52 protein-coding genes and 3 tRNA genes (1 of these 55 running past the window's edge) are annotated in these 56097 nt (G+C 53.7%); 22 read left to right on the plus strand and 33 right to left on the minus strand.

Annotation, left to right across the window (positions count from 1 at the left end; translation table 11 throughout):
- Positions 1–476 carry the 5' portion of an efflux RND transporter periplasmic adaptor subunit gene (locus ACT3RU_RS11855; protein ID WP_192527522.1) on the minus strand. The gene continues 604 nt to the left of window position 1, outside the view, so only the first 476 of its 1080 coding nucleotides appear in the window; it begins with the start codon at positions 474–476; its stop codon lies beyond the left edge, outside the window.
- Positions 477–608: 132 nt separating this feature from the next.
- Here ACT3RU_RS11855 and ACT3RU_RS11860 point away from each other — a divergent pair, with 132 nt between their 5' ends.
- Positions 609–1793, plus strand: coding sequence for a BaiN/RdsA family NAD(P)/FAD-dependent oxidoreductase (locus ACT3RU_RS11860; protein ID WP_192527521.1), 1185 nt, complete (start codon positions 609–611; stop codon positions 1791–1793).
- Positions 1794–1815: 22 nt separating this feature from the next.
- Here ACT3RU_RS11860 and ACT3RU_RS11865 read toward each other — a convergent pair whose 3' ends face one another.
- From ACT3RU_RS11865 to ACT3RU_RS11880, 4 genes are all read right to left on the minus strand, one after another.
- Complete coding sequence (locus ACT3RU_RS11865; RefSeq protein ID WP_192527520.1) at positions 1816–2133, minus strand: YqjK family protein; 318 nt, start codon at positions 2131–2133, stop codon at positions 1816–1818.
- Positions 2108–2512 (minus strand): phage holin family protein, encoded by a 405-nt coding sequence (locus ACT3RU_RS11870; protein WP_087106740.1) that lies wholly within the window; start codon positions 2510–2512, stop codon positions 2108–2110. The genes ACT3RU_RS11865 and ACT3RU_RS11870 overlap by 26 nt, the downstream gene beginning before the upstream one ends.
- On the minus strand, positions 2512–2844 hold the full coding sequence (locus ACT3RU_RS11875; protein ID WP_087106738.1) for an ElaB/YgaM/YqjD family protein: 333 nt from the start codon (positions 2842–2844) through the stop codon (positions 2512–2514). Before ACT3RU_RS11875 ends, ACT3RU_RS11870 begins: the two co-directional genes overlap by 1 nt.
- Before the next feature lie 76 nt (positions 2845–2920).
- Positions 2921–3952 (minus strand): phospholipase A, encoded by a 1032-nt coding sequence (locus ACT3RU_RS11880; RefSeq protein ID WP_483392696.1) that lies wholly within the window; start codon positions 3950–3952, stop codon positions 2921–2923.
- Positions 3953–4165: 213 nt separating this feature from the next.
- On the opposite strand from ACT3RU_RS11880, the gene mscK reads away from it, so the two are divergent.
- Positions 4166–7468 (plus strand): mechanosensitive channel MscK, encoded by a 3303-nt coding sequence (mscK, locus tag ACT3RU_RS11885; RefSeq protein WP_483392697.1) that lies wholly within the window; start codon positions 4166–4168, stop codon positions 7466–7468.
- Between the two features lie 183 nt (positions 7469–7651).
- Here the strand turns inward: mscK and ACT3RU_RS11890 are convergent, their stop codons facing one another.
- Together ACT3RU_RS11890 and ACT3RU_RS11895 are read right to left on the minus strand one after the other, a co-directional pair.
- On the minus strand, positions 7652–9706 hold the full coding sequence (locus ACT3RU_RS11890; protein WP_192527519.1) for a hypothetical protein: 2055 nt from the start codon (positions 9704–9706) through the stop codon (positions 7652–7654).
- A 30-nt stretch (positions 9707–9736) separates the two neighbouring features.
- Entirely contained in the window at positions 9737–10960 is a 1224-nt protein-coding gene (locus tag ACT3RU_RS11895; RefSeq protein ID WP_087106732.1) for an ATP-grasp domain-containing protein, read from the minus strand.
- 208 nt (positions 10961–11168) lie between these two features.
- Here ACT3RU_RS11895 and ACT3RU_RS11900 point away from each other — a divergent pair, with 208 nt between their 5' ends.
- The 3 genes from ACT3RU_RS11900 (at position 11169) to ACT3RU_RS11910 (ending at position 12949) form a co-directional block, all read left to right on the plus strand.
- Entirely contained in the window at positions 11169–11498 is a 330-nt protein-coding gene (locus ACT3RU_RS11900) for a DUF1820 family protein (RefSeq protein ID WP_018916745.1), read from the plus strand.
- A gap of 81 nt (positions 11499–11579) precedes the next feature.
- The gene (locus ACT3RU_RS11905) at positions 11580–12209 is read left to right on the plus strand and encodes a TIGR04211 family SH3 domain-containing protein (RefSeq protein ID WP_087106730.1); all 630 of its coding nucleotides are present in this window, start codon (positions 11580–11582) and stop codon (positions 12207–12209) included.
- Positions 12210–12316: 107 nt separating this feature from the next.
- On the plus strand, positions 12317–12949 hold the full coding sequence (locus tag ACT3RU_RS11910; RefSeq protein ID WP_192527518.1) for a thiopurine S-methyltransferase: 633 nt from the start codon (positions 12317–12319) through the stop codon (positions 12947–12949).
- 25 nt (positions 12950–12974) lie between these two features.
- Here the strand turns inward: ACT3RU_RS11910 and ACT3RU_RS11915 are convergent, their stop codons facing one another.
- From ACT3RU_RS11915 to cysP, 5 genes are all read right to left on the minus strand, one after another.
- Entirely contained in the window at positions 12975–13568 is a 594-nt protein-coding gene (locus ACT3RU_RS11915) for a YajG family lipoprotein (protein WP_192527517.1), read from the minus strand.
- A gap of 288 nt (positions 13569–13856) precedes the next feature.
- The gene (locus tag ACT3RU_RS11920) at positions 13857–14951 is read right to left on the minus strand and encodes a sulfate/molybdate ABC transporter ATP-binding protein (protein WP_192527516.1); all 1095 of its coding nucleotides are present in this window, start codon (positions 14949–14951) and stop codon (positions 13857–13859) included.
- A complete protein-coding gene (gene cysW / locus ACT3RU_RS11925) occupies positions 14948–15775 on the minus strand; it encodes a sulfate ABC transporter permease subunit CysW (RefSeq protein ID WP_087106726.1) in 828 nt (275 codons plus the stop codon). The genes ACT3RU_RS11920 and cysW overlap by 4 nt, the downstream gene beginning before the upstream one ends.
- On the minus strand, positions 15775–16629 hold the full coding sequence (cysT, locus tag ACT3RU_RS11930) for a sulfate ABC transporter permease subunit CysT (protein WP_087106725.1): 855 nt from the start codon (positions 16627–16629) through the stop codon (positions 15775–15777). The genes cysW and cysT overlap by 1 nt, the downstream gene beginning before the upstream one ends.
- A 27-nt stretch (positions 16630–16656) precedes the next feature.
- Positions 16657–17667 (minus strand): thiosulfate ABC transporter substrate-binding protein CysP, encoded by a 1011-nt coding sequence (gene cysP / locus ACT3RU_RS11935; protein WP_087106885.1) that lies wholly within the window; start codon positions 17665–17667, stop codon positions 16657–16659.
- Positions 17668–17959: 292 nt separating this feature from the next.
- Between cysP and rpe the strand changes: the two genes are divergently transcribed.
- Complete coding sequence (gene rpe / locus ACT3RU_RS11940) at positions 17960–18655, plus strand: ribulose-phosphate 3-epimerase (RefSeq protein ID WP_192527515.1); 696 nt, start codon at positions 17960–17962, stop codon at positions 18653–18655.
- Between the two features lie 5 nt (positions 18656–18660).
- Here the strand turns inward: rpe and ACT3RU_RS11945 are convergent, their stop codons facing one another.
- Positions 18661–19959 (minus strand): NAD(P)/FAD-dependent oxidoreductase, encoded by a 1299-nt coding sequence (locus ACT3RU_RS11945; protein ID WP_087106721.1) that lies wholly within the window; start codon positions 19957–19959, stop codon positions 18661–18663.
- Positions 19960–20132: 173 nt separating this feature from the next.
- Here ACT3RU_RS11945 and ACT3RU_RS11950 point away from each other — a divergent pair, with 173 nt between their 5' ends.
- Entirely contained in the window at positions 20133–20801 is a 669-nt protein-coding gene (locus ACT3RU_RS11950) for a phosphoglycolate phosphatase (protein ID WP_192527514.1), read from the plus strand.
- Positions 20802–20830: 29 nt separating this feature from the next.
- Here the strand turns inward: ACT3RU_RS11950 and ACT3RU_RS11955 are convergent, their stop codons facing one another.
- Positions 20831–21745, minus strand: a complete 915-nt coding sequence (locus ACT3RU_RS11955) for a metal ABC transporter solute-binding protein, Zn/Mn family (protein WP_087106717.1) — start codon at positions 21743–21745, stop codon at positions 20831–20833.
- 461 nt (positions 21746–22206) lie between these two features.
- Complete coding sequence (locus tag ACT3RU_RS11960; protein ID WP_087106715.1) at positions 22207–22404, minus strand: hypothetical protein; 198 nt, start codon at positions 22402–22404, stop codon at positions 22207–22209.
- A gap of 251 nt (positions 22405–22655) precedes the next feature.
- Here ACT3RU_RS11960 and ACT3RU_RS11965 point away from each other — a divergent pair, with 251 nt between their 5' ends.
- From ACT3RU_RS11965 to trpC, 3 genes are read left to right on the plus strand one after another with little or no spacing between them, the layout of a single operon-like run.
- Complete coding sequence (locus ACT3RU_RS11965; RefSeq protein WP_192527513.1) at positions 22656–23246, plus strand: anthranilate synthase component II; 591 nt, start codon at positions 22656–22658, stop codon at positions 23244–23246.
- A gap of 36 nt (positions 23247–23282) precedes the next feature.
- Positions 23283–24302: an anthranilate phosphoribosyltransferase gene (trpD, locus tag ACT3RU_RS11970; RefSeq protein ID WP_087106711.1), complete on the plus strand. Its 1020-nt coding sequence runs from the start codon at positions 23283–23285 to the stop codon at positions 24300–24302.
- A 9-nt stretch (positions 24303–24311) separates the two neighbouring features.
- Positions 24312–25115, plus strand: coding sequence for an indole-3-glycerol phosphate synthase TrpC (trpC, locus tag ACT3RU_RS11975; RefSeq protein WP_192527512.1), 804 nt, complete (start codon positions 24312–24314; stop codon positions 25113–25115).
- Positions 25116–25121: 6 nt separating this feature from the next.
- Here trpC and ydiJ read toward each other — a convergent pair whose 3' ends face one another.
- The 3 genes from ydiJ to ACT3RU_RS11990 form a co-directional block, all read right to left on the minus strand.
- Positions 25122–28235 carry a D-2-hydroxyglutarate dehydrogenase YdiJ gene (gene ydiJ / locus ACT3RU_RS11980; protein ID WP_192527511.1) on the minus strand — a complete coding sequence of 1038 codons (3114 nt, stop codon included), beginning with the start codon at positions 28233–28235 and terminating at the stop codon, positions 25122–25124.
- Positions 28236–28325: 90 nt separating this feature from the next.
- Positions 28326–28907 carry a DUF4202 domain-containing protein gene (locus ACT3RU_RS11985; protein WP_192527510.1) on the minus strand — a complete coding sequence of 194 codons (582 nt, stop codon included), beginning with the start codon at positions 28905–28907 and terminating at the stop codon, positions 28326–28328.
- 74 nt (positions 28908–28981) lie between these two features.
- Positions 28982–30232 carry a dicarboxylate/amino acid:cation symporter gene (locus ACT3RU_RS11990; RefSeq protein ID WP_087106703.1) on the minus strand — a complete coding sequence of 417 codons (1251 nt, stop codon included), beginning with the start codon at positions 30230–30232 and terminating at the stop codon, positions 28982–28984.
- A gap of 292 nt (positions 30233–30524) precedes the next feature.
- Between ACT3RU_RS11990 and serS the strand changes: the two genes are divergently transcribed.
- On the plus strand, positions 30525–31802 hold the full coding sequence (serS, locus tag ACT3RU_RS11995) for a serine--tRNA ligase (protein ID WP_192527509.1): 1278 nt from the start codon (positions 30525–30527) through the stop codon (positions 31800–31802).
- Here the strand turns inward: serS and ACT3RU_RS12000 are convergent.
- Positions 31747–32574 carry an SIMPL domain-containing protein gene (locus tag ACT3RU_RS12000; protein WP_192527508.1) on the minus strand — a complete coding sequence of 276 codons (828 nt, stop codon included), beginning with the start codon at positions 32572–32574 and terminating at the stop codon, positions 31747–31749. The two genes, serS and ACT3RU_RS12000, sit on opposite strands and share 56 nt — an antisense overlap.
- Before the next feature lie 195 nt (positions 32575–32769).
- On the opposite strand from ACT3RU_RS12000, the gene ACT3RU_RS12005 reads away from it, so the two are divergent.
- A complete protein-coding gene (locus ACT3RU_RS12005) occupies positions 32770–33921 on the plus strand; it encodes an AI-2E family transporter (RefSeq protein WP_192527507.1) in 1152 nt (383 codons plus the stop codon).
- Between the two features lie 50 nt (positions 33922–33971).
- Here the strand turns inward: ACT3RU_RS12005 and trxA are convergent, their stop codons facing one another.
- Positions 33972–34355 carry a thioredoxin gene (trxA, locus tag ACT3RU_RS12010; protein WP_140398967.1) on the minus strand — a complete coding sequence of 128 codons (384 nt, stop codon included), beginning with the start codon at positions 34353–34355 and terminating at the stop codon, positions 33972–33974.
- 257 nt (positions 34356–34612) lie between these two features.
- Here trxA and cysB point away from each other — a divergent pair, with 257 nt between their 5' ends.
- On the plus strand, positions 34613–35587 hold the full coding sequence (gene cysB, locus ACT3RU_RS12015) for an HTH-type transcriptional regulator CysB (protein ID WP_087106693.1): 975 nt from the start codon (positions 34613–34615) through the stop codon (positions 35585–35587).
- A gap of 212 nt (positions 35588–35799) precedes the next feature.
- On the opposite strand, the gene ACT3RU_RS12020 is transcribed toward cysB, so the two are convergent.
- Together ACT3RU_RS12020 and pabB are read right to left on the minus strand one after the other, a co-directional pair.
- Positions 35800–36435 carry a phosphoadenosine phosphosulfate reductase domain-containing protein gene (locus tag ACT3RU_RS12020; RefSeq protein WP_192527506.1) on the minus strand — a complete coding sequence of 212 codons (636 nt, stop codon included), beginning with the start codon at positions 36433–36435 and terminating at the stop codon, positions 35800–35802.
- A 117-nt stretch (positions 36436–36552) separates the two neighbouring features.
- Positions 36553–37926, minus strand: a complete 1374-nt coding sequence (gene pabB, locus ACT3RU_RS12025; protein WP_192527505.1) for an aminodeoxychorismate synthase component I — start codon at positions 37924–37926, stop codon at positions 36553–36555.
- Between the two features lie 235 nt (positions 37927–38161).
- Here pabB and ACT3RU_RS12030 point away from each other — a divergent pair, with 235 nt between their 5' ends.
- The 6 genes from ACT3RU_RS12030 to prpD all read left to right on the plus strand — a co-directional run bounded on the left by ACT3RU_RS12030 (position 38162) and on the right by prpD (position 46464).
- Positions 38162–38935: a GntR family transcriptional regulator gene (locus ACT3RU_RS12030; protein ID WP_087106687.1), complete on the plus strand. Its 774-nt coding sequence runs from the start codon at positions 38162–38164 to the stop codon at positions 38933–38935.
- Positions 38935–39828, plus strand: a complete 894-nt coding sequence (gene prpB / locus ACT3RU_RS12035) for a methylisocitrate lyase (RefSeq protein ID WP_087106685.1) — start codon at positions 38935–38937, stop codon at positions 39826–39828. Before ACT3RU_RS12030 ends, prpB begins: the two co-directional genes overlap by 1 nt.
- 70 nt (positions 39829–39898) lie before the next feature.
- Positions 39899–41026, plus strand: coding sequence for a bifunctional 2-methylcitrate synthase/citrate synthase (gene prpC, locus ACT3RU_RS12040; RefSeq protein WP_192527504.1), 1128 nt, complete (start codon positions 39899–39901; stop codon positions 41024–41026).
- A gap of 68 nt (positions 41027–41094) precedes the next feature.
- Positions 41095–43713 (plus strand): Fe/S-dependent 2-methylisocitrate dehydratase AcnD, encoded by a 2619-nt coding sequence (gene acnD / locus ACT3RU_RS12045; protein ID WP_192527503.1) that lies wholly within the window; start codon positions 41095–41097, stop codon positions 43711–43713.
- 59 nt (positions 43714–43772) lie between these two features.
- A complete protein-coding gene (prpF, locus tag ACT3RU_RS12050) occupies positions 43773–44951 on the plus strand; it encodes a 2-methylaconitate cis-trans isomerase PrpF (RefSeq protein ID WP_192527502.1) in 1179 nt (392 codons plus the stop codon).
- A 28-nt stretch (positions 44952–44979) separates the two neighbouring features.
- Positions 44980–46464 (plus strand): 2-methylcitrate dehydratase, encoded by a 1485-nt coding sequence (gene prpD, locus ACT3RU_RS12055; protein ID WP_192527501.1) that lies wholly within the window; start codon positions 44980–44982, stop codon positions 46462–46464.
- A gap of 167 nt (positions 46465–46631) precedes the next feature.
- Here the strand turns inward: prpD and ACT3RU_RS12060 are convergent, their stop codons facing one another.
- Positions 46632–46916: a ComEA family DNA-binding protein gene (locus ACT3RU_RS12060; protein ID WP_192527500.1), complete on the minus strand. Its 285-nt coding sequence runs from the start codon at positions 46914–46916 to the stop codon at positions 46632–46634.
- A gap of 231 nt (positions 46917–47147) precedes the next feature.
- On the opposite strand from ACT3RU_RS12060, the gene pyrF reads away from it, so the two are divergent.
- On the plus strand, positions 47148–47840 hold the full coding sequence (pyrF, locus tag ACT3RU_RS12065; protein ID WP_192527499.1) for an orotidine-5'-phosphate decarboxylase: 693 nt from the start codon (positions 47148–47150) through the stop codon (positions 47838–47840).
- 19 nt (positions 47841–47859) lie between these two features.
- On the opposite strand, the gene lapB is transcribed toward pyrF, so the two are convergent.
- The 3 genes from lapB to ACT3RU_RS12080 all read right to left on the minus strand — a co-directional run bounded on the left by lapB (position 47860) and on the right by ACT3RU_RS12080 (position 49774).
- Positions 47860–49059, minus strand: coding sequence for a lipopolysaccharide assembly protein LapB (gene lapB / locus ACT3RU_RS12070; RefSeq protein WP_192527498.1), 1200 nt, complete (start codon positions 49057–49059; stop codon positions 47860–47862).
- The gene (locus ACT3RU_RS12075) at positions 49060–49365 is read right to left on the minus strand and encodes a lipopolysaccharide assembly protein LapA domain-containing protein (protein WP_087106669.1); all 306 of its coding nucleotides are present in this window, start codon (positions 49363–49365) and stop codon (positions 49060–49062) included.
- Between the two features lie 112 nt (positions 49366–49477).
- A complete protein-coding gene (locus tag ACT3RU_RS12080) occupies positions 49478–49774 on the minus strand; it encodes an integration host factor subunit beta (protein ID WP_087106667.1) in 297 nt (98 codons plus the stop codon).
- Positions 49775–49987: 213 nt separating this feature from the next.
- Here ACT3RU_RS12080 and ACT3RU_RS12085 point away from each other — a divergent pair, with 213 nt between their 5' ends.
- Both ACT3RU_RS12085 and ACT3RU_RS12090 read left to right on the plus strand, forming a co-directional pair.
- Positions 49988–50281 (plus strand): FAD assembly factor SdhE, encoded by a 294-nt coding sequence (locus ACT3RU_RS12085; protein WP_087106665.1) that lies wholly within the window; start codon positions 49988–49990, stop codon positions 50279–50281.
- Entirely contained in the window at positions 50241–50639 is a 399-nt protein-coding gene (locus ACT3RU_RS12090) for a hypothetical protein (protein WP_225733804.1), read from the plus strand. Before ACT3RU_RS12085 ends, ACT3RU_RS12090 begins: the two co-directional genes overlap by 41 nt.
- Here ACT3RU_RS12090 and nadB read toward each other — a convergent pair.
- The 7 genes from nadB to uvrY form a co-directional block, all read right to left on the minus strand.
- The gene (nadB, locus tag ACT3RU_RS12095; RefSeq protein WP_192527497.1) at positions 50616–52214 is read right to left on the minus strand and encodes an L-aspartate oxidase; all 1599 of its coding nucleotides are present in this window, start codon (positions 52212–52214) and stop codon (positions 50616–50618) included. The genes ACT3RU_RS12090 and nadB overlap by 24 nt on opposite strands.
- Positions 52215–52371: 157 nt before the next feature.
- Positions 52372–52458: transfer RNA gene (locus tag ACT3RU_RS12100), tRNA-Leu, on the minus strand.
- 36 nt (positions 52459–52494) lie between these two features.
- Positions 52495–52568: transfer RNA gene (locus tag ACT3RU_RS12105), tRNA-Cys, on the minus strand.
- Between the two features lie 101 nt (positions 52569–52669).
- Positions 52670–52744 (minus strand) — tRNA-Gly (locus tag ACT3RU_RS12110).
- An 83-nt stretch (positions 52745–52827) separates the two neighbouring features.
- Positions 52828–53376: a CDP-diacylglycerol--glycerol-3-phosphate 3-phosphatidyltransferase gene (pgsA, locus tag ACT3RU_RS12115; protein WP_087106661.1), complete on the minus strand. Its 549-nt coding sequence runs from the start codon at positions 53374–53376 to the stop codon at positions 52828–52830.
- A 97-nt stretch (positions 53377–53473) separates the two neighbouring features.
- Entirely contained in the window at positions 53474–55288 is a 1815-nt protein-coding gene (uvrC, locus tag ACT3RU_RS12120) for an excinuclease ABC subunit UvrC (RefSeq protein ID WP_192527496.1), read from the minus strand.
- 42 nt (positions 55289–55330) lie between these two features.
- Positions 55331–55981 carry a UvrY/SirA/GacA family response regulator transcription factor gene (gene uvrY, locus ACT3RU_RS12125; protein WP_087106657.1) on the minus strand — a complete coding sequence of 217 codons (651 nt, stop codon included), beginning with the start codon at positions 55979–55981 and terminating at the stop codon, positions 55331–55333.
- Positions 55982–56097 lie beyond the last annotated feature (116 nt).

Consider the following 56097-nt stretch of genomic DNA (forward strand, 5'->3'; position numbering starts at 1 on the left):
AAAGGAGCTTTGATTTGGTAGTTGGTAAGCCGCGCTTCGATAACCTGCGTGTTGGCCTGCGCTTGGCGAAGCTGTGCTTGAAAGTCTTCCAGGTCCGCCCGAGCGGCCAGGTTGCGCTCCTGTAGCTGGGTGGTACGACCAAGCGTATTACGTCGTTCGTCACTGATGGCCTGAGCTGAGCGCAGCTGGGCTTGCTCTTCGGCATCGTCAAGGTGAATCAGTACTTGCCCCTGTTCAACCTGGTCACCATCCTCAAAATTGATCTCGGCCACAATATCGGTGACCGTTGCAGAAAGCGTAACGCTCTCATCGGCACGCAGGGTGCCCAAGGCTTCCAGTGGGTCAGACCACGTCATTATTTCTGCGCGGCTGCCAATCACAGAAGGTGCGGGCTGTGCTGCGGTTTGCCCCAGGGCGGGACTTGAGAGTAAAACGGTGAGCAAAACAAGCAAATACGGTCGGGCATACGCGGACATAGGCTTCTCGGTATCAGGCGTGGAGGTAATCCTGGTTAGCACTCTTATATGATGTCATGAAACGCGAAGAAACATTTTCTCCTTGCCTTGAACTGTTAAAATGCGGGTCTTCTCCCCCAAGAGCAATTCTCTATGGTTTATGATGTCGTGGTTATCGGCGCCGGTGCCGCAGGCCTAATGTGCGCTGCACAGGCTGGTTATGCAGGCCGACGCGTGCTGGTACTCGACCACGCCAACAAGGCAGGTAAAAAGATACTGATGTCAGGCGGTGGCCGCTGCAACTTTACCAACCTTGGCACCACACCTCAGCATTTTTACTCTGAAAATCCGCATTTTTGTATTTCCGCGCTTAAGCGCTATCGGCCGGAACACTTTGTAGAGCTGGTTGACCGGCATGGCGTCGAGTACGTGGAAAAAGCCCCTGGGCAGCTATTCTGTGCAACGTCGGCTAAAGAAATTGTGCGAGTGCTATGGACAGAGTGCGAATGGGCGGGCGTGGAAATAACGCTAAATACCCAGATCAAGACAGTCACCAGGCAAGGCGACGCCATGCGGCTGATGACATCGATGGGGAGCATTGATGCTGGGATTGTCGTGGTGGCGAGCGGCGGCTTATCGATTCCCACGATGGGCGCCACCGGGTTTGGTTATGAGCTGGCACGCCAGTTTGGCCTGGACGTGTTACCTACTCGGCCTGGTCTAGTGCCTTTCGCCCTGAGTGATTTCTGGAAGGAGCGCAGTGCTGCACTTTCCGGACTCAGCTTGCCTGTCGCGGTGAGCTGTGCAGGGCGGCGGTTTGTTGAGCCGATGCTGTTCACGCACCGGGGCTTGTCGGGCCCCTCTATGCTACAGATATCCAGCGTATGGCAACCCGGCTCATCCATAGAAATTGATACATTGCCGGGCGAGGATGCCGCCGCGTCACTGCGTGAGGCGCGTCAAACAACACCCAAACGTCAGTTATCAACCTGGTTGGGAGAGCGCTTTCCCAAACGCTTTGCCCAGGCGCTTTTAGAGTGGTACCCAGACGCGAATCAGGCAGCGCCGCTTGCTCAATACAGTAACGATGAGGTAGATCAATGGGCCTATCGGCTTAACCAATGGCAGCTTAAACCAGCGGGCACTGAAGGGTGGCGTACGGCAGAGGTAACCATGGGCGGGGTCAATACAGACGCTATCTCATCGAAATCGTTTGAGGTAAAAGATGTGCCTCAACTGCGTTTTATAGGAGAAGTGCTGGATGTGACTGGTGAGCTTGGAGGGTATAACTTTCAGTGGGCGTGGGCGAGTGGGGTTGCTTGTGGGCAAGCTTGCTAGGCCGCGTGATGCGGCCCGGCAATTAAGTAACAACGTTAGAAAGCAGCTTCAATTTGCGAAATAGCATATAGCCTGCAAGCGCTTTTCTACCGGCTGCCATTACTCCGCCCGGTCTGCGTACAAATTTGTAGGCGAGTAGGCCGCCAGCGGCATAAAGTGGCAGCTTGATGCTGCGCCACTTTTGATCAAGTGGGGAGGCCGAACGCTGTAGATAATCGCTGCATACCAAAATATCAACGCGCTGCTGCTCAAGCTGTGCAAGTAATGCTGCTTTGCGTTCCGCACGGCTTATACGCTCAGGGCGGTTGGCCGGCTTAACGCTCTTGTTGGTTTGCTTCATCGCCTTTCACCTCAAGCAGAGCACGATCAGCCGCTAGTTGTTTAAGCGTTTCTTTTAAAAACGTATGCCGTTTGGCCTGACGAATAGCAATGGCCGCCAATAATAAACTGGCTGCTATCAGGACACCCGCGCTGACACCAATCGCCAGCAGCCTATAAGAGTCCCAAAAAACCACGATGACTAGCGCGGTAAGCGTTATTACACCTAGCAATAAAAGTAATAAGCTGGCGCCGGTCAACAGAAACAGTGTGACTAAACGAGCGCGCTCTTCTTCTAATTCTAAAACCGCCAAACGCAGTCGGGTTTCACTGTTAGCAACCAGTGACCTTACTAAGCGCTTGGCGGCAGAAAATACGCGTTGGGTTGGCCCCAAAGACATTAGCGGCGTCCGAGCAGCATACCTACCAATAGACCGACGGCTGCGCCGATACCGATGCTGGACCACGGGTTTTCGCGTACGTACCGATCACAGCAGTCGACTTGATTTGAAAGCGTTTCACGGGTTTCATCATAAATTCGCTCGCCGCGAGCTTCCAAGCGTTCACGGGCGCTTTTAAGACGGCTTTCAGCACGAGCACGAAGGTCGCGCATTTCGCCGCTGGCATCCTTGGACGTTGCGTTAACCAGTTCTTCTACGGTGTCGCTTAAGTGGCGCAGATCTTCTTTCCACTGATCAGCGCGGTGATCAGTATCGAATTGACGCTTAGCCATTTTGTCTTCCTTTGACGAATGAATGAATTAATCTATATCAGCATAGCAGCCGACACATGATAGACAAGGCCATTTTTTATCGGTTCAAACCCGTCGCACTAAACAGGGGATTTAAACTAAAACCAATGCTTAGACGATTAACACGACCATTATAGTCAATCATGCTTTCACCATAGCCATAGTAATACTGGATGTGCCCGCGCAGGTTGCCAAACGTAGGCCAACTATAGTCAATTTGAGTGCCGTAGTTACCTGCGCTCGGGTTCCCTCGTAGTAACGTGCTGATTTCATGATTATTGTTGAGCCGCTTGGCGATATGGATATCGCCATAGCCCATATAGTGCTCAATATCAGGGTTATCGTCGTCACTGGCAGATTCAGGGACGCGCCAAAAAGGAGCGAGCGTTACTGCCCAGTCGCCACGCTGAAACGTACTTTCCAGATACACGCGGTTCCAACTGCGCGAGAGGGGGTCTGAACGTCCATTGGACTGATGGTTAAAAGCAACCCGGTTGCGCGTGTTTACCCATCCAAGGGCATCCCAGGCATTATCGAAGTCGATAAACAGCTCGGGTTCATAGTTGGTTTCCCTAAACGGGGAGGACGCATCGGTATTGTAAGCCTGCCACCAACTGCGCTGGGTATAGCCAAAATAGAGATCGCCTACATCACCGAAAATATTTTCTGCCAAATTTGCTTTAACGCTTATCTGAAACTTGAGCTCATACCGCTCAGCGTCTGAATCGGTCGTGATATTACGAAAATTCTCAGCATTCGGTTTTGCGTTATAGCTGACGGGAAACAAGTAGTTAAGGCGGTGTGTGGTAATCGAAAAGGGATTCCGTGTTGATTCTTGCTCAAGCAGCCTGCGTTCGATGATATCTTCACGAGCGGCTACTTCGGGTGGTTGCTCTACCGTTACTTTTGAAGGCGTGTCGCCAAGTGCTGCTTGGTTATCTAGCTGTTGTTGAAGCTGGTAGAGTTCACTATTGAGCTCACGAATACGCGCTTCAATTTCTTCCTGGGAGTCGGCTAAGGCAGGGCTACTGTACGTTACTGTGCTTAGCAAGGCTATTACGCTTGCATACAGCAGTTTTCGGGTGACCATTTTTCGGGTGACCATTGAAGCGACTCGCAAATAATAAGGGGAAGGATCAATTATCAGAGTCGTTTCTATACATGCCAAGAGAGTAAGTCAACCTCTTCGTTGCGCAGATCAATGGAACCCCTGACAATGGCTGGTATTTAATTTTTACCACTATCATTTTTTTCTGAGGGTATATCAACCGTGGTTAGATGTATCTGTAATTATACCTTGAAGGTGCTATTGGCGCTTTATTTGATGACGGTGTGCGTTAGCGTTCAGGGCGCCTTTGACGTTGATCAAGTACCCTCACAAGAGACAATAGCGGCGCGCTTGGCAGCGCTCGATTCAGTAGACAGTGAGCTAACCGCGCAGCAGGTTAGCGAGCAGACCAATTTAAGGGGCGCGCTGGAAATTTACCAACGTTTGGATGCTAATGATGAACGTTTAAAGGTACTTAATCAGCGGGTTGATGAGGCGCCTGAACAGTTGTACCAGTTAGAGCTTGCGCTGGGTGAGGTGGAGGAGAGTTTTCAGCAGTTAACTGCCCAAACATTCGCCGATATGTCGTTGGACGATTTAACGTCACAGCAGGCAGATGCTGTCCTTGAACTGCAGCAGCTGCAAGGGGAGTTGACCGATGTGAACTCGCAGTTACTGGCCTCGATTACGTTACCCGAGCGAGCCCAGCAGGCAATCTCCAATGCCCTGCAACGTGCTGAAACGCTACGCCGTGAGTACGACGATCGCGAAGCGCTATTAACGGATAGCCAGCTCTCACTCTCAAAGGATGCGCAGCTCATACAGCTTGGCTTGGCACGTCTCTTGGCAGAACGAGATGCCGCTTATAACCAACGAGAGTTAAGTGTTAACAGCCGATTGCGTGAACTCGCGCAACAACGGCGCGACCTCTTTTCGTTGCAAATTGATTACCAGGAAAAGCGCTTGGGTTTACTTGAGGGTGCCATTGATCTTCAGCGTACCCTTGAGTCTGAGCAAGTGGCGGCCGAGGCCATCGTGGATAATTCGCTTTTGGCTGAGGGCAACCCTGTCATACGTGATGCCCAGCAAGTTAATCAACGCATAAGCCAGGAACTGCTGCAGGCAACTGACCGCAGCAACACTATCTTGCGTGAAAATTTTGAGGCGCAGCGTGATCTGGACTATGTACTCCAATTGCAGCGTAGCCTCAATGAACAGATCGATGCCATGCGTGGGAGTCATTTGTTATCACTTATTTTAAATGAGCAGCGCCAATCATTGCCTACGCCAGTTCCGCATCGGCATTTGCAGGATGAAATTGCGGATCTTCGATTGAGACAGTTTGATTTAACCCGCCAGAGTGACCAGTTGCGCCACGGCAGGCGGTTAGCCATTCAGCGCGTGGAGGAGGCAGGCCTTGAGGCAACCCCAAGTGTGATCGACGCATTGAACCAGATTTATAGAGAGCGTCGTGAGCTGGTAGAGCAGTTGGAGCAATCCTACAGCAGCCTTTTAAGTTCTGCGATTGAGCTACAGCTGAATCAGAAGCAGCTGCTCACCACGACACGCGAGCTACGTACCACCATTTATGAGCAGTTATTTTGGGTCGCTAACAGTCAGCCTGTGGATATTAACTGGCTGCGCCAGTTGCCCAACAACATTCGCCTGGAGTGGCGAGAAGGCGAGTGGCGAGTCATTTTTTCAAACCACTGGCAGGCGCTTTCTTGGAAAATAGTGTTTGGGCTGCCATGGATGCTACTTGGTCTGTTGCTCATCGGGTTACGCGTGCGGATAAAAGAGCGCTTGGCGACAATCCATTCTCAGATTGGCCGTTTAAAAAGCGATACTCAATTACACACACCAAAAGCAGTGCTGTTAAACGCGCTATTGGCTATTCCGGGGCCGTTGATGCTAGCCGGTGTTGGAGTTGGGCTTCGCGAAACAGACGATGTATTAACCCACAGTATTGCGCCTGCGTTAATGCAACTCGCGTTAAGCTGGGGGGTGGTCGCGTGGGGGCGGCGTTTGCTCGCACCTGACGGCGTTGCCGAACGGCACTTTACCTGGCCTGCTCGTTATAACGCCCAGCTTCGTAAGCTATTACGTTGGCTGGGGTTTGCGCTGGTGCCGGTGATAGCGATTGCGACAATATCGGGGCAGGTGCAAGCACCTCTAGCCTTGCGTCCTATTGCACTGGGCCTGATGGTCGCGGGGCTGTTAGCCATGAGCTGGTGGCTAACGAAGCTGATTTTGGCACATGTTCCTTTTTTTGGGCTTCGCTTATTCCGTTTGGTGTTGGGACTCGCCATGGCCGCCATCCCGCTCGTATTGGTGGGCTTGATCGTGTGGGGGTATGAATATACTGCACTGCGTTTGGCGGGGCGGTTTGCGATCACGCTTTATTTATTGGGGCTGTGGGTGGTTGTTGAGGCGACGGTAGTGCGTAGTTTGGCTGTTGCCGCCAGACGCTTGGCTTACCGACGAGCGCTTGCCCGGCGTGCTCAAGCGCAGGAGGAAGCTGAAGGGGGGCTTGAGGTGGTGGAAGAGCCGCCGCTGGATATGGAGAAAATCAATACTCAGTCGCTACGCCTCTCCAAGCTGATTTTGTTAATCGGCTTCAGCTTACTTTTATATCTTGTCTGGTCGGATCTTTTATCCGTGGTGGGATATCTGGATCATGTTTCCCTGTGGGATTCTGGCGATGAGGATTTGATTGGCAGTGAACTGTCTGTCACGGATGTTATTACCGCGCTGCTGGTGGTCGCAGTTACCTTTATTATGGCGCGCAATCTGCCTGGCCTTTTAGAGGTAATGGTCTTGTCTCGCTTGTCACTAAAACAGGGCAGTGCCTATGCCATCAGTTCGCTGCTCTCGTATGCGATTGTGGGCACGGGCATGCTGATTGCGCTGGCCACTCTGGGCGTTTCCTGGGACAAGTTACAGTGGCTGGTGGCGGCGCTCAGTGTGGGACTGGGCTTTGGGTTACAGGAAATCTTTGCCAACTTCATTTCAGGTTTGATTATCCTGTTCGAGCGGCCTATTCGCATTGGGGATACGATTACGCTGGGTAACTTGCACGGGACCGTGAACCGCATAAGGATACGAGCGACAACCGTTACTGACTTTGATCGCAAAGAAATTATTATTCCCAATAAAACCTTTGTGACTGATCAGCTTATTAACTGGTCACTTTCAGATAACGTGACCAGGGTCGTGCTGACGTATGGCGTTGCGCATAACTCGGACTTGGCCAAAGTGCACCAGCTTTTACGCCAGGCGGCAGATGAAAACGAGCGGGTGTTGATTGACCCGGAGCCTCAGGTGTTCTGTTTGAGCTATGGCAACCATAGCTTCAATTTTGAGCTGCGCATTTTTGTTGATGACATCAAGGAGCGCTTGCCTGCGACGGATGAAATCAACTGTCGGGTAAATGAGCTGTTTCAAAAAGCAGGTGTTCGTGTGGCTTTTGAGCAGATGGATGTATGGCTGCACCGTGACCAAGGGGAGTCGGTCAAAGTGCAGTCAATTAATAAGTTACCGCCGTCTACGTATAGTTAGGCGTATGTCAGAGGTGAAGATTTAAGGGCGTGAAGAAGAAACTCCCGATTAACGTCTCCTCCGGTAATCGGGCTCCAGGGGCGTCGTCGAACAGTCGCTGTGTATCCTCTGGCTACTTTTCAACTGGCTAACCCTTTGGCTGACCAGTAGTTGATCAAGTCTTAACATTGATGACATGGTTAATTAAACGCGTGGCAATAGCGGGTTAAGTGGCGAGTGAGACCCTTCAAGGGCCTGTAACTCGGTATCTGGCACGCGAGAGGCTCCCCAGCTGCGATATAAATACTGTTTGACGTTATCAAGCTCTTCATCCGTTACCGTGGCTAATTCACCGTGCTCCAGCGGGTCAAAGTGAAAGATATAGAGCCTTGACGTAAACTGGTCGAAGGGCAGTGATGCCTCGCCGAAGCGTTCGCCGTTACCTGCGGTACTCACAATAGCGCCATTACCCCAATCTTGACCGCTGTCATTATTAGGGTTGTAAAAATAGAGCCGCATTATATCGGTTGGATCAAGCGATGCGCGCAGTATCGTAATGGCATGCCAGCCGATAAAGCGGGCGGCGCTGTCGGTAATCGCAATGCCCGCAGGCTGAGGATGAATAAGCGGTTGGTTACCGTTATAAAAGGGGTGGTAACAGGCGTAAAAGTGGCGAATAAAAGCATCAAGGTTAGCGAGTTGCCCGGTGGCAACGTCGACATTGATACAAAAACCGCGGCCTGACCACCAGCCATGAAATTCCGGGTTCACCCAGCGGTGCGGGTCGCCTGCGCGGCCCAGGCAGCGTCGGCCCATTTCTGCGTAAATGCGGTCAAGATGAGGCACCACAATCAGTGAGACGGGGTCTAAATCGACAGGCAGTTCTGATGCGACACCCGACAGGCTCTCGTTAGAGGAGAGAGGCTGACCTTCAAAATGCATGATGATTTCATCATCTCGTGCGGCCCAGGCCACCATTTGCAGTAAATAGTCGGGGTCGTTGTAGGCCCACATGGAGAGCGCTCTGGCTGATTGGCAGGTAGGATTATTGCCTTGGCCCACACCTAAAGGCTGGCCCAGCATACATAAAACCCCTTCAAGCAGGCGCGCACGGGGTGTGGTTGTCTCGCCGTAGGCAAGGTTCAGGCGTGCCTGAGTCCAGTCGGAAAGCGACAGATTAAGCTGACGCCACATGGCGGGAGCAACCGGTGGCTGGTAAAGAATGCCCCGCTCAAGCAGAAGCGCCAAGCCATAAACGGCCTGCGCAGTGGCAGGGTAAACACTGCTGCGAATAAGCGCGTGGACAAGTTCACGATAACACAGCAGGCAGTCGCGGCCGGTAGAGGAGAGTCCCATCGCCTCGGTCAGTAGGTAGTCGCTCTCTTCAAGTAGGTAGCGCATCAACACGGCATGATACGGCGACACCAGCCCCGTATCGTGCATGGCGCGGGCACATCCTGTGGCCTCTGCTTGTAACGCGGTGGTGTCCATACGCTCAAGGCGCTCGCGGTAGACATCCACGCCAGGGTCTTCGCGGCACGCTTGGGTAGGCCCATAGAGTGAGCTCACCAGGCGATCAGCGCCTTGCCCGCTGGTGGCCAGGTCAATTTCCGGGTTGGCTTGGCACAGGGCAATCTGGGTAATCATCTGTTTAATAGCATCGACCTGGATAGGCCGCTGCTTCAAGATACGCCAGATTTCATCTATCAACTGATCAATAACATGCTCATAGCCGATGCGTTTGGCAAGGTGGTTAAACAGCTGACGCGTAATGGTCGCAAGTCGCCCTTGGGTTTCACGCTCGGCTTCGCTGGGCGCTGAAAACAGCAGCCACAGATTAATCGCCATTACTTGTGTCAGGTAGTGGTGCGCCTGCTCCTGGGAGAGCAGCGCATGTTGATAGTCACCTTTGGCGACCGCCAGCAGACGCAACTCGCTTAGCGCTTCAATAACGACTACATTGGCATCGGCACTTTTCAGTGAGAACGTGGTTAGCGTAGGCACCAGAAACTGAGGTGTTTCCCAGTCAGAACCCGCAAAAACGCCTGAGGCTTCAATCACTTCCGAACGCGCTTCAAGCGCCGCACTGCCACCGGGTTGCAAAAGTACCCGGCGAGCGGTGTCCAGGACGCGAGGCAGTTTTTCTAGCTTGGTAAAAGAGGGTGCCTCTGCCAATAAGGCGACAGCCTGGTCTAGTTTTAAAAGCAGCTCATCAAGCTTGCACGTATCGTTTGAAAGTGACTCGTTATGAGGCGTCACAATGACTCCTTGTCCCGGTGGTCACTGGGATTATACATAGAAGTCGAGGTCTTCCTGTCGTTTTAGAAGATCACGCAGGGTATGGGCATCATCGCCTTTGAAATAGATTAGCCCCCAGTGGGTGCCAAAGGCGGTGCGCTTGGTAACCGTCTCTTCAACGGGCGAGGTCAGCTCATGGGACTCAAAGTAAGCGTGGTCCTCTGTCTCTTCGGGAATCTCAAGACGGCTGACAACGCGTCGACGAGGATAAACACCAAAACAGCCAGCAAACCCATTGGCGTCCACTACTTCCTTGGGAAAGAAGGCGGCCACTTCCTCAGGCGTGCTTTTAGGGTCAAACACCAGTATGGAGGCCTGGTAAGCGTTAAAGCCATAAACCCGCTCCAGTAGCTCAAACACTTTAAAACCTGGTGGCCGGTAGGCGACTTCGCCAAAGTACATTTCACCATCGCTGGTGACAAAGTATTCGGGATGAATCAAGCCAAATTCAATATCAAAGGCCTTGATCAGTTTTTCGATCTGAGCGGTGATTTGTTCGCGGTACCTTTCAAGTTCTGGAGAAGCGGGAACAAATACCGAGTAACCTAACGTGACGTATTCAGAAATATTCAAAAAAGCGATTTTGCCGTTATGAATCCACGCCTCGACGGCGAATTCCCAACCGTCAAGGTGGGACTCCATCAAGACAGGAAATTCCTCATCAGGAATAGCATCGATTTCATCCGGGGTACGGATGACGCGATGCCCCAGGCAGCCTGCTTTATCGAAGGCTTTAAGGTGGATGGGATCGTTGGGGTCGCCATCAAGCTTAAGCAGTGTTTGGTTAACGCGCTTTAGAAAACGCACCACATCTTCTTTATCGTGGGCTTCTTCAAATATGCCTACGCGGATGCCGCCCAACTGGGCACGCCGCTTCATAAGGGCTTTGTCACGTAACAGCAGTGACTGCCCGTAAAGCCTGGGGTTGTCCAGGAGTACCGAGTTAATGGCACCTGCCCACTCGACGGTCTCTTCAAAAAGTGGGATCGCCACATCAACGCCTTTCTCTTTGAGCGTTTCGGCGATCTCAAGTGAACGGTCGTTCAGACGTTCAAAATTCCACGAAACATAGGGAATCTCATGCTGTTGGCAATACTCCTCAGCCCAGTCAGGCGCTACCACGATATAGCGTCGGTCAAACTTTTCAGCCGCCTCGATAGCGTTTAGGCTCCAGCCTAGTAGCGCGATGTAGCCTTTGTTCGGATCCTTTTGCATGACCGTTACTCCTGTAGGGTGAGAGCATTTCCGCTTCACTCTCTTCACCCTACACGAGGCCTGCTATATCGGCTAATTAGTAGATCGTAAAGTGGACAGTTAGCGTTTATTAACGCTTTGAGGCAGGTCAGCTAAGGCCCTGCTGATAGGGTTATGGTACGCTAGGGCGGAAAATTTTATGTTCATAGGGCAAGAGGGATAGGCCAAAATGGCGGCCAAGCCGATTTATCGAGTAGTGGTGCACCAACAGGGTGAAATTTGGGATTTATACGTTCGAGAAATATTTCAAAGCGAACTCTGGGGCTTTATTGAAGTCGAGGAGTTTGTCTTTGACGATGCGTCACGGGTAGTTGTTGATCCTGCAACTGAAAAATTGCAGCGAACCTTCGAGGGTGTCAAACGTAGCTACCTGCCTCTTAATGCGATTGTGCGTATTGATGAGGTGGAGCGTGAAGGCCCTTTGAAGGCAGTCAAAAGCGATGCCCGCGTTGCTGAGTTTCCTCGTCCCTTCCCCCTACCACCACGTAGCGAAGGGTAAGCGCTCAAGACAGGCGCGACGCTGTAAGCGCTGGTGGCCTCGTCCGCTATACAGCGTTTTTTTTAATCAGGACATGACGTTATGCAAGCAGATAAATTTCGTTTCTCTTATATCGCGGCCGGTGTTTTATTAAGTGTGGCCAGCGCACAAGCAATTGCACAAACCGACGGCCAAGCGTGGGTGAGCGATAAATTGAGCACTTACGTGCGCAGCGGGCCTACTGATGGATACCGCATTATTGGCACGTTAAATGCCGGTGAGCAGGTAGAGGTGCTGGAAGAGAGCGGTGATTACACCCGGGTACGTGGCCAAAGCGGCGACACCGTGTGGGTATTGACGAACGAAATCCAGGAAACGCCTAGTGCCCGCGAGCAGTTGCCGGTGCTTCAAGCCCGGGTCGATGAGCTCACCGCAGAGCTTGATGGTATTAACGATACCTGGGAGCAGCGCACCTCCTCGATGACCGAGACGCTTGAACTGCGTGAGCAGCGCATTGCTGACCTTGAAACGCGCAATAACGAGCTTGATAACGAGGCCGAGCAGTCGCGCCAGCAGGTACGCGCGCTTCAGGCTCGGCTGGATACCCAGGAAGAAGACCTGTTAATGCGCTACTTCATGTATGGCGGCGGTGTGGCGGGTGCCGGGCTGTTAGTGGGGCTTATCGTTCCGCACTTGCCGCGTCGGCGTAAAAAGCGTGATCGCTGGTTCTAGGTTCCAGGTTCCAGGTTCCAGGTTCCAGGTTCCAGGTTTTAAGTTCCAGGTTCTAAGCATCAGGACCAGTTTTTTAGGTTCTGGATTCAAGGGTAAAAGGGCGTCTAATGAGCACTTCCTGGCGGCAGCGCTGGCAAGAAGGCCGGATTGGTTTTCATCTATCTCAGCCGCATCCAGCGCTGCTTGAGTACTGGCCCACATTGGGCGTTGAGCAGGGCACTAAAGTGCTGGTGCCCTTGTGTGGTAAAAGCCTGGACATGCGCTGGCTGGCTGATGCGGGACATCCGGTGCTAGGCATTGAGTTGGCGCCTGAGGCAATAGCGCAATTCTTGACCCAGCGCCAGACGCCTGTATCGCGCTATACCCAAGCGGGATTTGAAATATCACGTCAAGGTAGCGTGGAACTCTGGTGTGGGGATTTTTTTCATTTGCACATACGCCAGGCCGCCGAAGTAGGCGCGTTTTATGATCGTGCGGCACTGATTGCGTTACCGCCTGCCACGCGAGAGCGCTATGCATTCCACTTGGCCCAGCTGGTCCCGCCCGGAGCCGCTGGGCTGTTGGTTAGCATAACGCACGAGGGTGAGGGCGCGGGCCCGCCGTATAGCGTGCCTGACCAGGAAGTGGCTCAATTGTTTACACCCAACTTTCGTGTCACGTTGCTTGAGCAAGGAAGCCCCGATGAACGGGGCCGAACTGAATCTGTTTGGTCATTAGAGCGGCGCGGACCACACAAATAGTGCGTGCCAGCGCGCTCAATGTATATCAGCGGGCGAGTAGCTGACCAAGCTCTGGGTCGTTGAAGGCCCGGTTAAGGCCGTCGCTGAGCAGGTCATTCAGCATACGTGTATTAGCATCTTCGCCCGGCCTAACGGCATAGCCTTGTGTGCGGCGCGAGGTGTAGGTGCCGGTATACGTGGTGCCTTTATTCTGGGCAATGGCCCGGAAAACGCCCTCAATACGCGCCTCGTCTACCAAGGGCTGACCACTATCGCCACGACCATACTGTAGGCTAACAAGCTCCAGGGTAAGCGTAGGTCGGCCTTGGGCCTGCTCAGTGGTGGGGTTAAAGCCCATATCGTGAACCGCGCGCTCTGCTTCTGCTTGCAGTTGGGGAATAAGCTCATGGCTGCTCACGGTAATCTGAGCCGTTGACATGCTGCCGCCAGCCCTTGTACCAATAACCTCGCTTTCTCGACCATCAACGGCGACGACCGTGACGTGTTGGCCTGACCCGGTTTGCGGCACGTTCGTACTACGCTCCGGGCTAAGCTGAAGGTATTGAGGACCTGAGCAGCCTGTTAACCAGAGGCCTGCCAACAGCACTCCTGAAAGACGTAAAAACTGGCGCCGAAGCATATTTTCTCCCCCGCAGTAACGGTTTGTTCCAATAACTGGTTCTAGGCTTTGTACGAAAACTGCTTGCGCTCGACCATACGGCGTTAAAAATCAGCTCAAAATACTCATTTACCCATGTAAACTCCGTTTTTTCGATGATTTTTGCCTTGTCTGGCCTTCGCTCAGCAACTTTTCGTACAAACCCTGATAACCTGTTTCAAAGCGCTTGTTTCAAAGAGCCCTCTGAACAACTATGCCGTTGTTATACGTAAAACGCCAGCAGGATAAGTGGTGGGCGCTGTTGGCGATTTAAGCGGCTCGTGTCTGTTTTTCTGAATCCGTTACCCCGTCTTTAAAACGGTGCCACTGGCGCGGGTGGGCATAAAGGCGTTGTCCGCGGCGCATCGCTAAACGTTCAAAATCCGCATGACGCACGGTCGCAAGCCAGGGCTTCTCCAGCCAGTCAGCTTCCAGCTCAACACGCACTTCGGCACCCACGGGGGAGATCGCCGTTATCACTACCGGTAGATGGCAGGTATCGCTTGGCTGTTCTGCCAGGCGTACCTCATGAGGGCGCAAAAGTAGCTCTTCGCTACCTTCGGGTAGGTCAGCGTGCAAATAGGCATCGCCGCAGGTCAAAATGCCGTTACGAACGCTGCCTTCCAAGTGGTTGACGTCACCCAGAAACTCGAAGACAAAGCGATTTTTTGGCGAATGATAGAGTGTGTCCGGAGCATCAATTTGCTCAATGCGCCCGTTGCTCATCACCACGACCCGATCGGAAAGCTCAAGCGCTTCTTCCTGGTCATGGGTAACAAAAACGCTGGTAAAATTTAGTTCGCTGTGCAAGCGTCGAAGCCAGCGGCGTAAGTCCTGGCGTACCTTGGCATCCAGCGCGCCAAACGGCTCATCAAGTAGCAGTACGTCGGGTTTTACCGCTAACGCACGGGCGAGAGAAACACGCTGCTGTTGGCCGCCTGAAAGCTGGGCGGGGTAACGCTTGGCCAGGTGTTCAAGCTGAACCATTTCAAGCAGGCGAAACACGCGCGCGCGAATTTCAGCGCTGGAAGGGCGCTCTTTTTTGGCCATCACCGTCAAGCCAAACGCGACGTTATCGTAAACGCTCATATGACGAAACAGCGCATAGTGCTGAAATACGAAGCCGATACGCCGGTCGCGCACATGTACATTTGTGACATCGCGTTCGCCGAACATGATTCTGGCCGACTGGGTAGCGCGGTCAGCACTTTCAAGGCCGGCAATAATCCGCAAAAGCGTGGTCTTGCCCGACCCAGAGGGCCCCAGAAGGCCGACTAATTCGCCCTCATGGATATCCAGATTGACAGGCTCAAGGGCCTGCGTGTTGCCAAAGTGTTTTGCAATATTTTCTAAGCGAATGCTCATAGGAGCGCCTCCCGGCGCGATGCGCGCCATTCCAGGCTTGCCTTGGCCGCCAGGGTAAGCAGGGCAATCAGTGCTAACAGTGCCGCGCATGCAAATGCACCAACCGCATTGTAGTCCTGGTAAAGCTGTTCAAGGTGAAGAGGAAGTGTATTGGTTTGGCCACGTATCGCGCCCGAGACCACCGATACCGCGCCAAATTCACCGACGGCGCGGGCGTTAGTTAAAATAATCCCGTAAAGCAGTGCCCAGCGGATATTCGGCAGCGTGACTCGCCAAAAGGTGGCCCATCCTTTGGCTCCTAGCGTGGCGGCTGCCTCTTCCTCACGCGAGCCCTGCGCCTGCATCAGCGGAATCAGCTCGCGGGCAACGAAGGGGCAGGTAACAAACACGGTCACCATCAAAATGCCAGGCCAGGCAAACATCAACTGAATATCATGGCCATCCAACCAACTGCCGATCCACCCGTTGCGGCCGTAAAGCAGCAGGTAAATAAGACCGGCAACAACAGGGGAAACAGCAAAGGGGATATCAATCAAGGTTTGCAGAATGCGCCGACCAGGAAAGCTAAACCGCGTGACCAGCCACGCCAGGGCCACGCCAAACACCAGACAAATAGGAATGGTGAGCAGGGCGATGACCAGCGTTAGACCAATAGCATGCAGGGTAAAATAATTGCTTACATTGACCCAGAAAGTCGCAACGCCCTGAGAAAAGGCCTGAGCGAAAATGGCGACAAGCGGCAGCAATAAAAACAGCGCCGACAGGATTAACGCCGCGCCAATTAACAGGCGCTTGACGCCCGGTGCATCACCAATTCTACGCATTATCCCTTACCTCCATGCAGGCGGCGGACAAAACGGCCTTGCCAAATGTTGATGGCAAGCAGCAGCGCGAGCGAAACAAACAGCACCACGGAGGCCACTGCGGAGGCGCCTGCGTAGTCATACTCCTGCAGTTTGACGAAGATCATTAACGCGGTAATTTCCGTTTCGTAGGGCATATTGCCTGCGATAAAGATAATCGCGCCAAATTCGCCAAGCGAGCGCACAAACGCAAGGCCTGTTCCTGTCACCAGAGCGGGCCATAAATGCGGCATGATCACCCGGCGAAAGGCCACCCAGTCGGTCGCGCCCAGTGACATGGCAGCTTCGTCAACCTCAGCGGGTAAGTCTTCTAATACGGGCTGCACGGTGCGCACCACAAACGGGATACTGGTAAACGCCATGGCCAGTGCGATACCGACCCAGGTGTAGGCCACCTGAAGACCCAAAGGCTCAAGCAGGCGCCCCATCCAGCCACTGCTGGCATAGAGAGTGGCCAGCGTAATGCCTGCTACCGCTGTGGGGAGAGCAAACGGTAGGTCCATTAAAGCATCCAGCAGCCGCTTGCCGGGAAACTCGTAGCGCACCAATACCCAAGCGAGTAGTAGGCCGAAGACCGCATTAATTAACGCCGCCACCGCCGCTGCGCCCATGGTGACCATATAGCTTGCGACCACTCGGCCTTCGGTAATAATTGACCAGTATTGGGCAAGGCTTAGCTCGGCAAGCTGCCCGAAAAGCCCAGTGATAGGCAGTACCAGTACCAGCGAGATAAACAGCACGCTGATACCCATGGAAAGACCAAAACCCGGCAGCACGCGAGTGCTGCCGGTTAGTCGTAAAGCGCGTTGATTCATAATGTTTTGATAACGACTGACGTCCTGTTAACGGCGCTGTAGTTGATCGAGCAGCGCGCCACCCTCGAAGTGCGTTTCCATTACTTCGTCCCAGCTACCAAATACGTCTTCTACGCTGAACAGCTCAGTCTCCGGGAATTGGTCGGAAAACTCTTCAACCACGGTTTCGTTATGTACGCGATAGTTAAAGTTCGCCAGTAGTCGCTGGGCATCTTCTGTGTAGAGATACTCAAGGTATCCCTGCGCTAAATCGGTATTGCCGTTGCGCTCAGCATTTTCAGTAACGACCGCGACGGGGAATTCGGCTAAAACGCTCATGGGAGGAACGATCACCTCGTAGTCGTCGCTGCCGTACTCCTGGCGAATGTTATTCACTTCGGATTCAAAACTGATAAGCACGTCACCGATGCCACGCTCTATAAAGCTGGTGGTCGCGCCGCGGCCGCCGGTATCAAAAACGGCCACATTGCCCAAGAACGTGCGCATAAAGTCCTGAACCTGCTCTTCATCACCGTCAAATTCCTTGTCGGCGAACCCCCAAGCGGCTAAATAGGTGTAGCGAGCATTGCCGGACGTTTTGGGGTTAGGGAAGACAACTTGAACATCTTCTTTTACCAGGTCATCCCAGTTTTCAATTCCTTTGGGATTGTCCTTGCGAACCAGAAATGCTGTCGTGGAGTAGTAAGGCGATGCGTTGTTATCCAACGCGCTCTGCCAATCCTCATTCACCAAGCCAGCATCCGCCAGTACCTGGACGTCGGTTACCTGGTTAAACGTGACGACGTCTGCTCGCAGACCCTGCAGGATGGCACGCGCCTGAGCAGAAGAGCCGCCGTGGGACTGGTTAACGCTGATTTCTTCGCCGTTCTGTTCTTGCCACCAAGCGATAAATTCAGGATTGACCGCGCTAAATAGCTCGCGCGCAATATCGTAGGAGGAATTAAGCATTTCGCGCTCTTGCGCCATGGCAGGGCTAGCGATGCTAGCGCCTAGCGTAATGGCAAGCAGGCTGCGGCGGAAAAAGAGTGGCAGAGTCATGGCAAGCTCCTTCTTAAAGCGGTAAACGATATAGATCGCAATTGGCATAAGATTAAACCTGACATTGTGGAATTACAATTGTGATTGTTATTCTTTTTGGAAATAACGGTGTGCCTGGCTGGTAAAGATGAGGGTCAGACACAGGGTTGGAAATGATTAACTGCAATGTGTAGCCAAAACAGCGCCTGTTTTTTAAATTGCTCTGTTAAAATGCCCGTTTTCCAAGGGCATCACCAGGTTGTCGCTGCACCACCTGGTTATCCCACATTTCAACGGCTAGTCAGGAGTGCCCATGACCGCTGCGCATGATTATTTAATTGCCCCTTCTATTCTCTCCGCTGATTTTGCACGCCTAGGGGAGGAAGTGGATAACGTGCTGGCCGCGGGCGCTGATATTGTCCACTTTGATGTAATGGACAACCATTACGTGCCGAACCTGACGATTGGCCCCATGGTATGTAAAGCACTACGTCATCATGGTGTAACGGCGCCTATTGATGTCCATTTGATGGTGAAGCCGGTTGATCGCATGATTAGCGACTTTATTGAGGCAGGGGCCAGCTATATTACGTTTCACCCGGAAGCGTCTGAGCATGTCGACCGCTCGCTTCAGCTGATTCGTGATGGTGGCTGCAAAGCAGGGCTGGTGTTTAATCCGGCAACGCCGCTCTCTTATCTTGATTATGTGATGGATAAGGTCGATATGGTGCTTCTAATGAGCGTTAACCCAGGGTTTGGTGGCCAGTCGTTTATTCCTGGCACACTGGATAAGCTGCGCGAGGCGCGAGCACGTATTGATGCATCCGGTAAAGCGATTCGTTTGGAAATTGACGGCGGCGTAAAAGCCGACAATATTGCCGAGATCGCAGCGGCAGGGGCGGATACCTTTGTGGCGGGCTCCGCTATTTTTAACGCGCACCAGGCCGGCGACCCACACGGCTATGACTCGGTTATCAAGAAAATGCGTGCGGCGCTGGCCAAGGTTTAAGACGCTTAATGTAGCTTCATGCGAGGTCTGAGGTAGCGGTTAATCTTATCGACTAACCACGTAAGCCCGGTTTTCGGGACGCCATGGATCGACACTTGATGCATGCGATAAAGCGATGCGTAGCACTGGCGAGCAAACCAGCCTTCTAAAAAGAGGCCGCGCGATGCGGAGCTGCGCATCAGATTACCCACCGCGTCGTAGCGTGCCAGCGAAACAAGCGAGCCGTGGTCGCGGTAGTGAAATTCGTTAAGTGCTTTGCCTTCCAGCAAATGGTTGATATTTTTGGCTAGCAGTTTCGCCTGCTGATGAGCCGCTTGAGCGCGTGGAGGTACGGTGCCATCTTCACCCTGCGGACAGTTGGCACAATCACCCAAGGCAAAAATGCTGGGGTCATCAACGCTCTGCAGTGTTTTTTCAACATTAATCTGATTTTTCTTGTTGGTTGAAAGCCCCAGTTTGGTTAAAAACTCGGGGGCTTTAATGCCCGCCGCCCATACGTTTAAGTCGGTTTCAATGATGTCGCCGTCGGCTGTAATGAGTTGGTTGGCTTGGACTTCTTTTATCGCCGTGTCGGTATGCACCGTTACGCCCATTTTCTCCAGTTCTTGTTGCACGGTCTGGCTAATGCGTTCGGAAAGACCGGACAGCAGTCGAGGTGCCGCTTCAAGGATATGTACGCTAATTTGCTGATGATCCAGCGCGGTTACCCCATAAGCGTTAAGTAAGCGAGAAGCGTCGAAAAGCTCGGCAGCAAGCTCAACCCCTGTGGCGCCTCCGCCCACAATACCAATGGTCAGCACGGTATGCTGACGTAATGAGGGGTCGGTATAGCGCAAAAACGTATTGATCATCTCTCGTTGAAACAGTTTGGCCTGCTGGGGGGAGTCGATGAAGTGGCAGTGCTCGGCCACCCCTTGAGTGCCAAAGTCGTTGGAAACGCTGCCCAAGGCAAGCACCAGGAAGTCGTATTTTAGCGTGCGCTCGGGGAGCACTTCATTGCCGTCTTCATCATAAATAGGCGATAAATGTAGTACTTTCTGTTCGCGATCCAGACCATGCAGTGAGCCGCGTTGGTAGCGGTAGAAATGCGCAGACGAGTGTCCGCGATAATCCACCTCATCCATGCTGGAGTTTAAAACCCCCGTCGCCAATTCATGAAGCAGCGGTTTCCATACATGGGTTGCATTGCGGTCAAGTAATACAATTTCAGCGCGTTTGCGTTTTCCTAACGTATGCCCTAACCGAGTCGCAAGCGCTAAACCGCCTGCGCCGCCACCGACAATAACAATCCTGGGTATGGCCATTGGTTTCTCCTTGGCTAATCTGGCTTTAGCATAGAAGTTTCTCTCACTTCTGACTAATGCGCTAGCGCCATAGACGCAGTAAGATGCTGAGCAATTTGGCAGGTTAAGACATTGAAAATGGTATGCGTGCCATTGCCAATGTTTATATAAGGCAGCGTTAAGGGAGCAGGGCAGTGCACTCAATACTCGCGGGAAAACGATTAGTCGCGTTCGATTTAGACGGCACGCTGGTTGATTCCGTACCTGACTTGGCCGTTGCGGTGCAGAAAATGTTAGGCGAGCTTAATTTTCCCGTACCTGATGATGTTCTGGTGCGCGACTGGGTGGGCAATGGTGCGCCGATCCTGGTGGAGCGAGCGCTTACCTGGGCGTTGGGCCGGTCTCCTGAGGAAGCGCTTCAAACGCGCGCCTTTGATGCTTTTATGGCGTATTACGGTGCGGCACCGAATGCGTTAACGACGCTCTATCCCGGTGTGAAAACAGCACTCGAAGCGCTGCATGGCGCGGGCTTTACGCTGGTGCTTATCACCAATAAGCCAGAGCGGTTTATTGTACCCATTCTTGATCACTTCGGGATTCGTGAATGGTTTACGCTATGGGTAGGAGGAGACACCTTGGCGGAGAAGAAGCCTTCCCCCTTGCCCCTTTTACATGCCGCGCATGCGTGCCAGTTTTCGCCAAGTGAGTGTCTCATGGTCGGCGATTCTCGTCATGATATTGCCGCGGGCAAGGCGGCCGGGTTTGCCACTCTCGCACTGCCTTATGGTTATAACCATGGCGATCCTATTGAGCTCAGCCAGCCTGATTATGTGATGGCGTCGCTGCTGGCGCTTGTCACTTAAGATTTACTGACTGCCTGGATGCAAAAAGGCTATTCCGGGCGAGCGCCACCTAATGCGCCATGAATAAGCTCGGCGTTATAGCGCAGCATGGCGGGGTAGTCATAGGCTTGATCGTCTTGTGAGCTAAACGCGTCAACATGGAGCGGGCCAGCCAGTGAGATGCCGGTGGCGCGTGACAACGCATCCATGTGGATACAGGGAACAGTGCTTTCATAAAATAGTGCTGGGGCGCGTGTTTTGGCCAAGCGTTCGTTCATCTCGGCCATTGCTCGGGCGTTACCCTGTGTTTCGTTATTCAGCCCCCAAATGGCGTCGTACTCAAAACCATAGGCGCGCGCAAAGTACCTAAATCCGGCCTCGCTGGTCACCAGGAAACGGTTCGTCTTGGGGATGCCTTCCAGACGCTCGTTGATGGCCTGGTCTAACGTATCCAGCGCGCGATAGGTGTCCTCCGCACGGGCATAGAACGCCTCCGCTTTTTCGGGGTAGTGCTTGGCCAGCGTTTCAGCAATCACCTTGATATAGGCGGCCGCACCTTTCGGATCCATCCACATATGCGGGTCATTTGCGCCTTGATACTGCCCTGTAATAATAGGGAGCGGCGCAAAGTCAGCGTTTTCAGCCACAGCCTTTAGGGTAAGCGAATCATCTGCAATGGCCTCTACATGGCGTAGCCAAGGCTCTAGCCCAAAGCCGTTATAAAATATGATGTCGGCTTCTTCGATGGACAGCACATTGGGCGGCGTCAGTTCCCACGTATGAACATCCGCACCGGGGGGCACGATAACGTTTACGTTAATATCTTCGCCGGCAATGCGCTTGACCAAGTCTTCAAGTATGGAAAAAGAAGCGATAACGTTGAGTGTTGAAGCGCCTGCTAGCGGTGACACACTTACCAAAGTCCCTAGCAAGAGCGTGCTTACCCAGCTCACTTGCTTTTTCATTTCACGCTCCCACTCGTTTGAAGGCTCAAGATAATAAAGACTGATACGCTCTGTGGCTAGTTCCTCCAGACTAAAAAAATGGATATAAGTTATTGTTCTTTTTGGCGTATGCATCGTACAGACGCAATGTCGCTAGCGATGCGACTGTATTTAGATAACTAACGTTAAAAATAGAGCGCTGGCCAGTGTTACTTGACCATTACAACCGTTTTCGCGCTGTAATAGCAAAATATAGCCTTAACGGCGTAAGTTGCTAATAGTAGCACTTGGGAAGGCTCTCTCAGGCCGATAGCACCTCTGTTGTCTCCTACGCTACCCGCCAGGAAGCCGAGAGCGAGGCAAAGCGCCTCAATGAAAACTCACTTGGTTAACGGTTGAGAAAATCTCGTTTCGTACCCTAACAGAAAGCCCAAAGGCTTGCTGTTAGGGGCTTGTTGTATAAGGTTATACCGTACCTGGTATTACTTCTTTTTTTTCATAAAGGGGAGAACCTTGGCCGTGGCGTCAGCGAGCTGCTGGTCAAGCGGCGTATGGTCCAGGCTGATAGCGGCTCTCGCAGCGGTATAGGTGCCCTTGTACTGCTTGGCGATCTCGCTATCGGTCATGTGGTCGGGTAGCTGTTCATTTTCTCGAATAACGTCAATGATGGCCTTATCCATGGCGCGCTCCTTCTGATCGGACCTTGTCGAACATGTTGTTCAGCATATTGCTCGGCGTACTTTCCAGCATACTTTCCAGCATAGCCCAGAGCGACGAAAACGTAACTGCGCGCAACTGTCGTAGCGATTAACCTCGTCTGGCGATACAATCCAGCACACTTACGTAAAATCGCTAGCAATGGCACGCCTGGCTAATAGTCTGGGTAACGATACGCTGATTGCCATGCAATAATTAAGGTAATCAATAGGCTATGCCGAAAAAAGTCTTGATGTTGGACAATTACGACAGCTTCACTTTTAACATTGTCCAATACTTGAATGAATTGGGTGCAGAGGTGGTAACGCACCGAAACGATGCGATTACCATTGAACAGATTGAAGCCCTGTCGCCTACGCATCTGGTTATTTCCCCGGGGCCATGCACACCCAACGAATCGGGGATTTCAATGGCCGCTATTCGCCACTTTGCCGGTAAACTGCCTATATTGGGTGTTTGTTTGGGGCATCAGGCGATTGGTCAGGTATACGGTGCTCAGGTGGTCCGCGCACCCCAGGTGATGCATGGTAAAACATCGGCTGTTTTACATACCCATCAGGGTGTTTTTGAAGGATTGGATAACCCTGTCGAAGTGACTCGCTATCACTCGTTAGTGGTGGAAAGGGAAACACTCCCCAGTTGCCTGGAAATAACGGCTTGGACGACAGACAATGATGTGACGCCTGGTTTGATCATGGGACTGCGCCATAGCACACTGGATGTAGAAGGGGTGCAGTTTCACCCTGAATCAATACTGACTCGCCAAGGCCATGAGCTATTGGCAAATTTTTTAAAACGTGGCTGATTGCCTGGTTCACACGCTTTAGAGGCTCCTCTGTTCATGCAAATGCGAGATGCAATTAATGCGGTGATACACCGTGAAGACCTCCCTTTTGATGTTATGCATGCCCTGATGCGCCAGATAATGACGGGTGAAGCGTCCGATGCTCAAGTAGGCGGCTTATTGGTCGGGCTTGCCATGAAAGGGGAGAGCGCGGTGGAAATTAGCGCTGCCGCCCAGGTAATGCGTGATTTAATGCGCCGTGTTGAGCTGAACGCTGAAAATGTCGTAGATATCGTAGGTACCGGCGGCGATGGCGCTAATCTATTTAACGTATCCACCGCGTCCAGTTTTGTGGCCGCAGCTGCGGGTGCGCATGTCGCAAAACATGGTAATCGCAGCGTATCATCGTCTTCCGGCAGCGCCGATCTTTTTGATATCGCCGGTATTTATCTCGACCTTAAGCCTCAGCAGGTCGCTCGATGTATTGAGCAGGTGGGGGTTGGCTTTATGTTTGCGCCGAATCACCACCCGGCGATGCGTTACGCCATTGGCCCGCGCCGTGAGATGGGCGTGCGCACGCTCTTCAATATTCTGGGCCCGCTGACTAACCCTGCGGGGGCGCCCAATCAGGTGGTCGGTGTGTACTCGCCAGAGCTGGTGCCGCTGATGGCCGAGGTGCTTAAAAAACTGGGCAGCCGCCATGTCATGGTGGTCCATTCAGAAGATGGTTTGGACGAAATATCGCTGGCAGCTTCCACGCGAGTGGCTGAGCTTAAAGAGGGCGAGATCACTCAGTACACGGTTTCTCCTGAAGAATTTGGCATCGAGCGCCAGAGCTTGGCAACGCTGAAGGCCGCTAACGCAGAAGATAGCCTGCGGTTGGTAAAGGCGGCATTGAGCGGTGAAGGGCCCGCTTCCGACATGGTGGCCTTGAACGCAGGTGCCGCCCTTTACTGTGCGGGTGTTGCTGACAGCCTGAAAGAGGGCGTTCTGATCGCTCAGGACGCTCAGGGGTCTAAACTGCCGCTTGAGAAGCTCAGAGAGCTTTCACACTTCACCAGCGTTTTCAAAGAGTAAGTGACCGCTATGAACCAACAGGCAACACCCACTATTTTGACGCGAATTCTTGCCCGCAAGGATCAGGAAGTCGCCGAGCGCCAGCAGGCGGTATCCGAGACGGATCTGCTCGCGCTTGCCAAGCAGCAGAGCGCTCCGCGCGGGTTCATCAACGCACTTAATCAGCGTATCGCGGTCGGTGACCCGGCGATTATTGCAGAAGTTAAAAAGGCGTCGCCCTCCAAAGGGGTCATTCGGGAAGAGTTTCATCCGGCGGATATCGCCAAAAGCTATGCTCAAGGCGGTGCGGCCTGTTTGTCAGTGCTGACCGATGCGGATTTTTTCCAAGGGCATGAAGACTATTTGATCGTCTCGCGGGATGTCTGCGAGCTGCCGGTTATCCGCAAAGACTTTATTACCCACGGTTACCAGGTGTCTGAAGCGCGCGCCATTGGCGCTGACTGTATTTTGCTGATTGTCGCCGCACTGGATGATGCCAGGCTGCTTGACTTGCATCAGCAGGCCAATCAACTGGGAATGGATGTGTTGGTGGAAGTCCATGATGCCGATGAGCTAACGCGTGCGCTTAAGCTTGATTTGGCGTTGGTGGGCATTAACAACCGTAATCTGCATACCTTCGATACCAGCCTCAACACGACGCTGGATTTACTGGCGCATATTCCTGACAGCGTGACCGTTATTACTGAGTCGGGTATCCATACTCAGGCGGATGTTCAGTTAATGCGGGATCACCACGTTAATGGGTTTTTGGTAGGGGAAGCCTTTATGCGCCAAGCCGACCCTGGCCTGGCGCTTAAAAAGCTGTTCTTCTAAGCCTTGTTAGTCCTTGGGGTGTTCACCCGCGCTGCGTAAGGCATAAAGCAGGGCTTGCAGCGGATGGTGAAGCGTTTGTTCTGAAAAACGCTTCACCTGGCTGCGGCACGAATACCCCGTGGCCAGCAGCCTGTCGGTGTTTTCCTCTGCCTCGACCTGGGGTTGCCAGGATTGGGCATAGATGGTTCTGGACGTTTCGGCGTTGCGCGTCTCATGGCCGTAGGTGCCGGACATTCCACAGCAGCCGGTATTGACCAACTCCAACGGCAGGCCGAACGCGGCAAACACCTGCTGCCATGCCTTCGGGCTTCCGGGGGCGTTGGTTTTTTCGGTGCAGTGTGAAAGCAGCTTAAAGCCGGGGGCATTGGGGGTTAGCGGTCGGGGCATCAAAGTGGCCAGCCGGATAGCCAGCCACTCCTGCAGCATCAATACCTCGGGCACGGCGTCTGGCCCCAGCGCTTTTACGTACTCCTGACGGTAGGTCAGCGTCATCGCCGGGTCTATCCCCACCATGGGCACCTCAAACTCGCTTAAGGCGCGCAGCCGCTTGGCCTGCTTTTCGGCCGTACGCTCAAACGCGCCCAAAAAGCCCTGGACGTGTAGCGGTTTGCCGTTGGCACTATAGGGCATCACCAACACGCGCAGGTTGAGCCGTGAAAGCAGTTCGACCACGTCCATGACCAGTTTGGCTTCAAAATGGGTGGTGAACGCATCCTGAACCACAATCACGCTCTGGGCGCGCTGCGGGTCGGTGAGCAGAGCAAGCGAGGTGGGCGTGGCTTCCGCCACGCCCCAGGCACGCAGTTGCTTTTTAACGCTGGCGCGGGAGAGCAGTGGCGAGTCGCTCATGCCCACACTACGACGCATCAGCGTTTCCACCCAGCGCTGGCCCATCACGGTGTTATACAGCGGTGCTGCCCGGGCCAGCGTGGGCAGCATGAACTCTGTGCTGCCCATCACGTAGTCGCGCAGGGGGCGTAAATAGCGCCCGTGATAGACCTCTAAAAACTGCGAACGGAACTGCGGCACATTGACCTTGATGGGGCATTGCCCCGCGCAGGACTTGCACGCCAGGCAGCCTGCCATGGCGTCGTAGACCTGGTGAGAGTAGTCATGATGCTGCTGGCGGCTGAACGTGTTCGCCAGGCGTTTCGGGAAGTGTTTAACAAAGCCCCATCGGCCTTCCGCCTTTTTCTTGCGTGACTCCTCGACCACGTCGATGCCCGCCTGGGACTGCAGGCGCAGCCATTCACGCATCAGGCTGGCGCGCCCCTTGGGCGAGTGAATACGGTCGCGGGTCGCCTTCCACGACGGGCACATGGGGTCGTCCACATCGTAGTTGTAGCAGGCGCCGTTACCGTTGCAGTACACCGCTGCGTCATAGGCCTGCCAGGCGCGCTCATCAATGGTGCGGTCCAGCTGGCCGCGCATCGGCACGGCGTCAATCCTTAGCAGGTTCGGGTCGCTGTCTTTGGCGATCAGCGCGCCGTCTTCTGCCGGTGAAGCGATCTTGCCAGGGTTAAGCTGGTTAAACGGGTCAAACGCGGCCTTGACCCGCTGCAGGCTGGGATAAAGTTCGCCAAAAAATTTGGGCGCATACTCGGAGCGTACCCCTTTACCGTGTTCGCCCCACAGCAGGCCGCCGTATTTTTGGGTCAGGGCGGCGACTTCATCGGAGATGTCCCGAATCAGCGCTTCCTGGACCGGGTCTTTCATGTCCAGCGCGGGGCGCACATGCAGCACCCCCGCATCAACATGCCCAAACATGCCGTAAGCGAGCCCGCGCGCGTCCAGCGCGGCGCGGAACTCGCTAATAAAGTCGGCCAGATGTTCTGGTGGTACGGCGGTATCTTCAACAAACGGCAGTGGGCGCTTCTCACCCTGCACATTGCCCAAAAGGCCCACCGAGCGTTTGCGCATGCCGTAAACCGTGCTGATCTGCTCACGGCCTTCGGCCAGGGTATAGCCCAATCGCGTGACCGTGGCATCCTGGTTCAAGTGACGGGTAAAGGCCTCAACCTGTTCGGCCAACGCAGCCGGGTCGTCGTCGCTAAACTCGACCAGGTTGATACCCCGAATCGGTGTGTCGCTCTCGGGGAAGAACTCGGCCACGCTGTCCCAAACAAAGTCGGCCATGGCGAGCGTGAGCACCGTATCGTCGATGGTTTCGATCGACACAGGCCTGGCGCTGGCCATCAGTGTCTTGGCATCGCGCAGCGCATCCATAAAGCGGGTATAGCGCACGTTGACCAGGGTGGCGTGTTGGGGAATAGGCAGCACGTTCAACACGGCTTCGTTCAGAAACCCCAGCGAGCCTTCCGAGCCACACAGCAGGCTGTTGAGATCAAGCGCATGCTGGTCGTTGCGCAGGTGGGCCAGGTCGTAACCGGTCAGGCAGCGATTAAGCGGCGGAAAGGTTGCCTCGATCAGCTCGCGCTGCTGATCAATAATGCTGGCCGCTGTGCGGTGCACCTGCCCGACAATACCGTCCTGCTGGCAGGCCTGCTGTTCCTCATCGGCACTGAGTGCCCGGCTATGTAGATGCTGGCCACCCAGCAGTACCGTGTCGAGTTCCAGTACGTGATTGCGGGTTTTTCCGTAAGCGCAGCTACCCTGGCCGCTGGCATCGGTCGAGATCATGCCGCCGATGGTCGCTCGATTGGAGGTCGAGAGCTCCGGGGCAAAAAACAGCCCATAGGGCTTTAAGGCGGCATTCAGCTGGTCCTTCACGACTCCCGCTTGAACGCGCACGCGACGGTTCTCGACATCAATGTCCAGCACCTGATTCATGTGCCTGGAGATATCCACCACGACGCCATCGGTGAGCGACTGACCGTTGGTACCGGTGCCGCCGCCTCGCGGCGTTAACACCACCTCGCGGTAAGGCGCTTCAGCGGCCAGTTTGGCCAGGCATTCCAGGTCTTCTGCATGGCGGGGAAACACCGCCGCCTGGGGCAGACGCTGATAGATCGAGTTGTCGGTTGCCAGCACCGTGCGGTGGGCGTAGTCAGGGGCAATCTCACCATCGAAGCCGCGTGTCTTAAGGGCTTCCAGAAAGCGCATGTAGTGGGAGGCCAAGCGTTCAAACGGGGCGGTCCGAGAGTCCAGCGATGCAATCATAATCGTTCAAGCCGTCAGTGCCAGGGCATCAAAAAAAGAGAGCACTACTTTACCTCAGTGCCTGCCAGGCTGCACCCTGCGCTAAAAATGCTAGCTCAAAGCTTCTTTTACCAGGGCGGCAGAAGCAGGTGACATGGGCAGTGTCAGGGCTAATTCATGAGCTTGGGGTGACATCTTGTGCCAGGTTTTTTGAATAATTCGCACCATATGGTCATGTTCGACCTTGCGCGAAAAATCGGCAAAGTAGTTTTCCAAAAATACCAGACAGGCGCAGTCTTCTAGTGTCTGTACGTCGGTGTCACGCCCCAACCCCTTTTTGGTGATGAGTGTGATCACTCGCTCGGCGTCCTCTGCGCTATAGCTTGCTTCACGCATTAATTGGGCGGCCGTGTCGCCCGCGCGGATACCCTGGTCGCGCCGCCAGGTTAAGTAGCCTACTCGACCTTCGGGGTACGCTTCGCGCGTTACCTGCCAGCGCTGCAAGTGCTGGGCGCGGACAGCAATTTTTAAGCACTCGCTGGGTGTCTGGTTAAGGTGGGCAAGCCATTTGCTCATGTGCTGTGCGTAAAGCAGCTCGGCGGGTAACGGCTCATCGGCCACGTTGACCATTTTCGGGTCTTCGCTATGAAGCTGGTCCAGCTCGGTTAATACCTGCTCAAGGCGGTGGGACATGATGCTCTCCTGGTTAGCTGTCGCGATACTCTGCAACGGTCTCGTCGCAGAGTATTCTGGCGTGGGGCGGGCTGTCAGGCTTTATTATCGGCGTTATAAACGTCGAGGTTCAATTCGCCTTCGCTTTTACCCACCAGGGTAGTGACCATAATGTCGCCTGCGACGTTAACGCTGGTGCGCGCCATATCGAGAATGCGGTCGATACCTGCTACGACAGCGATGGCTTCAAGCGGTAGGCCAATTTGAGCCATGACAATGGAGAGCATGATAAGACCCGCACCGGGTACGCCCGCGGTGCCAATGGAGGCAAGCGTGCCAGTGGCGACAATCATGCCGTAGTCGACCAGGCTCAGCTCAATACCCAGCATTTGGGCAATAAACAGCACGACGACGCCCTGGTAAAGTGCTGTACCATCCATATTAATGGTCGCGCCCACTGGCAGTACAAAGCTTGAAACGCCTTCAGATACGCCCAGGTTTTTCTGGGCACAGCGAATCGATACCGGCAGTGATCCTGCCGAAGAGGCGGAGGAGAATGCTATCATCATGGCGTCCAGGCTGCCCTGGAGATACCGCACTGGATTAAGCCGCCCCAACAGGCGAATAAAGCCTGAATAAATCACAAGAACATGCAGCGCACAGGCCAAATACACTACGCCAATCAGCTTGGCGAGTGGTAACAAGATTTCCAGTCCGTATTGGCCAGATACATGCGCCATTAGGCCAAACACCCCAAAAGGGGCAAAGGCCATAACAATGCCCGTGAGCTTGTACATCGCCTCGGCAAAGCTATCGAACACCACAACCAGTGCTTCACCCTTTTCACCAATCAGGGTCAGTGAAATGCCCAAGCCAATCGCAAATACAATAATTTGCAGAATGTTGCCGTTGGCCAGCGCATCAATGGGGTTGCGGGGCACCAGGTTAATCAAAATGGACGCCAGGGTAGGCGCCTCGCTTGCATCCACGCCGCTATCAAAACTGATGTTAACGCCTGCCCCAGGCTGTAACAGTGTCGAAAGCAGCAACCCAATACTGATAGCAAAGGCCGTGGTCAAAAGATAAAGGCCTATGGTGCGGGCGCCAATGCGGCCCATTTTTTGCGGGTCGCGCATCGAAGTAATGCCGACAACCAGTGTTGAGAATACCAGCGGTACGATCAGCATCATGATCGCGTTAATAAAAATATCGCCCAGTGGCTTAAAGATGCTGGCGTTTTCACCCAGTAGCGCACCCGCCGCTATCCCTAGCGCTAAACCTACGAGAATTTTCTTCCAGAGGGCGATGCCTCTCCACCAGCCGAAGGCGCCTTGTGATGTGCTCACGGATCTCTCTCCTTGGAGTTTTATTTACGGTTGATCAATAGCAGGATTACGATTCGGCGCGCACTTTATCACTTTTTAGTAGGAGGGGCGGGGGCTTGTAATGGGCGAAGTGAGCGCTTACGGGCGGCCGCGGCTTGGAAGCGGCCTCTGGTTATTTACCCGTCGACGTGAGTTGCCGGGCACGTTGCTATAACGCCCCCATAGCTCCCCGCCGTGCTTTTGCCTACAATAGGGGCCTTTGATACTGGCGTTTGGCGCCGTGTTTAACTGAATACAGGCCAAGGAATAACTCATGCTCGATCCGAAACTGCTACGCGGTGATCTGGACGCGCTAGCGCAACAACTAGCTCGTCGCGGCTTTGTACTGGATAAAGAGGGGCTTCAGACGCTGGAGTCGCGCCGCCGTGAATTGCAAACGCAGACCGAGCAACTGCAAAGCGAGCGTAATACGCGCTCAAAAGCCATTGGCAAGGCCAAAGCCAGTGGCGAAGATATCCAGCCGCTGTTGGATGAAGTCAGCGATTTAGGCGATCGTCTGGATAATGCCAAGCGTGAGTTGGCTGAGGTGCAAGCGGCCTGGGATGATGCGGTCAGCGGTATTCCTAACCTGCCCCATGAGAGCGTCCCTGAAGGTGAAAAAGAAGAAGACAACGTTGAACTGCACCGTTGGGGTACACCGCGTGAGTTCGATTTTGACGTGCTCGATCATGTCGATTTAGGCAAAAAATCCGGTTATCTGGATTTTGAATTGGCCGTCAAACTGACCGGTGCCCGCTTTGCCGTTATGCGTGGGCCCATTGCTCGTCTGCACCGCGCGCTGGCTCAATTTATGCTGGATACCCAAACCGAGAAGCACGGCTATGAAGAGTGCTACGTGCCCTATATGGTGAACCGCGACTCACTAACGGGCACCGGCCAGTTGCCGAAGTTTGGCGAAGATCTGTTCAAGCTGGATGATGAGCGCGAGTACTACTTGATACCTACTTCTGAAGTGCCTCTCACCAACTTTGTGCGTGACGAGATTGTGGATCAAGCGGCATTGCCGATGAAACTTACGGCGCACACGCCGTGTTTTCGTAGCGAGGCTGGTTCGCACGGGCGTGATACTCGCGGCATGATCCGTCAGCATCAGTTTGATAAAGTGGAAATGGTGCAAATTGTAGAACCAGAGAAGAGCTATGAAGCGCTGGATGAAATGCGTGGTCATGCAGAGGCGATCTTACAAGCGTTAGAGTTGCCGTACCGCGTAGTGACACTTTGCACGGGCGATATGGGCTTTGGAGCATCGAAGACCTACGACCTGGAAGTCTGGCTGCCCAGCCAGAGCACTTATCGGGAAATTTCGTCTGTTTCCAACTGCGAAGACTTTCAGGCACGACGTATGCAGGCTCGCTTCCGTCAACCGGATGTGAAAAAGCCACAGCTCCTGCATACGTTAAATGGTTCTGGCTTGGCCGTCGGCCGTTGCCTGCTGGCAGTGCTTGAAAATCACCAGCAGGCAGATGGCTCGGTGGTTATTCCCGCGCCGCTACGTCCCTATCTTGGTGGTCAGGAGCGTCTGGCTCTTTAAGCATCCATTCGACATTAACCCCGGCATCAATACGGATGGTGCCGGGGCTGTAATCGCTTTGTGATCCGCTACTGGCCATATCACTCTCAGCCCGCATGGCCATCATGCGGGGCTGAAACATAGGCGCTTGCGTCTCTTCAATACGCTGAACGTGGCCGAGCTCGGTTTCCAGCGTGCTGGCCATCAGGTTGGCTTTGTGGCGAGCTTTCTCCAGCGCTTTTACCAGCGCTTCATCGGTGGCGGCTTCTCTGTCCTGTAAATCAAATTGTACGCCGTCCATTGCATTCACACCCACCCCGATCAGCGCGTTGAGCACATCGCCCAATTGATCAAGATCGGTTAGTTCTATGCTGAACGGGCGTTCAAGACGCGTACGTTGGAGCATCTCCTGATCGCCATTTTCGCTGCGCGGTGCAGCGACATAGTCAGGATAAACGTTCAACGACCCGGCATTGATGGCGCGTCGCTCGATTCCCAAGGCTTCAATGGCTGCGATCAGTTCGCTGGCCCGATTCTCAAGGCGTTCACGGGCTTCTCCTAACGCTTCGCTGTCAGTATCTTCCAGTGAAGAAACGGCAGGCGTGTTTTCCCAAAGGCGCGCAGTGAAAGTAGCCTGGTCGGGTTCAACCTCAACCCAGGACTCCGCTTGGACACTTAAGCTTGGCGGTGCAGACGGGGCCGCAAAGGCGAGGGGAGTGCTCAGAAGCGCCAACAGAGCGCCACTTAAAATTCCATAACGAAAACGCGGTAAACGTGCCGATACTGGGCTCATAGAGAAACTCCTTGAGGTAGAGAAAACTATCCTGGTGCGCGTCAATTAAAAGTATAGACGCTTGCTTGGAATAGCGACTACGGGGAAAGTTCAGCGTAAAAGAGGTGACGCAAAACAGTTGCTTATTATTTGCACGGTTTGTGCAATACCTTTATTACCGCCATTATGTACGGGTAACGAGCTAAGGATGAGGCTATGTCGAAATTATCGGATGAGGATTATCGAAGTATCCCCTTAAATGCCACGTTGGCGCTAGCGGCATTAGTGGTGATTATTGCGGGAATGAAAGTGGGGGCAGATTTACTTGTACCCTTGCTGCTGGCGGTATTTATCGCGGTAGTGTGTACCTCTCCGGTGCAGTGGCTACACCGTTGTGGCCTGAGCATGAGAATGTCGGCTTTTTTAACCCTGATGGTGTTGTTGGGGTTTCTTTCACTGATTGGCGTGTTAGTCGTCAACAGTTTTAGCACCTTTGTGGCGGCGCTGCCTGATATTGAGGAGCGGCTTTACGAGCACTACTGGGATTTGCTTAATACGCTCGCCATGCATGGCTTCAATATTGACCCTGATGAGCTTAGTGCCGTCTTTTTCAATACGGATGAGGAAGGCTCTTCTTGGGTGGCAACGCTGTTGAGTGAACTGGGCAACCTGGTGATGCAAAGTATCATCGTGGGGTTGCTGGTTATTTTTATGCTGTTTGAAACGCTGAACCTTCGCCAAAAAGTTTCGCGTGCCCTAGAAAACCCTGCGCCTAGTTTAAAGCGATTTAGCGAATTCAGCTTAACGCTAAAGCGCTATTTGGCCGTAAAAACAATGATTAGCTTGGCCACGGCGGTATTGATTTGGCTCTCCTGTGTGATTGTTGGGGTTGATTTCCCATTACTTTGGGGCGTTCTGGCGTTTGGGCTTAACTTTATCCCTAACATTGGCTCAGCACTTGCGGCCATCCCTCCAGTGCTGCTGCTTCTGGTGTCCCAGGACGGTGGCGCGCTACAGGCGCTGCTGCTGGCGTCTGCTTATCTGGTCATTAACTTTGTACTTGGTAACCTGATTGAACCGCGTGTCATGGGGCAAGCGCTAGGGCTTTCAACGTTTGTGGCGTTTCTTTCGCTGGTTGTTTGGGGGTGGATTTTTGGACCGGCGGGGATGCTGCTATCTGTCGTGTTAACCATGACCCTAAAAATTGCCTTGGATAGCCATCCGCAGACGCGCTGGATTGCCCATTTTCTGGGACCAGGGAGACACCGCACCGGGCGTTATCTAAGCCAGCAAGATGCAGGTCGCGCACCGTGGAAACGTAAAAATAGTGATACGCACGAAGTGGATCTAAAAGAGGGGGAGAGTTAACAGGAGGGGCCGCACGGCCACCACCGGTTGTGCCGGCGGTGGCCAATTCATCAAGCGTTTTGGTCGATGAATTGCGTTAGTTGAGACTTGGATTGCGCGCCTACCAGTGAGGCAACTTTGGTACCAGACTTGAACAGCATAACGGTCGGTACACCGCGTACGCCTTGTTCAGCGGCAATTTCAGGCGCGTCGTCAACGTTTACGCTGACAACTTTTAAGTTATCACCGCGCTCGGCAGCCACTTCATCGACAACCGGTGCCATAACTTTACACGGGCCACACCAAGGTGCCCAAAATTTTAGCAGCACAGGCTGGTCGGCGTTGAGGACTTCTTGCTCAAAATTAGCGTTAGTGACGTCAACATTATTAGCCATTTGCTTCTCCCGTTTGCGTTGCTCTTGCAGTGTCGTTGCCTCAAATGGAGCAACGGTCATTACGCGTTAAACCTGCGCACTTTCATTGCGCCAAGTCGGCAGATGTTAGCGGGCGCGGCGTTTGCTGGCAAATATCTGCGCTTATTTTTGTGGTTAATTACAAAATTAATAGATGCTAATAGAGGTTATCTCTTATAATATAAGTGAATTATAGAATGTTTTTTTATGCCAAATAGTGCTTTGTGGCGAGTGCAAGATAGGCGGTGCCAGCGTTAGATGACCTGCCTGCTTATCGGTATAGATAATGAGGTGATGATATGAAGCTACAACAACTTCGCTATATTTGGGAAGTTAACCGACACAACCTGAATGTATCGGCGACCGCTCAAAGCCTGTTTACCTCTCAGCCTGGTATTTCCAAGCAAATACGGTTGTTGGAGGATGAGCTGGGCGTTGAGATTTTCGCGCGTAGCGGAAAACATCTAACCCGGGTAACGCCAGCAGGTCAGTCCATTATTAACCTGGCGGGCCAGGTGCTCAAGCTTACCGAAAATATTAAACAGGTGGCCCAGGAGCATAGCGATGAGCGGCGGGGAAGCTTATCTATTGCGACCACGCATACCCAGGCACGCTATGCGCTTCCGCCGATTATCAGTGAATTTACACTGAAATATCCGGAAGTCGCGCTACATATGCAGCAGGGTACGCCTAAGCAAATTGCTCAAATGGTGAGTGAGGGGCAGGCCGATTTTGCGATTGCCACTGAATCGCTGGAGCTTTTTACAGATCTGGTACTCTTGCCTTGTTACCGTTGGAATCGCTGTATCCTGGTGCCTAAAGGGCATCCCTTGGCAGCGCTGAGTGGACCTTTAACGCTGGAAGCATTGGCAGAACATCCGCTGGTGACGTATGTCTTTGGATTTACCGGTCGTTCACAGCTGGATGATGCGTTTAAAGCGAAAGGTTTGACGCCTAACGTTGTGCTAACGGCGGCGGATGCCGACGTGATTAAAACCTATGTGCGGCTCGGTATGGGCGTTGGGATCGTGGCGCATATGGCAGTAGACGATAAGTTGGATGAAGATTTAGTCGCGGTGGATGCCAGCCACCTATTTGCGAGTTCAACGACTAAAATTGGCATTCGCCGAGGCACCTTTATGCGCGGCTATATGTACGATTTCCTGGCGCGTTTTGCGCCACACTTGACGCGAGACCGTGTGGATGAGGCGCTCATTGCCGGCCCGCGCTTTGAACAAGCGCTGTTTGAAGGGATAGAGCTGCCTGAGTACTGATATTTTGTGGGTACTGACGTATTACGAGCATAATGTATTAACGCTTTAAGCGCCCACGTTGTTAGGGGGCATGATGCCAGCGAAACCGCTGGCAAGCCGCTAACAACGTGAGTCGTACGTTCCTAACCTCGGTGCCAGGGTTTTCAGTACCTGGCTTTTCAACGACGGGTTTTCAGTGACAGATTTTCAGAGACAGGTTTTCAGAGACAGGTTTAATGCTGTAGGTGCAAGCCACACTCGCGTTTCTCTTCCACCTTGGTGGGGTCGAAGTAATCGAAGTTGTTAGGCAGGTCGTGCGCCTGTAAATATTGATACATCTCTTTGGCACTCCAATGCAACACCGGCGCCACTTTAACCAGCCCATCACTGTTACGGCTGACGGGCTGCATTTTGGCCCGTTCGGGCGTGTCTTCTGCACGAAGCGCTGTAAACCATACGTCAGGGCGCATCTCACTTAATGCACGTTCAAACGGCTCGATTTTGACCTCTTGGGTGAACGCCGCATGGCGCGAGTCATCAATGCCCGGCATGGGGCCTTCGAGCGCTTCACGGTGCGCGCGTGTCCGCTTGGGTATATAGCTGACCATGTTCAGGTTCAAGCGCGTTATTAGCTCGTCGGCGAATTGATAAGTGGCTTCGGTGTTATAGCCACTGTCCATCCAGACAATCGGCATGTCAGGACGGACCTGCGTCACCATGTGCAGAATAACGGCTTCAAAAGGGCGAAAGTTCGTCGTACAGATCGCCCTTTCACCTTGTGTTAACGCCCACTCAATAAGTGCTTGTGGGTTCTTGCTAAAACCGTTCTCGGAAAAATCACGATTGATCGCATCTAGCGATGAGGACATGCTGCCTCCTTGTCATATTAATGAACCATACCGCTAGGCTATCAAATTGCCTGTCGGTCCCCCCAATACCGTTTGGTTTGGCTTTTATATTCCTTTTTGATTTAAGTACGGTGGCTGTTATTCCAGTGCCTTAATAAGATGACGAATCTTATCCAGTGTCTCCACGTACTCTTCCTCAAGCGCTGAGTCGGCAACCAGGCCGCCGCCGCCCCATACGTGCAGCTTGCCTGCATCAGCCACCAGCGTGCGGATAGTAATCGATGTATCCATGCTGCCGCGTATATCGACGTAGCCCATGCTTCCGCAGTACGCGCTGCGCTGGCAGGGTTCCAGCTCTGCAATAATTTCCATCGCACGAATTTTGGGAGCACCCGTGATCGAGCCCCCGGGGAAGGCGGCGGCTAATAAAGTCAGCGGCGAGGCGCCCGGTGCAAGCTGGCCCTGCACCACGCTGACCAGGTGGTGGACGTTAGGGTAGCTCTCTAACTGGCAAAGCTGAGGCACATGAATAGTGCCAGGTTTGCATACGCGACCAAGGTCATTGCGCAACAAATCAACGATCATCACATTTTCGGCGCGATCTTTCGTGCTGCTCATCAGTTGGTTGGCGAGTGCAATGTCCTCTTCTTTTGTCGCGCCTCGAGGGCGAGTGCCTTTAATGGGGCGTGTCTCCACAGCGCCGTTTCGGCACTGAATAAAGCGCTCTGGCGAAAGGGAAAGGAGAGCCTGGTCGCCCCACGCCATAAACCCTGAGAAAGGAGTGGGAGTGGCGTTTCGTAAGCGCAGATACGCCTGCCACTCATCGCCTTGATAAGCGGCTGAAAGGCGTTGGGCAAGGTTGATTTGATAACAGTCGCCTGCTCGTATGTAACGCTGAACGGCCTGGAAGCGTTTTGAATATTCACTTCGGTTAAGCTCGGTCTGGAAGGGCTCGGTTAAGATAAACGGTTCGCGGTTAACCGCCGGTTGGCTTAACCACTGAAGCACCTGTTCACGGCGCTGCGCGGTGGCAATCAGCCAGGCTTGCTGAGTTTCGTGGTCGAGCGTAATACACCAGTCATATAAGCCCAGGCGTGCCTGGGGTAAGCGGGTGGCATTGGGTTGGTGAGTGCTTGCCAAGGGCTGGCGCCCTAAGTCATAACCCCAATAACCTATTAGCCCACCCATAAAAGGCAAGTGGTCATGCTGGGCGTGTAAGTCTTGCGCGCTAATTCGGCTCGGCAATTGATCGAGTAGCCACTGCTGCTGGAAAAAGCCGTCATCCGGAGGCAGGGCTGATACCTCAAGGTAGTCGCTAGTGAGCGCTGACTTTCCTGAAACATCGACTTCCAGTGTCGCTAACGGGTCACTGCTCATAATGTCGTAGCGCCCTGTAGCGGCAGGGCGTCCACTATCCAGCAATACGGCCCCGGGGCGTTGGCGAAGCGCATTAAATAAATGTAATGGGTCGAGGGAGTAGGGCAGAGTAAAGGCCGACAATGCCTTGGTCATGTAGCGAACGCCTAGCGAATGAAAGGGGCGCCTATCTTAGAGGGCGAGCAAGATTGACACCAGTCGTGCCATCGACGCATTTCTCACGTTTTTTGGAAGATTGTAGACATTGGGTCAAGCGCTAGACTTTCTGCGTACAACGAAAGATGCATCATATCGCCTATATTGAAGGGTTGACGGTTTAAAGTCATAAAGCTAAAGTTTCATCACCTTCTCTAATTGTCGACAATCAAACATGCGCTTACCCGTTTCCTCTTCTAATTGTGACGATTCGCCGCTTGAAATGGTACCGCCTGAAGTGCGAACGCTTGCCGAGCGGGTATTTCATCAGCTTCAAAGCGATATTGTTCGTGGCGTCCTGGCGCCAGGCAGCAAAATCACTGAGCCCGGGCTTTCAAAAACGTACGGCATTTCTCGTGGTCCGCTTCGCGAAGCCATGCGGCGTTTAGAGTCTCACCGCTTGATTGAGCGCGTACCTCACGTCGGCGCACGCGTCGTTAAGCTCTCTATGAAAGAGCTGATAGAGCTCTTTGATGTACGCGAAGCGTTGGAAAGCATGGCCGCAAGGCTAGCGGCGGAGCATATGTCGGCAGAGGAAATACAAGGCCTTCGTGATGTGCTGGCATTGCACGAAGGGCAGGCCGATTTACAACGCGGTGAAGCTTATTATCAGCGTGAGGGCGATCTCGACTTTCATTACCGCATTGTGCAAGGCAGCCACAACAAGATGCTAATGAGCCTGCTGTGCAATGACTTGTACTACCTGGTGCGCCTTTATCGTACGCAGTTTAGTGCCAGCGGTACGCGCCCGCAGCGCGCCTTTGTTGAGCACCACCGGATCGTGGATGCCATTGAAGCAGGTGACGCCGAACTTGCTGAGCTATTAATGCGCCGCCACGTCAGTGCCTCGCGTGCCAATGTTGCCGACCGTTATGCCGCGATTCTTAAACAGCAATCATCTGAGCCTGCCGAGGAACGGCAGGCCACTACCCTTCAGGAGACACGCTAATGTCAACGCTCACCCCTGGCGCCCGTTTTAAAGCCGCCCTTGACGCCCAGCGCCCGCTGGCCATTTTAGGCACTATTAATGCGTATACGGCGATGATGGCTGAACGTGTCGGCCATCAGGCGATCTACCTTTCCGGCGGTGGGGTGGCAAATGCCTCGTTTGGCCTGCCTGATTTAGGGATGACCAGCATGAACGATGTCGCAGAGGATGCGCGCCGTATCTGTGGTGCAACGGACCTGCCGTTGCTGGTGGATATTGATACCGGATGGGGCGGCGCGTTCAATATTGCCCGTACAGTGAAAGAGATGCAGCGTGCTGGCGTCGCCGCCGTTCATCTGGAGGACCAGGTGGCGCAAAAACGTTGTGGTCATCGACCCAACAAGGCAATTGTTTCCCAGGCTGAGATGGTTGATCGTATCAAAGCCGCCGCCGATGCCCGAATAGACCCCGATTTTTATCTGATTGCCCGCACCGATGCTTTTCAAAAAGAGGGTCTGGACGCGGCTATTGAGCGCGCCAATGCCTGCGTTGAAGCCGGTGCGGATGCCATCTTTGCTGAAGCCGTATATACCCTTTCAGATTACCAGGCATTCTGCGAGCGAGTGGATGCCCCGATTCTGGCCAATATCACCGAGTTTGGTGCGACGCCGCTCTTTACTCAAGCCGAGCTTGGCGAGGTTGGTTGCCGCATGGTGCTTTACCCGCTCTCTGCGTTTCGAGCGATGAACGCTGCTGCCCTGAATGTCTATCAAAGCATTCTGGATAACGGGCATCAAAAAGAAGTCGTTAACACCATGCAGACGCGCGATGAACTCTACGATTTCCTCAACTATCACGATTTCGAGCAGAAACTAGACGCGTTATTCGCCGAAAAGGGCGAAGAGCCGCAATAAGGCGTGCACGACAACACTGTTATCTGCAATTAATGATAGGTACAACGATAAGCACACTAGGAGACTCGTCATGGCTGATAAACCGCTAGCGGGAGCAGGGCTGCGTGGACAAAGTGCGGGAACTACCGCCTTGTGTACCGTTGGAAAGACTGGCTCGGGCCTAACGTACCGTGGCTTTGATATCAAAGAGCTGGCTGAAAAGGCTAAATTTGAAGAAGTAGCGTACCTGCTCTTGAAAGGTAAATTGCCTAATCAGGCAGAGCTTGACGACTACATCCGCAAATTAAAGGGCTTGCGTGGGTTGCCCGATGCGCTGAAAACGGTGCTTGAGCAAATTCCGAAAGATGCTCATCCCATGGATGTCATGCGTACCGGCACCTCCATGCTGGGTAATCTTGAAACCGAGCAGAGCTTTGATGAGCAGCAAGACGTCGCCGATCGGCTGCTGGCCGTGTTGCCTTCGATCATTTGCTACTGGTATCGCTACTCTCATGACGGAGTGCGGATTGATACCCAAACCGACGCTGCATCGGTTGGCGGGCATTTCTTGCATCTGCTGCGTGGCGAGCCGGCCTCTGAACTCCATGCGCGAGTGATGAACGTATCGCTTATTTTATATGCCGAGCATGAGTTTAATGCGTCGACCTTTACCGCCCGGGTGTGTGCCTCAACGCTTTCTGATATGCATTCTTGCGTCACCGGCGCCATCGGTTCGCTGCGTGGCCCGCTGCATGGCGGTGCCAATGAAGCGGCCATGGCGATGATCGAAAACTGGAAATCGCCGGAAGAAGCGGAAAGCCAGATCATGGGCATGCTTGAGCGCAAAGATAAAATTATGGGATTTGGCCACGCGATTTATCGCGAGTCTGATCCACGCAACGAGATCATCAAGCAGTGGGCCAAAAAGCTTGCCGATGACGTAGGCGATACGGTGCTTTATCCCGTATCTGAAAGGGTCGAAGAAGTGATGTGGCGTGAGAAAAAGCTGTTCTGCAACGCAGACTTCTTCCATGCCAGCGCCTATCACTTTATGGATATCCCCACCAAGCTGTTCACGCCGATTTTTGTCATGTCCCGGCTAACGGGCTGGGCCGCACATGTCTTTGAACAGCGCGCCAACAATCGAATTATCCGCCCCAGCGCCGACTACATCGGTCCTGAAAAAAGCGAATGGGTCCCCATTGAAGCGCGTGATTAATCAGCGTGCGGCCCGGCAGCTTGCTTGCCGGGCGTTTTTTTAGCTCCCTTTTCATGAGTTTGCTTGCTATGAATAGCCAATATCGTCAACCACTGCCAGGCACCAGCCTTGATTACTTTAATGCGCGCCAAGCCGTTGAGGATATTCAGCCAGGAGCCTACGCCACGCTCCCTTACACATCACGCGTGCTGGCAGAGCAATTGGTACGCCGCTGTGATCCTGAGCTTCTCACCGATGCCCTTAAGCAGCTCATTGAACGCCGACGCGACCTGGACTTCCCTTGGTATCCTGCGCGGGTGGTATGCCACGATATTCTAGGCCAGACGGCGCTGGTTGATTTGGCCGGGCTGCGCGATGCCATCGCTGAGAAGGGCGGTGACCCGGCCAAGGTCAATCCCGTTGTCCCCACCCAACTGATTGTTGACCACTCGTTGGCGGTAGAGCATCCGGGTTTTGAAGAGGGGGCTTTTGAAAAAAATCGCGCCATTGAAGACCGGCGCAACGATGACCGCTTCCACTTTATCAACTGGACCAAAACGGCTTTTGAAAACGTTGATGTTATCCCGCCTGGCAACGGCATCATGCACCAGATCAATCTGGAGAAAATGTCGCCGGTAGTGCAGAACCGGGACGGCATTGCTTATCCTGATACCTGCGTGGGCACCGATAGCCATACCCCCATGGTGGACGCGCTCGGGGTTATTTCAGTCGGCGTGGGTGGCCTGGAGGCTGAAAGCGTCATGCTTGGGCGCGCTTCCATGATGCGCTTGCCTGATATCGTCGGGGTAGAGCTGATCGGCAAGCTGCAGCCGGGAATCACGGGCACTGATATGGTGCTGGCGATCACCGAATTTTTGCGTAAAGAGCGCGTGGTGGGTGCCTACCTGGAATTTTACGGCAAAGGCGCCGATGCGCTGACGGTCGGCGATCGTGCCACGATATCGAACATGACGCCTGAGTACGGTGCGACGGCGGCGATGTTCTATATCGACAGCCAAACCATCGATTATTTGAAGCTCACCGGTCGTGAAGATGCGCAGGTGGCGCTGGTAGAAACTTATGCCAAGCACACCGGCCTCTGGGCGGACAGCCTGACGCAGGTTGAGTACGAGCGAGTGCTGACCTTTGATCTTTCATCGGTCGCGCGGACGTTGGCAGGGCCTTCCAACCCGCATGCTCACCTGCCTACTTCCGAGCTTGTTCAGCGCGGTATTGCGGTAGGACTTGAGGTTGCGCGCGAAGAAGAGAGAGCGGGAAAAATGCCCGATGGCGCCGTTATTATCGCCGCCATTACCAGCTGCACCAATACCTCTAACCCGCGCAATATGGTGGCGGCTGGGTTAATCGCGCGCAACGCCAACCGGCTCGGCTTGTTGCGTAAACCCTGGGTAAAGTCATCTCTGGCGCCCGGTTCGAAAACGGTCAAGATGTACCTGGAAGAAGCCGGCTTGATGAGCGAACTGGAGGGTCTGGGTTTTGGCGTGGTGGCTTATGCGTGTACCACCTGTAACGGCATGTCGGGTGCGCTTGACCCTGTTATTCAGCAGGAAATCATCGACCGGGATCTTTACGCCACGGCAGTGCTTTCCGGTAACCGCAACTTTGATGGGCGGATTCACCCCTATGCCCAGCAGGCCTTTTTGGCCTCGCCGCCGCTGGTGGTTGCTTACGCCATTGCGGGCACTATTCGCTTTGATATTGAAAAAGACGTGTTGGGCATCGATCAGGCGGGCAATCCCGTTACTCTGAAAGATATCTGGCCGGAGGATGAAGAGATCGACGCTATTGTAAAAGCGTCGGTGAAGCCCGAGCAGTTCCGCCAGACCTATATTCCCATGTTTGATCTCGACAAAAGTGCCCGCACCCAAGTAAGCCCGCTGTATGAGTGGCGTCCTCAGAGTACCTATATTCGTCGCCCGCCGTACTGGGAAGGCAATATGGCCAAAGAGCGCGAGCTTAAGAACATGCGCCCGCTGGCGATTCTGCCCGACAATATTACAACCGATCACCTATCGCCCTCTAACGCGATTATGCTGGATAGTGCGGCAGGCGAATATCTTGATCGAATGGGGCTGCCTGAAGAGGACTTCAACTCCTATGCGACGCACCGTGGCGATCATTTGACGGCGCAGCGGGCAACGCTTGCCAACCCCAAACTCTTCAATGAAATGGTGCGCGATGAAGAAGGCAACGTCGTCCAGGGGTCGCTGGCGCGGGTAGAGCCTGACGGGCAGGTTATGCGCATGTGGGAGGCCATTGAAACCTATATGGCGCGTAGACAGCCGCTGATTGTGATTGCCGGTGCCGACTACGGCCAAGGCTCATCAAGAGACTGGGCTGCCAAAGGCGTTGCGCTTGCTGGCGTCGAAACCATTGTCGCCGAAGGGTTTGAGCGTATTCACCGTACAAACCTGATTGGTATGGGAGTAATGCCTCTGCAGTTCGAAGCGGGTACTACGCGTCACACTCTGGGTATTGAAGGAACGGAGGTCTTTGATGTGGAGGGCGTAGCGACACCGGGCGCCATGTTGACGCTGGTTATCCATCGCCAGAATGGCAGCACCGAGCGTGTGCCCGTTATCTGCCGGCTGGATACTGCTGAAGAGGTTACCATTTACTCGGCAGGCGGCGTATTGCAGCGGTTTGCGCAGGATTTCCTGGAAACAAGCGTGGGTGTATCTCCCTGATTAAATCATGCACTTGTAGATAAGCCCGGCACTTAAGCCGGGCGGCCGGAGTTGAGTATATGTCCTCAGTGCCACAGATAAAAATCCCTGCCACTTATATGCGTGGCGGTACCAGTAAAGGCGTATTTTTTAAATTAAGCGATTTACCTGAGGCCGCCCAAGTGCCCGGTAAAGCCCGCGACCAGTTGCTCCTGCGCGTCATTGGTAGTCCTGACCCTTACCAAAAACAGACAGATGGTATGGGCGGCGCGACATCAAGCACCAGCAAAGCAGTGATTATTGCTAAAAGCAGCTCGCCTGAGCATGACGTGGACTACTTGTTTGGCCAGGTCGCCATTGATCGTCCTTATGTGGATTGGAGCGGTAATTGTGGCAACTTGTCGTCTGCCGTAGGGCCTTTTGCGGTTGCCAATGGTTTCGTAGACCCTGCCCGCATACCCGATAACGGGGTGGTTGAGGTGCGAATCTGGCAGGCTAACATTCAAAAAACCATCATCTCGAAAGTGCCTGTCACCAATGGTGAGGTACAGGAAACCGGGGATTTTGAGCTTGATGGCGTAACGTTTCCTGCCGCTGAAGTCGCGGTCGCTTTTATGGACCCTGCCGATGGTGAAGGTGCCATTTTTCCCACCGGAAATGTCGTCGATGAGCTTGAGGTGCCTGGTTTCAAAACGCTAAGTGCCACCATGATCAACGCGGGTATCCCCACTATCTTTATTAACGCAGCAGACCTTGGCTACACCGGAACGGAGCTTCAGGAAGTTATTAACGGGGATGCCAAAGCGCTTGCAATGTTTGAGACCGTTCGTGCTCACGGCGCACTGCGCATGGGGTTAATTGAAGATGTCAGCGAAGCGGCTAATCGCCAGCACACGCCGAAAATAGCATTTGTAGCCCCGTCTGCTGACTACACGGCATCCAGTGGAAACGCCGTTCATGCGGAAGATATTGATTTGCTGGTACGTGCGCTCTCAATGGGTAAGTTACATCATGCAATGATGGGTACCGCTGCCGTTGCCATTGCCGCAGCGGCGGCTATTGAAGGAACCCTGGTAAACCTGGCCGCGGGTGGCGGTAAGCGCCAATCCGTCACGTTTGGCCACCCTTCAGGCAGCTTGCGCGTTGGTGCAGAAGCCAACCTTATCGACGGGCATTGGCAGATCGATAAGGCAATCATGAGCCGCAGCGCTCGCGTGCTGATGGAAGGTACGGTACGCGTGCCAGGCGACAGCTTTTAACTCAATGCATTGATCGGGAGGCGACTCCATGAACGTCACAGCGGAGATAAACGAGCGGCCAGAATACGATGATGAGCTACAGCTAATCGCTGATTATGTGCTGAGCTTTGATACCCCCTCGCCGGCGGCACTGTCCACGGCTCGCTACTGCTTGATGGATACGCTGGGCTGTGGGCTTCTGGCGCTGCGTTTTCCAGAGTGCACCAAGCATCTTGGCCCGCTGGTAGAAGGCACCCAGGTTCCTTTTGGGGCGCGTGTACCGGGCACTTCGCTACGCCTTGACCCGGTAAAAGCGGCTTGGGATATCGGCGCAATTATCCGCTGGCTGGATTATAACGATACCTGGCTTGCCGCCGAGTGGGGGCATCCTTCTGACAACCTGGGCGGTATCCTCGCGGTTGCCGATCATCTGTCGCAAAAGCGGGTTGCTCAGAGTGATGCGCCTCTGACGATGCGTGATGTGTTGAACGCCATGATCATGGCGCATGAAATTCAGGGGGTGCTGGCCCTGGAAAACAGCTTCAACAGAGTGGGGCTTGATCATGTGCTGTTGGTGAAAGTGGCTTCGACGGCGGTGGTTGCCAAGCTAATGGGCGCTACGCGCGAGCAGTTGCTGGCCGCGCTTTCCCATGCGTGGGTAGACGGTCAGAGCCTGCGCACCTACCGACATGCACCCAATGCCGGGTCACGCAAAAGCTGGGCGGCTGGCGACGCCACTTCCCGAGGCGTTCGCCTGGCGGATATGGCGTTACGCGGCGAGATGGGCATCCCCAGTGCGCTCAGTGCACCGCAATGGGGATTTTACGATGTGTCCTTTAGCCATAGTAATAAAGACCTGAGCCTTAAACCTGAAGCAGAGCGGCGACTGCGTTTTCAGCGCGAGTTTGGGTGCTATGTCATGGAGAATATTTTATTCAAGATCGCTTTCCCGGCGGAGTTCCATGCCCAAACCGCCTGCGAAGCGGCCGTGCTTCTGCACGCTCAGGTAAAAGACCGCTTGGTTGATATTGAGCGGATTGTAATTACCACGCATGATTCAGCGATTCGGATAATTTCCAAAACCGGAGCGTTGGCTAATCCGGCTGACCGTGATCATTGTCTGCAATACATGACGGCCGTGCCGCTTATTTTCGGTACGCTTACCGCCGAACACTATGAAGACAGCTTTCATGCGGCTCATCCGCTGATTGATATACTGCGCGACAAAATGGTGGTCGAGGAGAATAGCGACTATTCAGCGGCCTACCACGACCCGCAAAAGCGCTCTATCGCGAATGCTGTGCAGGTCTTTTTCAGTGATGGCAGTGCAACCGACAAGGTCGTAGTGGAATATCCAATAGGCCATCAGCGTCGTCGAGACGAGGGAATGCCGCTACTGGTCGATAAGTTTGAGCGACATCTCGCCACCCGTTTCCCTGTACTTCGCTGCGAAAAAATTAGCCAGCTCTGCGGCAATCAAGCGACGCTTGAAGCAATGCCGGTGGATCAATTCATGTCACTTTGGATGATTTAAAAGCCTGACTAGTCACGGGCAGCAATGCAGAAGAGAGAGGAGTCGTTCGGTGAGTTTTTCAATGCTTGGTATGTGATAAACACTTACCCGGCAAACAGTGTCTGCACTGCTGCCGGGCAATAGCAACCCTACTATGTAGTGCTAAGTAGCAAGACTTACTAAAAGGTTTAGTCTTCGAGCACGATTTGGTCGCGCATGCGATCTACGGTTGCTGCGCCGATGCCGCTGACGCGCGTTAAATCATCAGCACTTGTAAATTCCCCCTTGGCGTCTCGTTCTTCGATAATGGCGGCAGCGCGGCTTGGTCCAATGCCGGGAAGCTCGCTCAACAGCTCAGCGTTTGCGGCATTCACATTGATAGGCGCGACGGCTTGAGCCAGTGCACTACTGGATAATCCCAGACTTAAACTAAGTAACAGGGCGGCAAACAAGCTTTTTAATGTCATGTTCATTACGCGTATTGTTCCTTCTTGTCGATAAAGAAAAGTGGCACTACCGGGTACTGCACTAACGAACACTGCATTAACGGGTGCCTTAATTAACTTAACGCGTTCGCTATCGTGTTGTTGTCAGTGATGTATGACATTATTTGTAGGAGTTTCGCTTGTACAGCGTGGCAAATAGCTTACAAGTGGGTCGTGTTGGGCTGATATAATGCTTAAAAATGCGTATGGAGTAGTGCTGTGTCTGAATCCCCGTTGATTATCGCGCTTGATTACCCGTCGCTTGACGCCGCCTTATGCATGGCGGATCAGCTAGACCCCGCTCGGTGTCGTTTAAAAGTAGGTAAAGAGCTTTATACCCGTAGCGGCCCGGCTATCCTTGAAGCGCTGCATGGGCGCGGGTTCGACGTGTTCCTTGACCTCAAATTTCATGATATTCCCAATACGGTGGCGGGGGCTGTTCAGGCTGCAGCAGAGCAAGGCGTCTGGATGGTGAATGTGCACGCCAGCGGTGGCCGCAAGATGATGGAAGCAGCCGCCGAGCGTTTGGTTAGTCAAGGTTTAGACACGCACCTAATCGCCGTTACCGTATTAACCAGCCTCCAGGAGAGCGACCTGCGCGAAGTGGGTTTAAACGTTTCACCCGCTGAACAGGTAGAGCGCTTGGCTCTGTTGACCCAACAAAGCGGCCTGCACGGCGTTGTATGCTCAGCCCAAGAGGCATCACATTTACAGGCCGTGTGTGGTGAGTCGTTTTTAAAAGTAACGCCCGGTATTCGGCCGAGTTTTGCCGCCGTTAACGATCAGCAGCGTATTATGACGCCGAGCGAAGCGATGCAGGCAGGGAGTACACATTTGGTGATAGGGCGGCCTGTTACTCAGGCATCTGACCCCATGGCGGCGCTGGCAGCTATCGAAGCAGAGCTTCAGTAGCACGATATGTGTGTGCGGGTTACTCGCCCTCTACACCGGTAATCGGCTTGATAGTGCCCCAGCGGCGGCAACTGGGGCACTGCCAGGCAAGGGCATCACTCGTAAAACCACAGCGCCTGCATTGATGACGAGGGCGATCTTTTAAAAGCGCATCCGTGTGGTATTTCAGTAATGATAAGCGAGTGTCCGGCGCAGTTCTTCCACTTAGCTGCTGGCTTTCGACATACAAATCCAGCAGATAGTCCAACCCGCCAAGGCTCGGCGCATCACGTAGCCAGTTTCCGGTTAACTCAATGGCGGTATCCACGCCATCCCGCTGGTGAATAAGCTCGCCGAGCATCACGATAACGCTGGTGTAAGGTGCCTGACCCAGTAGACTGTATAAGTGCTTCTCCAGACCTGCTATATCGTCGTTACGCGAATAGGCCCGCTGGAGGGTTGGCAGCATGGTTGGGATATGCGCGCCATCCTGCTCAGGGATATGGTCAAGACGTTCTATCGCGCGGCCATAGTGGCCGTTATCCATCTCAAGATCCGCCAGTAATAGCGTGGCGCGAATGCAGCGTTCATCCAGCAGTAAGGCTTTTTTTAGATGCTTTTTCGCGAGCGCACGGCTGGACTGTTGGATCTCTTCTATGGCCAACTCGCATAGCCAGTGTGACGCTGGGCGCCGCATACCTGGGTGCTGCTTTAGCAGGGGTTGGATTACCTCTAAAGCGGTTTGCCACTCCCTTTCTCGCTCCAGAAGGCCCACCAATAGCTGCTTGGCCGCATAGCGGCGCTCATCGTCGGTGGATTGCTCAAGCAGCGAGTGCAGCAGTCTCTGGGCACGGTCATGAACACCTAGCGCTATAAAATCGCGCGCAAGCTCAAGTTGGATGCGTTCGTTGGTGCCATGCGATAGGGCTGGGCGTGCAAGCAGGTTTTGGTGAATACTGACGGCTTTGTCTGCCTCGCCACGCGTGCGAAAGAGTTTACCCAGCGCGATATGGGTATCTACCGTATCGCTATTAACATCAAGTGCACTGATAAACGTGTTAATGGCTTCATCGGGCTGCTCATTCAGCAGGTAATTTAACCCAACGAAGTATTCGCGCGACAGTTGAGAAGGCGGCGCTGTTGGCGCTTGCCGGTGGCGCCGGGCAGCGTATCGAATACCTAGCCCGAAGCCTATGGCAATCGCTGTCAACAGTAACCCTAGCAGCATGACATCATGCATTTACGCTAGTTCCTTAAACTCCTGGGTGCGTAAGCGATCAAGTTCTTTGCGCTGTTGTTTGTTATGGCGCTCGCTGCGCGCAAGACGTGCTTTCAATCGTACGTATACTCCCATCATCGCGAGCATGCCAAGTATTACGCCAAACGTTAATGTCGCCAGCAGCCATACAGAGAGTGTGATGGGGGGGAGTTCGACCCAGATCAGATTCAAGGCAATGGTTTGCTGATTATTGACGGCAAACAAGATGCCTACCAGTAGAACAACCAGCAAAATAATGGCGAGAATCAGCCCTTTAATCCAACGCATGAGAGTTTCCTAGTCAGTGACGTTCGCAGTATGGCCCTATTGTGTATGAGTCTTGGTGCGACGTCATCCCACAGTCACAGATTACCAAAGTATGGCGGCTTCGGGCTCTGTGTTAGTAACCCAGCGCACGGCTGGCATCTACCTGTTCGCGCAGCTCTTTGCCGGGCTTAAAGTGCGGTACATATTTACCGTCCAACTCGACCGGGTCGCCCGTTTTGGGGTTACGGCCAGTACGCGGCTCACGGAAATGCAGTGAGAAACTGCCAAAGCCACGTATTTCCACACGACCACCACTGGAGAGAGCGTCCGTCATATCGTCCAGTATAATACGTACCGCCGTCTCGACGTCTTTGGCGGATAGCTCCGGTTGACGCATCGCGATTTGTTCGATTAGTTCAGATTTTGTCATCGGTTGGCTCCCTGTAAACTGTGAAGGCTGCCGTTAACAATAGCGGCTGACCTTGATAACCTCGAATTCAGCATACTGTGCAAATTGATATTAAACAATTCAGATAAAACAAGGTACTAGACTGAATAACAGCATAGGCGAAGCTTGGCGCTGGCGCGACCCTTTAGCTTAGGTATACTGACGGTTCATTTTTACCAATGAAAGAGGCTGACCTTGAACGACGATACATCCCCAGCAGCCGTGCTACGTAAGCGACTCTACTGGCACTCGCGTCGCGGTATGTGGGAGCTTGATCTGTTGCTGATCCCGTTTTTAGAAAAACGCTTTGACACACTTAGCGAAGAGGAGCAGTTGACTTATCAGCGCCTAATTGAAGAAGAAGACCAGGACTTGTTTGTTTGGCTCATGCACCGTGAATGGCCTGAAGACCCAGCGTTAAAGCATATGGTGAAAATGATCGTTGAGCATGCGGAAAACACCGATAATTCTGCCTATCGTACCCTCTAAAACGGCTGCCCTGCTTCAGTCGGGCTTGGCGGTGGGGCTCTGTTCGTTGAGTTACTGGGTATTGGGGCTGTGGGTAGGCAGCGGCATTACCTTAGTCGTCAGCCTTTTACTGTGGCGTACTCTGCATAGGCAAGTCCATGGCGTGCTTTATCTAAGCAAGCGTGATACGGCTATTTATGGCCGTTGGCGACAGCCCTATGGAGAGTTGAGCGATGAAGTGACGGTTCGCTGTGATTACCTGGGGCCTTGGCTGGTGGGCTTGTGGGTGGGGCCACAGCGGCTCTGGCTGTGGCCCGATAGTTTCTCTCGCTCTCATCACCGTTTGTTGCGCCGTTTATACCACCGTGCCGGGCATTAAATCCGCCAGCGTTAAACAAGAAGCCGCAGGGGCGGGAAGGTGAGACGGCCAATCCATAGAGTAATGTAACCCGCGTGATTCATGCCGCTTCAATGCGGCGATAACGGTTAGTTGAGCCAGCCTGATTACTTGGCGTAATTGCATGTACTCAGGTTGAAACTGACCGGCTCCTAAACTTTCCAAACGCTTATCCAATAACGCCAACTGCTCATGGGCGGCAGCCAATCCTGAGTTGCTGCGTACAATCGACACCTGTTGGCTCATCGTGGTTCGTAGCTCGTGGCGCCATTGAGCCAGTAGGTCCTGCTCTTCGGTGCTTAATCGCCGGGCAGATGGTGGTGTGGGCGTAATGGGCGGCGCGTGCCATTCGTTGAGATGTTGTTCTCGAAGTGCGCTTGCACAGCTACGCGCATACACCAGGCATTCCAACAGTGAGTTGCTGGCCATGCGGTTGGCACCATGTAGGCCGGTACAGGCAACTTCACCTACTGCATAAAGCCCCGGTATGCCTGTCGCGCCCTGATGATCGGTTGCAATGCCCCCGCAGCTATAATGGGCGGCGGGGACGACGGGGATGGGTTGCTGGGTAATATCAATCCCGCGCGAGGCGCAGTGCGCCAAAATGGTTGGGAAGTGGTGGTGAATGGCTTTTTCACCAAGGTGGCGGATATCCAGCCATACGTGTCCTTGGGTGCCTTGCTGAATTTGAGCATCAATTGCTCGTGCAACAACGTCCCTGGGAGCAAGTTCTGCGCGAGGATCAATGGCCGTCATAAACCGCTCGCCGGCTTCATTGAGTAAGTAACCACCTTCGCCACGTACCGCTTCGCTAATTAAAAACGCGGGGCCGTTAGGATCATACAGGCTGGTCGGGTGAAACTGCTGAAACTCCAGATTCATTAATCGCGCACCAAGCTCCGCAGCCATCATCATGCCTTCGCCGCTGCCAGGGGTCGGCGTTGTGGTATAGCGATAAAGGCCGCTAGCGCCACCGGTGGCTAGCGTGGTGTAAGTCGCGGTGAGTGTTTGCCGTTGTCGCTCTGTATCGACGCCATAGGCACCCGTGCAGTGCCCGTGGCTGTTTTGGAGTAATCCTAAAATAGTGATATCGCGGCGTAGGGTAATATTGGCATGCGCGGCGACTTTGTCTTGCAGGGTATCTACCACAGCGCGCCCCGTGGCGTCGTCGGCATGAATAATACGCCGGGCGTTATGGCCGCCTTCACGGGTCAGGTGATACGGATAGCAAGCGTCAGGGGCGGGGTCCGGGGTGAAATATACCCCTCGATCAATTAACCATTGGATAGCAGCCGGACCGTGGGTAACTGTGAAGCGTACGGCCTGCTCATCACATAAGCCGTCACCAGCGACAAGTGTGTCACGAACATGCGCTTCCAGGTTGTCTTCAGGGGAGAGCACCGCTGCAATACCACCCTGGGCCCATCGGCTGGCGCCTTTGTCATTGTGGGCCGGGTTTACCAGCGTCACCGACAGTTTGTCGGCAATATCCAGGGCGAGGGTTAACCCGGCGACGCCGCCGCCAATAATTAATACATCGGTTGTTGGCGTGCTCATGCGGCCCGCTCCTTATTTTTGCTATCTGGCGCTATGGCGCATAAAAGGTAAGCGTATAGCGTAGTCATTAGTCGTTGACGATGTATAGACGCAAAAAAATCCGCGTCGATCAAAATGATCTCGCAGATAATAAATTCATAGAGGGAGATAAAAACAATGGTGCCCGGAGCCGGACTTGAACCGGCACGGAGTTACCTCCGAGAGATTTTAAGTCTCTTGCGTCTACCAATTTCGCCATCCGGGCAGTGCAATTGGTGCATCGTTGCACTTAACACAAAAGTGGAGGCTGGAGTCGGAATCGAACCGGCGTACACGGAGTTGCAGTCCGCTGCATAACCACTCTGCCATCCAGCCTAAAGAGTCGATGTAGCGGGAAGATAGATTCGACCGGGCTGGCGTTCCATCGGACTGACGCCTCAGCTCTCGACCTAACCTGCTTGCCGCACAATCCAAGTTGGAGCGGGAAAAGAGATTCGAACTCTCGACCCTCGCCTTGGCAAGGCGATGCTCTACCACTGAGCTATTCCCGCTCGACTCGAGGGCGAATTATACGCATCGTTGAGAGGTTGTCAATCATCAATGATGCAAACACCATCTTCGAGGAATCAATTGCTTACATGGAGCGGCTAAGGTGCGGCCAGGCAGCCTTTAAATATTGGATCATGGACCAAAGTGTTAAGGCCGCAGCGACGTACAGCACTACCACACCCAGCAGGGCGATCTCATGTGTGGGCGGTAGCGCCAAAAGGATCAGCAGGGCCACCATCTGGAGCGTGGTTTTAAGTTTTCCTATCCAGGAAACCGCGACCAGGCCCCGTTTGCCCATTTCTGCCATCCATTCGCGTAGGGCCGATATCACGATTTCACGACCAATAATGACGAGCGCAGGCAAGGTCAGAATGAGTGTGTCGTAGCGCTCAATCAGCAGCGCTAGTGCTACAACGACCATTAGTTTATCGGCCACTGGGTCTAAGAAAGCGCCAAAGGGTGTTGACTGATTCCAGCGGCGGGCCAAATAGCCATCTAGCCAATCGGTCATCGAGGCGAGCGCAAAAAGGCCAGCCGCCAGTGGCATGCTCCAGTTAAAAGGCAAGTAAAACAGCACAACGAGCAAGGGAATAAAGGCAACTCTTGCCAGTGTAAGTACGTTGGGTATATTCATCGCGACGGGCGATCCTTACCGGAGAGTCATTAAATTCGAAATGTAGTAAAGGCTATTCTATCCGCCTTAGCGAATAGCATCTATGCCCAATGGTGGTTTATCCATTCAGGGCCAAATAAATACTCTCCGCAAGTGCAGCGCTAATGCCTGGGACTCTTGCCAACTCGGCGCGGCTCGCTTTCTGTACACCTTGCAATCCGCCAAAAAAACGTAACAACTCACGGCGCCGTTTAGGGCCAATGCCGGGAATGTCTTGCAGTGTAGAGGTGCGCCTGGCCTTGTCGCGCTGGGCTCGGTGGCCTGCAATTGCAAAACGGTGCGATTCATCCCGAATATGCTGAATCAAGTGCAGAGCAGGGGAGGCTGGGTCCATGGGAAGTGGGTTATCCGATGTTTCCAAAAAGAGTGTCTCAAGCCCCGCTTTGCGTGTGGTGCCTTTAGCAACGCCTAGCAAAACGATCGTGGTAATGCCGAGTTGGTTAAGCACCTCTCGGGCCATATTAAGCTGACCTTTGCCGCCATCGACAATCAAAATATCCGGGGCGATGGCTTCGCCGCTTTCTACGCGTTTCAGCCTTCGCGTCAGCGCTTGCTGCATGGCGGCGTAATCATCGCCCGCAGCCACGCCTTCAATGCGGAAATGGCGATAGTCGCTCTTGCGCGGCCCTTGATGGTCAAAGACTACGCAGGAGGCCACGGTGGCTTCACCCTGGCTATGACTGATATCGAAACACTCAAGCCGTTCGGGCATGGATTCAAGGCTCAGCGCTTTCTGAAGCGCTGCAAAGCGTTGGGTGAGCTGCGTATGGTTCGCCAATTGAGACGCTAACTGCTGCTCAGCATTGGTCATTGCCAGCTGCTGCCATTGGGCGCGATGCCCGCGTACCTGGCTTGTCACGCGAATACGCTTGCCCGCTTGCTGTGTGAGTGCCTCGGCAATCAGGTCGCTGTCATCCAGCGCATGGCTGGTAATGACTTCACTGGGTACGTTATGCGGCTGGCCAAAATAGTACTGGCTAACCACCTCGGTCAGCAGGGCTTCTGGGGAAAGGTCCAGACCGTTTTTGGGTGCATGGTGGCGGGCACCGAGCATACGCCCATCGCGAACGCTTAACACCGAAATGCCTAGTGCGCCTGGCCGTTGGGCGAGCGCGAAAATATCGGCATCGCCGTTCTGGTTATCAACAAACTGACGCTGTTGTAGCTGGCGTAATTGCTGTATCTGGTCACGAAAGCGGGCAGCCTCTTCAAAATCCAGGTCTTTGCTGGCGGCTTCCATCGCCTCGGTAAGCGCTTGGGTTACGTGCTCACTTTTGCCTTCCAGGCACATAACGGCGTGTTCAACGTCGCGGCGGTAATCCTCTTTTTCAATGTAGTCTACGCAAGGAGCGCTGCAGCGCTGGATTTGATGTTGTAGGCACGGACGAGAGCGATGGGCAAAAACGCTGTCTTCGCAGTTGCGAATGCGGAAGATTTTCTGCATGAGTGACAGGCTTTCGCGTACCGCACCGCTGCTGGGATAGGGGCCTAGATAGCGGCCGTCGCCGCGCCGTTGGCGTGCGCGTTTATATTCAAGTCTGGGATAATTGTGGCGGTCGGTGACGAAGATAAACGGGTAGGACTTATCATCCCGTAGTAAAATATTGTAGGGCGGGCGAAGCTCCTTGATCAGGGTTTGCTCAAGTAGCAGTGCCTCGGTTTCGCTGCGGGTTACGGTGATTTGAATATCCGCAATCCGTGCCACCATCGCCTGCGTTTTAGTGTTCAGCTGGCCACGAAAATAGCTGGCAAGGCGTGCTTTTAAGCGTTTCGCTTTGCCTACATAGAGCGTATCGCTGTGTTCATCAAGCATACGGTAAACGCCGGGGGAGGTGCTTACCGAGCTTAAAAACTGTTTTGCATTAAATGTCATTGCACCGTATCGAGCGCCGAGGAGTGGCTAAGGATGTTAGGTTTATCCCTGACTGGCGTCAAAGCCATCCACTAGCCCATGACGTAGTGCCAAGTGTGTCAGTTCGACATCGGTGGCCACCTGAAGTTTATCAAATAGCCGATAGCGGTATGTATTCACGGTTTTTGGGCTTAAATGCAGGCGGTCAGAAATATCCTGAACGCGCTGACAATTGACGATCATTAACGCAATTTGTAGTTCGCGATGGGAGAGATGGCTAAACGGATTGTCTTCGTTAGTAAAGTGAGATAAGGCCAAGCGCTGGGCTATCTCTTGGCTGACGTAGCGACGACCATGAAATACCTGGCGGATCGCATCGGTCATTTCTGTTGCACCGGCGCCCTTGCTTAAAAAACCTGATGCGCCAGCCTCCAGCATGCGACGTAGTACACTGTCTTCCATGTGCGCCGTTAAGATCAGTACCTTGATATCTTCCATCGTACGATGGATGCGGCGCGTTGCTTCCAGCCCGCCTATCCCCGGCATGCGTATGTCCATCAGGACAATATCCGGTTTTAAATGACGGCACTGGGTGACTGCGCTTTCGCCATCGTCGACCTCTCCGACAATTTTGATATCGCTCTCTTCATTTAGCAGATGAGCAATACTGGTTCTTACCAGATGATGATCATCGGCGATTAGAACGTTGATCAAGGGGGCTGGCTCCTGCGTGGAAACATAGTGGGCTCAGAAGGTAGCCTCTGACGCTGACCCATAGAGTGCCACAGCTGACTATAAAGTAGAATTAGCAAACGCGTATTTGAATGGGT

This window comes from Halomonas sp. TP35 (assembly GCF_052375975.1).
In the GTDB taxonomy this organism is placed as follows: domain Bacteria; phylum Pseudomonadota; class Gammaproteobacteria; order Pseudomonadales; family Halomonadaceae; genus Vreelandella; species Vreelandella citrativorans.

Excerpts from the sequence above, each read along its gene's own strand:
- pgsA (WP_087106661.1), bottom strand. The coding sequence starts at position 53,376 with ATGAATATACCCAACGTACTTACACTGGCAAGAGTTGCCTTTATTCCC.
- ACT3RU_RS11860 (WP_192527521.1), top strand. The coding sequence starts at position 609 with ATGGTTTATGATGTCGTGGTTATCGGCGCCGGTGCCGCAGGCCTAATG.
- ACT3RU_RS11905 (WP_087106730.1), top strand. The coding sequence starts at position 11,580 with ATGCAAGCAGATAAATTTCGTTTCTCTTATATCGCGGCCGGTGTTTTA.
- ACT3RU_RS11960 (WP_087106715.1), bottom strand. The coding sequence starts at position 22,404 with ATGGATAAGGCCATCATTGACGTTATTCGAGAAAATGAACAGCTACCC.
- acnD (WP_192527503.1), top strand. The coding sequence starts at position 41,095 with ATGAATAGCCAATATCGTCAACCACTGCCAGGCACCAGCCTTGATTAC.
- prpD (WP_192527501.1), top strand. The coding sequence starts at position 44,980 with ATGAACGTCACAGCGGAGATAAACGAGCGGCCAGAATACGATGATGAG.
- ACT3RU_RS11875 (WP_087106738.1), bottom strand. The coding sequence starts at position 2,844 with ATGGCTAAGCGTCAATTCGATACTGATCACCGCGCTGATCAGTGGAAA.
- uvrC (WP_192527496.1), bottom strand. The coding sequence starts at position 55,288 with ATGACATTTAATGCAAAACAGTTTTTAAGCTCGGTAAGCACCTCCCCC.
- ACT3RU_RS11945 (WP_087106721.1), bottom strand. The coding sequence starts at position 19,959 with ATGGCCATACCCAGGATTGTTATTGTCGGTGGCGGCGCAGGCGGTTTA.
- ACT3RU_RS11915 (WP_192527517.1), bottom strand. The coding sequence starts at position 13,568 with ATGCTTCGGCGCCAGTTTTTACGTCTTTCAGGAGTGCTGTTGGCAGGC.
- cysB (WP_087106693.1), top strand. The coding sequence starts at position 34,613 with ATGAAGCTACAACAACTTCGCTATATTTGGGAAGTTAACCGACACAAC.
- prpF (WP_192527502.1), top strand. The coding sequence starts at position 43,773 with ATGTCCTCAGTGCCACAGATAAAAATCCCTGCCACTTATATGCGTGGC.
- cysT (WP_087106725.1), bottom strand. The coding sequence starts at position 16,629 with ATGAATCAACGCGCTTTACGACTAACCGGCAGCACTCGCGTGCTGCCG.
- ACT3RU_RS11985 (WP_192527510.1), bottom strand. The coding sequence starts at position 28,907 with ATGTCCCACCGCCTTGAGCAGGTATTAACCGAGCTGGACCAGCTTCAT.
- cysW (WP_087106726.1), bottom strand. The coding sequence starts at position 15,775 with ATGCGTAGAATTGGTGATGCACCGGGCGTCAAGCGCCTGTTAATTGGC.
- ACT3RU_RS12020 (WP_192527506.1), bottom strand. The coding sequence starts at position 36,435 with ATGTCCTCATCGCTAGATGCGATCAATCGTGATTTTTCCGAGAACGGT.
- ACT3RU_RS11910 (WP_192527518.1), top strand. The coding sequence starts at position 12,317 with ATGAGCACTTCCTGGCGGCAGCGCTGGCAAGAAGGCCGGATTGGTTTT.
- rpe (WP_192527515.1), top strand. The coding sequence starts at position 17,960 with ATGACCGCTGCGCATGATTATTTAATTGCCCCTTCTATTCTCTCCGCT.
- ydiJ (WP_192527511.1), bottom strand. The coding sequence starts at position 28,235 with ATGATTGCATCGCTGGACTCTCGGACCGCCCCGTTTGAACGCTTGGCC.
- ACT3RU_RS12080 (WP_087106667.1), bottom strand. The coding sequence starts at position 49,774 with ATGACAAAATCTGAACTAATCGAACAAATCGCGATGCGTCAACCGGAG.
- trpC (WP_192527512.1), top strand. The coding sequence starts at position 24,312 with ATGAACCAACAGGCAACACCCACTATTTTGACGCGAATTCTTGCCCGC.
- cysP (WP_087106885.1), bottom strand. The coding sequence starts at position 17,667 with ATGACTCTGCCACTCTTTTTCCGCCGCAGCCTGCTTGCCATTACGCTA.
- ACT3RU_RS11865 (WP_192527520.1), bottom strand. The coding sequence starts at position 2,133 with ATGAAGCAAACCAACAAGAGCGTTAAGCCGGCCAACCGCCCTGAGCGT.
- ACT3RU_RS12030 (WP_087106687.1), top strand. The coding sequence starts at position 38,162 with ATGCGCTTACCCGTTTCCTCTTCTAATTGTGACGATTCGCCGCTTGAA.
- prpC (WP_192527504.1), top strand. The coding sequence starts at position 39,899 with ATGGCTGATAAACCGCTAGCGGGAGCAGGGCTGCGTGGACAAAGTGCG.
- trpD (WP_087106711.1), top strand. The coding sequence starts at position 23,283 with ATGCAAATGCGAGATGCAATTAATGCGGTGATACACCGTGAAGACCTC.
- ACT3RU_RS12075 (WP_087106669.1), bottom strand. The coding sequence starts at position 49,365 with ATGCGTTGGATTAAAGGGCTGATTCTCGCCATTATTTTGCTGGTTGTT.
- prpB (WP_087106685.1), top strand. The coding sequence starts at position 38,935 with ATGTCAACGCTCACCCCTGGCGCCCGTTTTAAAGCCGCCCTTGACGCC.
- lapB (WP_192527498.1), bottom strand. The coding sequence starts at position 49,059 with ATGCATGATGTCATGCTGCTAGGGTTACTGTTGACAGCGATTGCCATA.
- nadB (WP_192527497.1), bottom strand. The coding sequence starts at position 52,214 with ATGAGCACGCCAACAACCGATGTATTAATTATTGGCGGCGGCGTCGCC.
- ACT3RU_RS11965 (WP_192527513.1), top strand. The coding sequence starts at position 22,656 with ATGCCGAAAAAAGTCTTGATGTTGGACAATTACGACAGCTTCACTTTT.
- serS (WP_192527509.1), top strand. The coding sequence starts at position 30,525 with ATGCTCGATCCGAAACTGCTACGCGGTGATCTGGACGCGCTAGCGCAA.
- trxA (WP_140398967.1), bottom strand. The coding sequence starts at position 34,355 with ATGACCGTTGCTCCATTTGAGGCAACGACACTGCAAGAGCAACGCAAA.
- pabB (WP_192527505.1), bottom strand. The coding sequence starts at position 37,926 with ATGACCAAGGCATTGTCGGCCTTTACTCTGCCCTACTCCCTCGACCCA.
- ACT3RU_RS12060 (WP_192527500.1), bottom strand. The coding sequence starts at position 46,916 with ATGAACATGACATTAAAAAGCTTGTTTGCCGCCCTGTTACTTAGTTTA.
- ACT3RU_RS12000 (WP_192527508.1), bottom strand. The coding sequence starts at position 32,574 with ATGAGCCCAGTATCGGCACGTTTACCGCGTTTTCGTTATGGAATTTTA.
- ACT3RU_RS11900 (WP_018916745.1), top strand. The coding sequence starts at position 11,169 with ATGGCGGCCAAGCCGATTTATCGAGTAGTGGTGCACCAACAGGGTGAA.
- ACT3RU_RS12090 (WP_225733804.1), top strand. The coding sequence starts at position 50,241 with ATGCGGAAAACACCGATAATTCTGCCTATCGTACCCTCTAAAACGGCT.
- ACT3RU_RS11895 (WP_087106732.1), bottom strand. The coding sequence starts at position 10,960 with ATGCAAAAGGATCCGAACAAAGGCTACATCGCGCTACTAGGCTGGAGC.
- ACT3RU_RS11920 (WP_192527516.1), bottom strand. The coding sequence starts at position 14,951 with ATGAGCATTCGCTTAGAAAATATTGCAAAACACTTTGGCAACACGCAG.
- ACT3RU_RS11880 (WP_483392696.1), bottom strand. The coding sequence starts at position 3,952 with ATGGTCACCCGAAAACTGCTGTATGCAAGCGTAATAGCCTTGCTAAGC.
- ACT3RU_RS11955 (WP_087106717.1), bottom strand. The coding sequence starts at position 21,745 with ATGAAAAAGCAAGTGAGCTGGGTAAGCACGCTCTTGCTAGGGACTTTG.
- ACT3RU_RS11870 (WP_087106740.1), bottom strand. The coding sequence starts at position 2,512 with ATGTCTTTGGGGCCAACCCAACGCGTATTTTCTGCCGCCAAGCGCTTA.
- ACT3RU_RS12005 (WP_192527507.1), top strand. The coding sequence starts at position 32,770 with ATGTCGAAATTATCGGATGAGGATTATCGAAGTATCCCCTTAAATGCC.